The following is a 45,884-nucleotide window of genomic DNA, read 5'->3' on the forward strand; positions in this document are numbered from 1 at the left end:
CCCTGTCATCACTGCGTTCGTCAAGGGGAACTCCTTCCCCGCCCTCTACAACACTATTCGGGACGATCCCGGTGCCTTGTCCAAGGTTGACAGAGAGGGGCGCGCCTATTTGGAGAAGTTCACTTCTTATGCAGACTTCGCGGCATCACCAACCACCCAACTGACGCCCGGAGCTGACACTCGATATCAATGGGCAACGAGTGATGCAACCACACTGGCGGCCTTCAAACTGTGCCATAAACAGTCCGAGTGGCAGTGGACTCAAACCCAATCGAGTGCGACTGGCACTCCAAATCAAGCGATAGTCAATATCTCGGCAGAGCAGATGGGTCCCGGGACCCACGACTTGTTCGTCGTAGGAGTGTCCTATCCCGATGACCAGGCGTGCTCCGTAACGTGGCCGGACAGCGGATCCTGGAGCGGGTATGGCTGCCCACCCGAGTTCACGGTCGACGAAATGACGGTTGCGGTTGGGTACTCCGCGTCAACGGGGTCGGTTCTTCCTGGCCCGTCTCTTGACAAAGGCTCGGCCTACGATGCATCGGTCTTCAGTGACCTGCCATTGACAGCGGGAGACGGTACACGCGAGTCCGCGGCGAACCTGCCTAGCGTGGGTCCGGTCCTGATCACGATCGCTTTGACGCTCATCTTCGCGATTCTGATTGCGCTCCCCAGCGCCCTCCTTGAATCAACCTTTGAAAGCAATGAGTCACGGATTGGTGACTTCCTGAGGAAGTTTCTTCCTGGCCGCCGGCGCCCCGCACCGAGAGTCGCCGCTGCGACACGCGATAAAAATTCCGAGAGTGACGCCTGATGACCGACACCGAGATCTCCACTCAGCGCAGCCAGCCAGAAACCGTCCAGGAAGAGAAGTCCGTCGAAGCTGGGTCGAACGACTTCGCAGCAACAAACGCTGTTGCACTTCCGCCGAACGTGCACCGAAAGTGGCCGAAGTCACTCGGCCAAGTACACGGTATCGGGGCCTTGGCGATCATCGTTCTCAGCGCCGTTATTGCGGGCTTCGCGGATCCAAATTACGGCGTGAATTGGATGTCGCTGCGCCTCCTCCTTACCTTCGTCGCAGTGTTCTTGGTACTGAACTACGGTGGGGCCAGCGTGAAACGAATCGTCGGGTTCCGCGGACGAGAGGGCTACCGTGCGCGGATATCGGCGCGACCTGTATATCTTCTTATTATTCTGATCACCGTGCTCTTCGGGCGGGGCACGGGGGTAAATCCTGCGCTCGTCTTCGGCTCAGTCCTGGCGCTCGACTACGGGCTGAAGCATGCAGGCGACGTTCGTACCGCGTTTGCCACGATCGCGGGCGCCCTATGGGCTGCCGCGCTCGGATTGGCCGCATTCGCTGGCTATAGGTTCCTCTGCGTTCACCCGATCTCGAGCCTCATCACGTGGGAGCGCATCGATCCGCAATCGGCCTTTCTGGTGTACCAGGCCAGCCAATTCGGCAACGTCGCTATCGGCGAATTCTTTTCCACCCTCTGCATCGCAGCCCTGTCATCTCTTCCCATCGCGCTCCTCCCGTTCGCTTTCCTGGACGGAGCCAGCCTCTGGCGCTGGAACCGAATCGTATGGGCGGTTGTCTATGCGCTGGGTGCCGCTGTGTATAGCTTCGTGCTGGTACCGCTGCCGGCCTCGTGGGATGAAATCACCATCTCGGTCAGCGCATGGGCAGGGATCTATCTCGTCTATGCCGCACTCGCGGTCTCGGTCTGGATGTTCTTCAGGTTCACACGCGGGGGTCGTACAGACGCTGTCCCTGACCCGTCTTAGGGGACTAACGGGTGAGCCACCGACCGCCATGCCCTGGGTCTTCTTCGCCCTGACACTTTCGGAGCGTTCCGTGAAGGCGGAGCGTTGATTCGGATCCCTCTCGGGACCGTTCAATTACACACTGAGAATTCGTCGATTAATGATTAATTTCTGTTGGGGGTCGGTTTCTAGCTGCTGGCGTTGTTGAAGTGACAAGAGTGTCCACGCGGGCCTCTTCCTCTGAGCGGTTCAGCTAGAGCTCAACGTCGTCGGGTGGCATCGACGCAGGCACGATCCTGGCGGTGGTGTCGTTGCGACGGTAGAGATGACCCTGGTCAGGATCACAGTCGCGAAACGGCCCATTTCCTTTGTCGAAGATCACTGCCGCGTGGCGGTCCCAGTGGTTGATCCACCACGACGACACAGCGCCGGCATCACCGTCCATGACACTGGCATCAGATTGCATGCTGGCTTGCCAGAGTGCCTTGAACCGGGCGACGACCTCCGGATGCAGCCACCATTGGGTGCACCACGGTGTTGGTTTGGTGCCGACGACCTCGACGGTGGCCAGGTGACCGGTGAGCCAGTCGAGGAACATCTGTCGGACGTCGGCCGTGTCCTCTTCAATGTTGGTTGAGTCGCGGTCGTCGTAGTCAGCCATGGGTTGCCACCTCCGCTGCAATGGTGTCGTCCGGGACCGGGACCGGGACCGGGACCGGGACCGGTGTCGGCGTGGTGTGCAGTGTCCTGGTCGGGGGGTGATTGATGGCGTGGATAAGGGTTTTGTCGCGGAACCAGGGAACGGTGTTGACCATGACGGGTCGGCATTTGGAGCTGAAGACGATGGCGCGCCATTCGGGGAGGGAACCGAGGGCGGCAATGTCGAGGGTGTTGACCTTGCGGGTGTTGGTGGAGGTAGATTGGTGGCCGTCTTTGCCTGTGGAGCTGCCGTAGGTGATTTCGTCGTGTTCGCCGATGAGGGCCGCCAAGGAGCGGAGGAAGTCGTCGTCACCGGACCCACCGCCAAAGACCCGGGTCGCGGCGGCGTCCCAGAGGGTCTGCCAGCCATCTTTCCCGAACGCGTCGATCGCTTGGGCGCGGGACTGGAAATAGGAGTTGAGGATGATGCCCATCGACCCGTAGAACGAATACACGGAGGGCAGTTCGGGCCAGCGGACGATGTTCGCGCACTCGTCGAGCTCCATCACCAGCGGCACCGGGAGGCGGCCGCCGTTTCGCTGCGCAGCGGTTTCGGCGATTTTGCAGATGGCACGGATGAGGGCGGTGAGGATGGCGCCACCGGATCCTTCACCATCTTTGGAAAGGAGCACGAGGGTGTCGGTGCTGGTGATGAACGCGGCCGGGTCGAAGCGGCGAACCCCGGCACGGTCGGTCCAGGCGAGGAGGTCGTCGTCGGCGAGGGCGGACGCCATGCGCTGCGCGGTGGCGTAGACGCTGCCCTTGGTTTTGTCCGGCCAGCTCAGGATGCCCTCGATCGTGGACGAGGGCCCGGTTTTTCCGTGGCGGGCGAGGATCTGCTGCACGTCGTACCCCTCGGCGCGGGCGATCCACGCGAACACCTGAGAGAGGGGTTCCTGCTCGAGGGCGGCGGCGTAGAAGAAGTACGCGAGCATGTCCCGCCCGGCCGTATCGAACTGGGAATCTCCGCCCCGGTCGGAGGCCTTCCGGGTCGAGGCCTCGAAGATGGCAGCGAGTTCCCGGGCGTCCGCGGCGCTGCGGATGTAGTCGAGCGGGTTGAACACGAAGTCAGGCTGCGGGTCCAGGCGGTAGATGCGGTTGGGGTCGAAGATGAACGCCTGGCCGTGGTGGGCGCGGCCGGCGAGGGTTTCGCGGACGCCGTCGACTTTGTTGGAGGTCATGATGGCGGCGCCGGGGGCTTCGAGCATGTGCCGGATCACGAGCGCGGAGGTCTTGCCGCGGCCGGTGCCGAACACATACACGCCCAGGTCCCGCCACCCCTGATACACCCACCGGTTCCCCCTCCCGACGAGGCGGCCGACCCGCTCCCCCGCCGGCAGATTCATCGCGGCCGGGTGCAGCTGCGCAGCTTCCTTCGCCCGCAGCTTTTCCCGCAGCACGGCGGACTGGCGGGGCGTGGCCATATGCCGGAGTGCCACGTTGTTGCGCTTGGTCGACGCCCACTGGGCCTGCTTGGCCAGGATGAACGCGAACAAGGCCACGGCCAGGACCAGGGCCATCACGCTCGTCCAGGTTGCTGCGGGTGGCCACGGTGCGTCCCGGAAGAGGAAGTCCCCCGCGAGAGCTGCGGGGTTCCACGGATACGTCGTGCCGGTGGGGGTGATCATCGCGCCGACATGCACGGCCACGAGCAATGCCAGGGCGGCGAGGAGGGCGAGGAGGCCGGTCATGATGCGGGCTTTCCAGTCAATCATCTGGTACTCCTTGCCCCCGAGAAAACGGGTGCCTGTCTGGTTGTCGGGGTGGCGCAGTGCGCCCGGGATTCGGGCATCAATTGCTGAGTTTCATGGGGTCGGTGCTGTTCGGGTCGACGGCGATGTGGACGTGGTTGCAGTCGTCCCGGAATTGCTTCATCGACAGATCCAAGGTCACCCCGGAGTTGGCGCGGCACTGGTTCTGGCCGGCGCCGGACCCGGCCGGCATCACCGGGCTGAGCGCCTTCAGGAGCTTCAGGGCGTTCGCGTCGGCGCCGGTGGTGGGCATCCGGTCGAAGGAGTAGAAATCGACGGCGTGGCCGCCGCCATTCGCGGAGTGCGGAGACGAGAGGCCCGAGCCAAGTACCTGGCCGGTGCAGGCCCGGTTGATGTCGGAGATCCCGACCGCGTCGAACATGTTCGTCGCCATGGTGATGACTTGCAGAATGCGGGTGTCGATGCCGCAATTCGGGCCGGTCTCGCCGTCGGCGATCCACCGGATCTCGCGCAGGTGATCCGGCGACAAACCCGTGATCGCTCCCGCGTCGATCTTGACCACCAGCGCCGCCGCCAACACCCGAGCGTCACTGCCAACCCCGGCCGCACACGCTGCATCCCCGGTGGTGAGCGCAGTCACGACCTCTTGCGCCTGGGCGTAGTAGGTCGTGTAGTGGTTCGGGTCGGCGTTGATCTGCACTGCGTGCGCCGCCGCCGTGGGCGCCAGCGTCTCCCAGTTCGGCACGCGGACGAGGCGTTGGAAGAAGAACCCGGCGGCTTGGGTGGGGTTCATGCGTTCGGCGAGGGTGCCCCAGGTGTCGCGTTGCTGGAACAGGCCGCGAGAGTCGGGCCCAACGGTGTCGCCGTAGGTGAGGTTGCGGAGCGCGGATTCGCCCATGGCGGTCATGACGGCGATGGTTTGCCCGTGCACGTTGACGCCGGCGGTGGCGCCGGCGTTCATGATCAGGGCGGCGTTGACGAGCTGGTCGCCCTGGTACCCGGCGACCGGTGTGCGTTCGGCGGCGCCCTGCGGGTTCGCCGCGACCGCGGCGCAGGCCCCGGTGCCGGGGCCGCCGCCGGTGACGAGGAGCAGCCCGGTGAAGAGGACCACGAGCAGGAGCACCAGCCCGGTGCCGAGTATGCCTTTCTGCACGGCTTTAGGTGGTGGCGTTGCCGGCGGCCATGGCGGAGTCGGTGTTGGTGACTTCCACTTCCCAGTCCGAGCGGATGTGGCGGATGTGGGTTTCCGGGTTGGACCCGTACTTGAACACGCAGTGCCCCGGATTCAAGCCCATGAGGGTGGCGGCGGTGTCGGGGGCGAAGTTGAAGGTTTCTTGCGCCCAGCGGGCGTCTTCGGGGCGGTCTTGGCGGAAGGCGTACACGGTTTGGGCTTCTTGGACGACGGTGTAGCCGGGGCTGTCTGGGGGGATGTCGGTGCCTTTGTGCATGACGAAGACGTTGGAGATGCCGAGGGAGCGGGAGAGTTTCTGGTTGGATTTCACCAGTTGGGCGGAGGGGCCGCCGATCATGTGCCAGCCCTCTTCGTAGATCACGTTCGTCACGAACCCGCGCTCTTCACGCAGGCGCCCCATCAGCCACATGTTCCCGATCGCCATCACGGTCGGGATCGCGGGGCCGGAGTCGGGGAGCTGGGAAATGTCGAAGGTGGTGAGTTTGTGGGAGAGGTCGACTCGGCGGCTGGTTTCGCCGTCGAAGACGCCGGCGTAGGTTTCGAGGAGGTTCTGCAGGCCGAACCTGATCGACAGGCCCGCCTGGTGGAACCGCTCCGACGCTTCCCCCGACAACCCCTGATCCGTCGGCACCAACCCGAGGAACGGCATCAGGTCTGTGGTGGTCGCGGCCCGGCGGGTGTCCTGGAACTTCTCAAACAGCAGCTGCAGGGCGTACCGGGTGGCTTTCTCTTCCCACTCCGTGGCGGGGGTGTCGCCCCGGGCGATGCGGGCGACAGCGTTGATCAGCAGCATCTGGCCTTGAAGGCCGGTGCCGCGGGCGATGAGGGGGTCCATCAGATTGAAGCGGGTGCCGGACCCGTCGGGGTCGAAGCGGAGGGGTTCGGTGCCCATGCGTCGGGTGACGCCGGCGTATTCGCCTTCGCCGCCCTCGTCCTTCTTGTCGAACACCACCGCCCGGTGGTTCTTCAGCAGCAGGGGCCGCATGACCATGACCGTTTTGGTGAATGAGGACTTCCCGGACCCGACGGTGCCGATGATGAGGACGTTGGGTGAGGTCAGTTTCCTGGGGGTCGCGTTGTACGCGGTGGGGGCGTCGTGACTGATCATCGTCGACGAGAGCGTGTCGGTGCCGTTGACGACCCCGTCAATCCCGGTCGGCGCACCAATGATGCCCGTGTTCAGGATCTCGGCCTGCCTGGTCGTGGACGGGGCCCCGGCCAGGCGGGGCGCATACCAGCCGCGCGCCGCCGCACCCGAAGACGCCCGCAAAACGGACCCGGGCCGCTCGAACGGCGGCACATCCACCGGCCGCCGCGACGACACAGGCGCGTCAGAAACGGCAGCGGCAGGCCCAGTGGCATCCTCTTCACCCGTGAGCACGGGCGACGTGGACACTGGGGTGAGGAAGATTTTCAGGCCGGGAACTGTCCCGTACCAGGGCTTCTTTGTAGCGGTGCGTTTGCCGGGCCCGGTGCCGGCCGCAGCGTCGGGGGTGGTGGGGTGGGTCATGAGATGGCTTCCTTGTCGGTGCGGCCGGCGAGGCGGTTGAGGGCCCGGGTTGCCAGGGTTGCGCCTGCGGGGCGGAGTCCCCGGCCGAGGGGCCAGGTGGTGCCGGAGGCGGCGGATTGGAAGGAGTCTTGCCAGTCGAGGTGTTCGATGCCGAGGCCGGTCGCGCACGCTTCCTCGAGCTGCCGGGAGGCGTGGCCGAGGTCTGCCCGGGTGGGGGCGGAGATGGTGACGAACCCGATCCAGTCGACGCCGTGGTGGTGGGATCCGGCGGCGAGGTCCGCGGAGCGGCGCTGCGCGGCGGACATGCGTGTGGTGCTGTCGTCGGAGATGAGGCGGCCCTTCTGCTGGTCGGCGAGGACCCCGGCGAGGTCGCGGACGACGTCGGCGCGCGCTTTCGCTTTCGCCTGCCCCGCCGGAACCAGGTGCAGGTGGAAGGACACCGACCGGACAAAGGTCAGTTCCCGCCCGATGAGGAGGTCGAGACACCAGAGGGGGCTGCGGCCGGCGACGGCGAGGTTCTCCCCGTGGATGGCCGCGGTGCGGTGCCACCACGTCACCGGCGGCGACACCGGCCCGGCCTCGGTCATGACGAGGGAGGTGGGGTCGACGCCGTCAACGATGTGCGCGGAGAACTCGTCCCGGGACGCGATCCCGGACAGGAGCGGGTCAACGTTCCGGGTGAGGTCGATGGGCAGGTGCGGGTTCTGCTGGTGCAACATCAACGCCGTGGTCTGCTTCGCAGTCAGGGCCTGGACGTCGCCCATCCGGGCCTCGTTCAAACCCTGTTCGGTGGCCTGAATCTGCCCCGCCATCAGGGCACGCCACGCGTCCCGGCCCGGCCCGTATTTCGCGGCGGCGTCAGTGAACTGCTGGGTGAGGGGCCAGGACACGACCACGTAGTGGCGTTGCACCATCGCGTTGGCACTGGATTTCCGGATCACTTCGTCGTAGGAGAGCTTCTGCGCCTCAAACGATGCCCGCTGCTCCGCCGTCCAGGTTTCCTGCACCGGTTCCAGGCGGGTCTTCACCCACTGCTGCTGCCGGGCCGAGTCGGGAGGCAGAACCCGGGTCAGGGTTTGCACGTTCCGGATCAGCGAGGAGGGTGCGGCGCGGCGGGCCAGAAACTTGCCCCACGCGTTCGCCGCCCGGGTGAGGGCGGCGGCGGTTTCCATCCCGCGCAGCTGCCCGGACACGGAGAACGCGACGGACAGGTACGGTTGCTCACCGATCGGGGCGTGCCAGGCGATGCCGGGCATGTTCGACGCGTACTGGAGCCAGCCCATGCCGTCGGCGCCGTCCGGGTTCGCCCGCATCTTCACCGCCGCGCGTTCCGCGGCCTGCTTCTCGGTTTTGGTGCCGCGGAGGATGGCTTCTTGGAGCTGGTCCCACGCACCGACTTCGTAGGGCACGAATTCGTCCGTGCCGAGGCGCTTCCGGGCCCGGGCGCGGGCGCGCTTCCGGCGCCGCTCGAGGACGGTGCCGCGGTGGGTGCGCGCGGTGGTCAGCATCGTGATGCCCACCCCGGCCACGGCCACGATCAGGGCGGGCAGGCCGAGACCTGAGACCATGCCGGCCATGCCTCCGGCGATGAACACGGTGAGGAGGATCATCCGGGTTTTGGAGGCGGTGCCACCGAAGAAGCCGCGGTGGCCGGACTCACCGCCGAGGTAACGGATATGAGACTCCCGGGTATCACTCACTAGACGGAGTCCTTTCCATAATGTTCGTCTTGGTCCTCGACCGGTGACACGGCCGCGTCGGTCACCGAATCGGTGACCTTCTTCGTCGCCTCAAACCCGGCCATCGCCCCGGCGGCAATCATCGTGGGAACCCCGATCGCAGCCCCCGCACCGGTCGCGGACTCCGCTACACCGGCCGCGGCCATGCCGCTCTCCGCAGCGACCGCGCCGCCGCCTGCAGCCGCGGCGCCGGCACCGGCGGTGGCCCCGCCAGCGGTGCCCACGGACGCGGCCTCAGAGATCGACGACGTCGCCGCCTCACCCTCACCGGCCGCCGAAGCGCCGCCGGAACTGCTGCTGCTTCTGCTTGAGCTGCCCGTGGACGGTGAGCTTCCGCCGCCGGAGCTTTCGGGGCCGTTGTTGCTGTATTTGGCGTCGGCTTGCTGCATCGACTGGGATCCGATGTTCGGTCCGACAGGTGCTGTTCCGCCGCCGCCGGTGGGGATGACGGGTGCGAACTTCGTCAGGGCGACGGGGGCGAGGCCGGCCATGAACAACGCCAGGATCGACACGACCAGGGTCACCGTTTTGGCGAGGCTGGGGGTGTCGGAGAACGCATCGACCTGGGCGCTCATCATGCTGTACGCGATCGCCAGTAAGAAGAACAGCAGCGGGTGGGACGCCAGAACCCCAAACCAGAGGTAGGCGATCTTCGACCCGAACTTCCGCTTCTGGGGGTCAACGATCCACACGAACCCGAGGGGGAAGAGGACGCCGGAGAAATACAGAGTGATGAGTTGAACGATCAGCATCAGGAGCACGACGAGCAGCCCCAGGATCATGAAGAACATCAGAATCACGCCGAGGACGGCGCCGCCGGCAAGGCCGGACCCGTCTTCTTCGGAGAGCATCGTGGAGAACTTCGCCACGATCGTTTCGGAGTTGCTGGTAACGCCCCACGCGATCAAGGAGTCAGACAGGGCGTCGAAGAACTTCACCAGAAATGCGCCGAGCGCGGGACCGAACATGGCCCCGAGGATGAATGCGGGCCCGTAGAGGGTGAGGGACTCCCCCAGCTCACGGCCGGACTGGTGGCCGCGCGCGGTACGGACGATCTGCGGGATTAACAGGGCTACGAACACGAAGATCGCCAGGGCAAACGACACCTGGTACGCCTGAATGAACCAATCCGCCGTCAAGTCCGGAAGCGTCGCCTGCGTCAACGCCGGCAACACGGTATCGGAGAGACCCTTGGCCGCTCCCTGCAACAGCTTGAAGGAGTTCCCGGCCGGGTCAGACCAGAAGTCCGCCACTCCCGCAGCCGTGTTCACGGCGTTGTTGACACCGCCGACCGCGTCCTTGATGCCACCCGTCGCGCCGTCCCAGGCGCAGACAGCGATGTTGGCGCATCCTTCGCCTGCGGCCACTAGCAGCCTCCGGTGTAGCGGTTGCCGCCGGCGCTGAGCTTCTCAGCGTCAGGCTGTTCACCCTTTTCGACGTGCCACGCATCGTCGTCCCAGACCATGACGAAGGCTTGCGCCGTCACCTTGGTCGGGCTGAGCTCTCCGTTCACGACGTAGCCGGCGGCGATGTTCACCGTTACCCGGTCTGCCGTGGAGTCCTGCGCCACCAGCCACAGACCATTCGTGGTCGACAGATGGAATGGTGTTCCGGGCTCGACGTCGCCAGTCGTGAGGTCGTCCGTCGAGGCGTATGTGCCAGAGAGGTCTGCATACGAAGCCGGCGTGTTCGCCGTCATGACCTCGTTGGTGATTGTGTTCGCATCGGCGACGGAGGGATAGGGGTACTGCCAGATGAATCGGTAGAACGCCGTTGCCGTTTCCACGGCCCCGTAGGTCGTGTGTTTGGCGTCTGCCTGTGCTGCTAGGACCATGTTGACGTTGCGGTTTTGTCCGCCGAGGCAGCCGGTGGGTGCGACGTCGTCCCCGATACCCGCGGTGCCTGTGCTGCCTGTTGGGGTCGGTGTGGGGGTGGCCGTCGCGGTGCTGGGTGCGGCGTTCGGTGTGGGGGTGGGGCGGGTGGCGGTGTAGGCGATGCCGCCGCTGATGACGACGACGAGGACGGCGGCCCCGATGACGATGGGCCAGCGGCTACGGCCGGATGCTGTGACCATTCGCATGGTGGGACTCCTTGGGGTGCGCGTTGGTGGTGTGGGTTAGCCGGCGAAGGAAAGGACGGCGCCGACGATGATGGCGAGGCCGGCGAGGGCGGCGAGGGAGATGCCGGCCCAGACTGCTTTGCGGCGTCCTTGGGCGTGGGCTTGGGGGTTGGGATTGGTGTCGCCGGAGGCTCCGGCCATAGCGACGATTCCGAAGATTAGGAATCCGATGGCAACGAGGATGCCGATCGCCCAGAGGGCGGCGATGAGTTTTTGCCAGAGGGCGGTGAATTCGGCGCCGCCGAAGGAGAAGTCGGGCAGGATCCCGTCGAGGGGGTTCTCGATTGCCGCGTGGAGCAGGAGGTCGTGCATGGGCGTTAGGCCTTCCGGTTCTGTGTGGGTGCGGCGGAGACCGCGGTTTGCAGGGACCGGACCACGCTGGCGGCGGCTGCCACGAACGCGTCCCGGGTTGCAGGGTTGAGGCGGCTCAGGGTGAGTTGTCCGCGTTCGGCAATGTGGGAGTCGTACGGGATCTCGTGCAGGGCCGACACGCCGGCCTGGCTCAGGAGCCGCTCGACCTCTTGGCGGACGGCGTTGTTCTCGGGGCGGCCGTCGGTGAGGCGGATGGCGATGGCCCGGTTGGCAAGCTCCGCGGAGGGCCCGCCCTCTGCCCGGAGCTCTTCGAGGAGTTGGATGGCTTCGAGGACGGAGTCGCCGGCGTTCATCACGGGGATCACGAGGACGTCGGAGACGGACACGGCGCCGCGGAATGCGGAGGAGGTGGGGACGTTGCCGGAGTCCATGACGCGGATGGAGTAGAAGTCGTCGATGACGTTGGAGACGGCGACGACGGATTCTCCGCTGAGGCGGTCGCGGCGGCCGGTTGATCCGATCACGGATGCGAAGGATGTTTGCGGGGCGGTGTATCCGGCGAGGCGGCCGGCGGTTTGGACGTGGTCGACGTCGCGGACCAGTTCGCCGAGGCCGAGGAGGGGGTTGCCCTCGGCGCGGAAGTTCAGGGCGCCGGGGTCGTCGGAGACTTCGAGGATCGCGACCGATCCGCCGCGGATCGCGGCCAGCACTCCCCCAAGGAGCAGGGCGGTGGGAGTCTTGCCTGTTCCGCCCTTGGGGTTGTTCACCAGGACCGAGACCGCACGCGTCCAGGTCGCCTGCCGCACAGTGGTCTCATGAGCGGTCCGCAGCTCCGTGCGGCGTCGCTCCCCTAGCTCGGCGGCGCCCGGGCCGACCGGGAGTCCCAGGCTGGCCAGAGCGCCACGGAACCCCGTGGTGGCCTTGGTTGGAGTGCTCGACGCGGAAGCCAGGCCAGCGGCTGAGCCACCAAAGAGGACAGAGGTGCTGGCCAGGTCGGTGGGCGTCACGGGAGGCACCGACGGGGCCTCCTTCACGGCAGGAGCCTTCCCCGGGACTGGCGCCTGGGTTGGTTCATCGAGGACGGTGCCGAGAGCAGATGCGGTGCTCGTGGCCGCGCGTTGTGGGGTCGTGGGGATCGTGTGGATGGTGTCTTCCTCGATGTAGTCCCCGGCGCGGTCAGCCTCTCCAAAGACCTCGCTGGGGGCGGTGTGACCGGTGTCACTCATGGGCGGTATGTCCTCTCGAATTTCCACTAACTGGCATCGGGAATTAGGGAACCCCCGAGGCCTTAACTAGTCTCTCGTCTTTTTTCTCATGGCCTCACCTGAACGGGGGGGCGTGTTCCCTCTGAGCTTGTGGTCATAAACGCCTAAAACGCCGGGAATATGGATCGAATGGGCGGATCGCATGGAGCTTCGAACCTAACGCCGACCACTGACATCAGCGGACCATTACAGTTCGCAAAGGTAAATAGATGCATTTGCATTAACTTGATTCCGATCGTGGCGCGCCTGCGTGAGGGGTGATTCACGCCAGAATTGAGCGCATGGCCCGCGACGACAATTTGATGAGACATGCCCCTGAACGGGTGGCGTTGTTCCAGGAGCTGTTTTCCGCGCCCTCCCGCGTCCTGGTACTCCGCGCCCTGCTCCGGAAGCCACTCAGCTACGCCGAGTTGTTCGACGTCATCGGCGACACCATGAGTCGGCCCGCAGTGCATGCGGCCCTGATCGATCTCCGAGGTATGGGCTATATCGAGGACGATGCCCCCGATGGGGTCGTGCGCCGGCCCCAGGGAACGAAGTTCACCGCGCGGCGAGACCTCGTGACCCGCGACTTCGGGCAGGTCCTCGAGTTCGTCCTGGGCTGAGCGCTCTCGCCTGTTCGGTGGCTGAGTATGGCTGGTCGGATTGATGGCTACACCTCCAATCCGACACTAACATTAAGTGTTAGGGTAGAGTCGCGAATTGTTCAGCTGCGGCAGAATGAGGGAATGCCCCGCTATGCATCCCCTGAAGAACCTCTGCCGCTTTCGGCCGAGAGGGCGACAGTGATGTTTGGAGCGAATCCCCTGCGAGGGGCGATCATCCGATTGCTCGCCCTCAACTCAGAAGGGATGACATCGGGTGCGATCCAGAGAGAACTCAACACGACTTACCAAACGGTCCTCCGGCACCTCCAAGAGCTCGAGTCAACCGGCACCGTCACCGCCGACGCGGGCGAGCAGCGCCAAGGTCGACGAGTCATCTATGTTCTCGACACTGACGCGTTGCAGTCAGCACTGTCTGGATACGGCGAATACCTGTTCGGAAAATAATCCGACACACCGCGCGGCGTATGCATTCATAGAGCTGCCTTCTGCCACTGTTGGCCCATGGCAATGGAACCAGGACGCAGACGACGGCAGGACAACGCGCCGACCGTTCTCTTGCAGGTGCGTGTTGACCCGGAAATTTTCGCTCTCGTGACCGAGGCAGCGGCAGCAAGTGGGGCAGCTAAGGCGCTCTACATGCAGACCCTGCTTCGTGCGCTCTCGGAGCCGGCGGGCCACTTGCCAGTTCTCGACCTCGGTCGGCCTCAACTCGAGGAGTTGCCGATCCCAGCCGCTTAAACGAAAGAGCCCGTCGCTTTCGCGACGGGCCACTGCAAGTTTCGTAGCTCAAACCACTTCTGCTTCCCGGCACGAGGTTCGAGCTAATCCAGATCAACAGCCCTCACGGGAGGTTTCTCTATGTCCCAGAGCATAGCGCACGTACCCCAGAATGCACCCGGAATTGTGTCCGGCGTGTCTGGCGTTCCCACTGAAGCGTGGACAGCCTGGGCTTTGACGCGCCGGATGAGTCCGCGCGATCAGGTGCGCGTGATGAAACGGGACGCGTACGGGCGAGTGGACGAGAACAGTTACCCCCTAATTCACCGGGTTGGGCCGGCCGAACCCACAACGCCGTGGGCGATAAACCTGGCCGATGACACCGGCTTGTTCCGGGTCCTCTGCTTCGACTTCGACGGTAAGGACAAGCACGGCGTTGACGCTGAGCTGATGGAGGAAGCCGGCGATGAGTGCGACGTTCTCTCCCGCACCCTCGATGCCCTCTCAATCGAGCATGTCGTGTGCCAGTCGTCGGGGACGGGTGGCCGGCACATCTGGCTCGCCCTCCAGGGCGGCGCCCCGAAACTCGCCGTCGCCCCCGTCGCGAGTGCAGCGCGAGCGAACTTCCGCCGCTTGGACCACGGCATGCTCCTCAACGCTGTCACCGGCGCCGCACGGCCGCCCCTGTCCCCGCACCGCGATGGCAGCCATTCCACGGTCCTCCGCGGCAACCTGAACACCCTGATCGTCCCGTCGACCACGACCGCGGACCTGGCCGCCCTGGCCGCGGTGCTCGAGGCGCGGAAGCCGTCCCTCCGCGCGGAAGACAGCGCCCCGTCGGGCCCCATCGCCACACGCCACCAGGCGCACCGGCGACTCAGCGCGGCCGGTACCGCCCATATGGCCACTATCGATGGCGGCAGTAACCCGAGCTGGACCGGGTTCATGTGCCTGCTCTCGGCCGCGAACGCCGGCTGGCAGCTCGTCGACGTCGAGCACGCCATCAAGACGGCCCCGGGGCTGGAGCACTTCCGGACGAAGAACACCGGCCGCGGCGACCGCCGCCCCCGGGCCGCAGCCGAGGCCCGGGCCCGGTTGGGCCGCCAGTGGGACAAAGCCCAGCAGTACGCAGCCCTCCAGCGCCCACTGCCAGCGGTCCGGGAGCCGCAGGACCTGTCGGAGCTGGACGCCATCGTGACCGACGTCGAGGCCCTCCTCACCCGGTTCCGGGTCAGCCCGGGCCGGTGGGGCCGGACCGAAGCGTCCTCGAATCAGCAGACCATTCTCCGCGCCCTGGCCTACCTCACCCTGCAGACCGGCAAACGTACCGTCGCCGCCGCAATCCGGGACCTGGGCCCGATGGGAGGCCTCGGCCGCACCACCGCAGCCGTCGCCCTCACCGCCCTCGCTGCGGCCGGATACGTCGAACGGGTCAGTGCGAGCGACGACGGCAACGCCGCCGAATGGCGCCTAGCCCCCACGTTATCCACAGGTCCCCGAACAGTCCGGTCACAACCATTAGATAACCCCCGCCCCCCGAACGAAATCCCGTCGTCGCCGGGTCGTTCTGCAGCTGAGCTCTTTAACACCCGCACCCATCTCGTCGTCCTGCTCGAGGAACAACTCACCGACCAACGCCACGACCTCTTCACCCGACGGGGTCTCGGACACCTCGCCGGCAAGCTCTACGCCCTGCTGCGCCAGCACCCGTACCTCACTATTGACTCTGCATCTCGCCTCTTGGGCGTCACTGCCCGGCACACAGCCACGATCCTCAGCCGCCTCCGGCGTCACAAGCTCCTGGTCGTTCACCGGGATGGGTGGGCCAGGTCGAAGCAAGATCTCCGGAACCAGGCAGCCCTGCAGCTGAACGTTCTGGGAACCCTGCTGGCTCGGGCGGAGCGGTATCGGATCGAGCGGGAGGTGTGGGCGTGGTGGCAAGCCGAACTGACCACAATGATGTCAACGCCCCGGTCCCGGCCGCGGCGCCCACATGTTTCGAGCCGGCCATTGTTTGAGGCGAGCGCACCAGGGGAACGGGTCTGGCCGCGGTATCCGCGAGCCAGCACCAACCTCGCCGATCACCGCTCCGCGCTCGAGCTGGTGGGTGCGGGGTTGCTCAATCCGGAGAATCGGTGGCAGTACCTAGGTGAGGCGGCGTAGCCGGCACCAACCGCTGGGCTGCTCTCGGTCAGGGTAGCGGCGATGTGCCGCGCCTCGTTGTGAGGGAGGGCCTCCGGATTGATTGGAGGTATCTAACATCTTCACCAGTCACGGAGGCCCTCACCGGGGCACGTTAACGCGAGTAGGCCTTTTGTGGGGAAATACTTCACATTCGCTGTCTGAGTAGGGGTGACCGCGGCCCCGTCGTCTGGCAGCTGCGACCCGTTCGTCCACTCCGACTGAGTGAGTCAGCCGACATCGTTTGGAATGACGTTGACAGCCGTCCCTGGGTCTCCTCCAGCCTTACTGACGGCATCTTTGACCGTATCTCCCAGCGCCTTCACAGTGTCGGCCTTTCCTGATACCAGAGCTATCAGTACTGCTTTGAAGATTTCCATCAGGACGCTGAAGGGTGATCCTTCGGCCTTGTATTCGACCGTGCCGTCCTTTGCGATGATAGCGACGGCGCCATCGGTCAGGTTTGGGTCGTGTGTAATGACAGGTTTGCCACCCTGACTCGAGTCGATGACTGTGCCTCCCGGGGAAGTGATCGAGGAATAGAGGTGTTGGATCATCGTGACCAGCCAGGTGACTCCGACGATGACTAGGAAGAACTCTGGGAGGAGACTAGGTCCTTCTTTCTTGCCGGCCTTTTCTATCTCTAGGATGGGGCCTCCCTCGGGGGCAGAAACATTCTTGGTGGCTTCTTTGAGGTCTGCGACGAGCTTCTGGAATTGATCCCGCTTTTCCACATCGGAGAATATGAACTTGGTTTTTTCGCTCAACATCTGTTCAACGTCTTTCTCAATGGTCATCTCTTTTTCCCTCCTCAATTGGGTCTTGGACGTAGCAGTCTTGATGCTGTACCCGCGGGACCCGGTGCGCAATGGACCCTATTCGGCGGGGCTGTTCCGGTCTTTGGGTCACGCACGAGCAGTTGGCCGGATGGGGCTACAACTTCAGCGAGGTCGAGCAGATCGTGATCGACACAGTCGCCGAGAAGGCAGCCATCAAGGCAGCCGAGGCCAACGCCGCCACGGTCACACAGGGCTAACCTCGCCTCAAGACCCGGCGTGACGGTCCCCCACTGTCACGCCGGGCCTTGCTGTTCCCAGATTCCGGCACGGAAGCCGGAGCCGGAAACAATCAGGCACTCGTCCCTTCGGGCCGTGACGGAACAGCGGTGCAGCCGCCGTACCTATCCCCCAGGGGAGCCGCTGCGCGGCACGGAGATATCAGAGTGGTATCACTCTGAAAGCACGACGGCCAAGCCGTCAGAAGCGATATGGAACCGCTTTGCGGCACTGATTGCCGGGCTTTTTGTCCTTTCTGGCGGTTCATCGTAGCTCCCTTCCGTGCCTGCGTCACCTGCAGTGCCGGACGCGCCCTGCGGGCTTATTTCGCCCGGCACTGCGGGCACTTCGGCACTCCCGGTCGCTATCGATTTCTCTTGCCAGACAGGCCAAAAAAAACAGTTGTCCACGAGGGAGAGAGAACCCATGAACACGCTCGCCAGCATCAGCACCCACGTTCCCACCATCCAGCGATTCACGACCGACGCAGCTGCGCGCGGAATCTGGACCATCATCAGCGAGCCCGGAGACAGGGACACCGGCACCCTCATCGCCGCACTCGGCGCGGAAGAAGCCCTGAACGTTCTCCTGCACGGCACCGGCGACGCGGCAGGACTCGACCTGGCCACACTCCGCGCCCGCACCCGGCCCCGCGCCACCGAGGGCAACATTGCCGCAGCTTTCGCGGCCGCAGACACCGGGTCGGCAGAACTCATCACCCCCGACCACCCGCACTGGCCCGCAGGTTTCAACGACCTCGGCACCGCCGCCCCCTACGCGCTCTGGGTCCGAGGTACCACCGAGATCCTGGCCGACCCCCTGAACACAGCCGTCGTCGGGGCTCGAGCCTCCTCCGGTTACGGCGAACACGTCACCATGGAGATCACCGCGGGCCTGGTCAGCCGAGGCCACGTGATCATTTCCGGTGCAGCCTACGGGGTAGACGGAATGGCTCACCGGGCAGCGCTGGCTAGCGGCGGGCGCACCGTCGCGTACCTGGCAGGCGGACTCGACCGGTACTACCCCACCGGTCACGACGCTCTGCTCACCCGGATTGCTGAGACGGGCGCGGTAGCTTCCGAAATCAGCTTCGGGCAGAGCCCCACCCGGTACCGGTTCCTGATGCGAAACCGGTTGATCGCGGCCGCCGCCCGCGCAACCGTCGTCACAGAAGCTGGCTACCGATCGGGATCGTTGAACATCGCAACCCACGCCTGCACAATCGCCCGCCCCGTGGGCGCCGTTCCCGGCCCGGTCACGTCCCCGACCAGTGCCGGATGCCACCGCCTGATCCGCGAATTCGGTGCACAGCTCGTCACGAACGCTGAGGAAGTCGCCGCACTCTAGACCGGGCAGCCGGCCAGCTCCCGAGCTGGCCGGCGAGGGGGAGGAATCCCCCTCGCACTCCCCCGCAGCGGAATATCACAGTGATATCACTCTGATACTGCGACGGCGAAGCCGTCACAAGCGATATGGAGCCGCTGTGCGGCGCTGATTGCCGGGCATTTTTGTCCTATCTGGCCAATCATCGTAGCTCCCTTGCGTGCCTGCGTTACCCGCAGTGCCGGACGCGCCCTGCGGGCTTATTTCGCCCGGCACTGCGGGCACTTCGGCACTCCCGGTCGCTATCGATTTCTCTTGCCAGACAGGCCAAAAAAACAGTTGTTCACGAAGAGAAGAGATCCCATGGCTGAGTCCGACTACCGGTACGAGAACACCTACCCGAGGGAGCGCTACGCGGACGGGTGCGCCTGCAGCGGGTGCCGTTCGGAAGGTGCCGTAGATACCCAGCCCGGAGAAACCTGCACCGCGACCCGCTACGCCGACAGCTTCGCCTAATTGAGGAAACAGAAATCATGCTCATCATCACCCACAGCCACGCCGCCGGAACCATGATCGACGGCACCAGTAAAGGCGACGGAACCGCCGACGTCCTCAAGACCGTTGGTTGGCGTTGGGGGCGCAGCATTAGCGCCTGGTTCGTCCCCCAGTCCCGCGACCGCCTCCCCAAGCTCCACACCATCACCCGCACCCAGGAGGCCTTGGAAGCGGCCGGATTCGAGGTCGAAACCGACATCGACCACGAGCGACGCACGACCGCCGAGGTCGAGGCCGGAAAGATCGGACGTCAGGCCGACCGGGTCGACGCCCTGGCCGCCAAAGCCGACCGCAAGGCCACCGCAAGCGATGACGCGTGGACCCGCGCCCGGAGCGCGCTTGACCGCCTGCCCGAAGGAGGAGAACCGATCAAGATTGGCCACCACTCCGAAGGCCGCCACCGCAATGCGATCGCCAAGGCGGATAGCGCCATGCGTAAATCAGTTGAAGCCAGCGCCGACGCCGCCCACGCCCAGGCGCGTGCCGACTCGGCCACCCACACCGCCGACGCCCGCTACCGGCCCGTCACGGTGGCCAACCGCATCGACACTCTGGGGGCTGAGCTGCGCAAGTTAGAACGACGCGTCATCGCCCCGCGCTACGACGACGAACGCGGCTACATCGATGCAACCGACGCCCAGAAGCAGGCCCGAGCAGACCAGCTCGCACCCAACCTCGCCGAGAAGCACGACCAGATCGCCTATTGGGAAGCCGTGCGCGCCGCCCAGATCGAGAGCGGCACGGCCACCGGCTACGACCGCAGCACCGTCCAGAAGGGTGACCGGGTGAAGATCCGCGGCCAGTGGCGCGAAGTCGTCCGCGCCAACCCCAAAACCTTCAGCGTCAGCACCGGGTACACGTGGACCGATACCGCCCCGTATGCGGAGATCCAGCAGCACCAGCGGCCCGAATAACTGCCGCGTAGGCCGGCCCGCCCAGGGGCCGGCCGCCGTGAGGGGGACGGTGCCCCCTCACACTCCCCCACCAGGTGAATCCGGCCTGAAGGCCGGACCCACACGGAGCCGGCTGCGCCGGCCTGACTCTTTCAAAACATTTCTTCCCTTGGTGGCCAATCATCGTAGTTCGCTCCGTGCCTGCGTCACCCGCACTCGCGCACGCGGTCGCAGGCTCCCTTATTTCGCACGAGACTGCGGGCACTCCGGCACTCCCGCTCTCAATCGATTTCTCTTGCCACCAAGGGCAGAAAAACGGTGGACGACAACACAACCACTGCCCACGAGAGAGCTCGGGACCCCGCGCACCTCACCAACCTTGGAGAGAGAACCCCATGACCACCAGCATCCGCAGCGTCAAGATCAACCCGACCGAAACCATCACCACCCTGGACGTGAACGAGGCCAGCATCGGGGCGGACATCATCGCCGCCATCGGCTGCCGGATGTTCGACGTCGTCGGCCTGGAGGACGACATCGACCTCTTCGTCGATGATGAAGGACTCATCAACGGGTCAACCCTGAACCTGCCCGCGACCGTGCTCGCCCACCGCCTCGGCCGCCCCACCGTCATCTTCGGCACAGCCATCGCCGTCAGCGTCACCGGAGACGGTGAGACCGTCGGCCTCACCGACGCACAGCTCGCGCGGATCCAGGAGTCTTTCGCGCAGAAGCCCGACGCCGGGACCGTCGACGCCCTCGTGGAGAGCCTGTCCCCGTTCCCCACCGTGGTGAGCATGCTCCGCAACATCTAGCCGCAAGCACCGGCTGGCCCCGGGCGGGCCGGCCGGTGAGGGGTGTCCCCCTCACACTCCCCCACCGGGCGCGGTTACGAGCGTGAGCCTCCGCAGCGTAGAGCGACGCCGAAGCGCCTGTACTCACCGCCCGAAGCACGCCGCAAGGCTCGGGATAGCTGGACTGTCCGCTGTCATTGCTTGTAATGCTGCTATTGTCAGTAATGCTGGCATTGTAGGTAATAGAGCTAATACAATTAATACTTGTAAGGACAGTGAAAGCAGCAAAGACAGCATAAGCAGCAATGCTGCTTATGCCATTAATGACAGCATTAGCTGTAATGTCACTAATGACGACAAGAGAAACGAGAACGTATGCCTCCGGCACTCAATCGCACCGCGTTGGAACGGGTCATCGCCGTCATCAACGGCAAGGGTGGCGTCCTCAAGACCACACTCACCGCCAACATCGGCGGCATGCTCGCTAACAACGGCTACCGCGTACTCCTGGTAGATCTCGACCCCCAGGGCAACCTGGCCGAGGATCTCGGATACACGGACGACGACCGGGACGACACCGGCCGCGCACTGGCTCAGGCACTCATGTTCGGTGGGGGAGCGGCCCCCATTCGCGAAGTTCGACCAAACCTTGACGTATTCGCTGGAGGTCCGGCCCTCGACCAGGCCACGGCCGGTCTCGCTGCCAAAGCGAACAAGGACCCCGATGGGGCCAAGCTAGCCGTCGCTCATCTGCTGGAGCCCATTGCAGGCGACTACGACATGATCCTCATCGACTGCCCGCCAGGCGATGAAACGCTCCAGACAGCGGCCGTTGCGGCCGCGCGATGGGCACTCGTCCCCGTCAAAAGTGATAAATCAAGCCGCAAAGGACTTGGTGCCGTTGCAGCGCGACTCGACGCGGTCCTCGGAGTGAACCCCACCCTCGACCTCCTCGGCGTGGTCCTGGTAGACGTCGGGACCTCTGCCCACGTCGTCCAGCGCGAAGCACGCGAACACATCGCAGAGCTCTTCAACGCCGACAACAACGTCGTCTTCACTGCCACGGTTCGCCACAGCGAAGCTACCGCCCAGGCCACCCGAGAACGGGGTCTTCTGGTGCACGAACTCGACGCACAAGTCCGCAAGGGGCCGAAGTGGTACGAGATCCGGCGGGGTGACGCGCAGGCACAAACATTTGCACCACGCACAGCATCGTCGGTCGCTGACGACCTGCAGGCAATCACCCAAGAAGTCGTGGCCAGGATTACGGCAGCAGAGAACCAGGAGGCCCTCGCATGAGCGACGAAACCCCCAACCGACAGATCGGCGGCCTCACGCCCCGCGCCGGGGCTCATGACCTGAGCCGGCTCCAGGCCCGAAATCGCCCTGAACCAAAACCGGAAACCAGTGAGCTGCCCAAAACCGCTGCCTCTCCCGCTGCAAAGCCCTCGCGCACACCAGCCAAGAAGTCGGCAACCGTTGTGGTCGACACGACTGCGCGGATGACCACCTATCTGTCAGCAGCCACACGTGATCGGGCCCGGGCAACGTACCGGGCGACGAGCCACATCGAAGGCGATAAAAGCTGGTCAGACTTCGTGGAGCGAGCCATTTTGGCAGAGGTAGAACGTCGTGAACTCTCACACAACGCAGGGGAGAGATACCAGGGTGATAGCTCGCCGCTCCCCGCTGGACGACCACTGAGCTAGGGCGGTCTCCCCGCCCGTAGCTCGGCGTGAGGGACGGCGCCGCAGGCGGACAGGAACACGCCCCGTACGCCTCTGGTCGAGACGGGGGAGTGGGCCGGCGTTCTACTTCTGCTTGGGGCGTGGCGCCTGTGCTTCGGCGCGGTCGGCGCGGGTGCGCTGTTCGCGTTCACTGGTGCGTGCTTGGTCGAGGTCGGCGCGTAGCTGGGTGAGTTGCTGCTCGAGGGCGGCCCGCACGTCGGTGACGCGCTGCTCGGCGTAGGAACGCTCCCTGCCCGCCTCGGCCGTGGCACTATCGCGTTCACTGCTGACTGTGGCCAGGTGCCCGGTGAGCACGAGCGCTTCCGCCCGCGCGCTCTCGCGCTCCGTCCGGGCCTGGTCGAGCAGGTCCCGGGTGCTCGCAGCATCCGTCTCGGCACGCTCCAAGCGGCTGGCCGCGGCGGCGGCCTGCGCGGCCGCGTCGCGCGCGGCCGCCAGGGCCTCGTCCTTGGCCGCGGTGGCCGCCGCGACGAGCTCCCTGGCCTCGGTGAGCTGTGCGGTCGTGGCCGCGTTCTCGATGCCCAGAGCGGCCACTTGGTCTGTGAGGGCGGTGATCTCGGCGGTCGCCCGTGCATTGTCCTCGCCCGCAATGACCAGGTCGCCCTCGAGGGTGGCGGCACGCTGCTCGAGCGCGCCCAGGGTCGTGCGGAGCTCGTCGACCAGGGCAGCTGATTCCTCGGCTGCCGCGTCGGCTTCGGCGCGCTCGGCCTCGGCCTTGCGGGTAGCGGTCTCGGCGCGGTTGGCGCGGGCGGCCGCCGTGGCAACCTGCTCGGCCGCGTCAGAAGTGACGGCCTCGATCTGCGCTTCGGCCGCGTCCGGGTCCGCGACGGTGCGGAGCTCGTCGACAAGGACCACCAGCTGCTGCTGCAGGTGCTCGACCATCCCGGCAACCTGAGACCGCAACACGCTCGCCCGCTGCCGTGCCGCATCAACGGGGAGCTTGTCGTCCTCGACGGTGCGCTCGACCCGGCCGGACTCGGCGCGGCGGGCCCGCCACGCAGCGGCACGGTTATGAGCGGGGTTGACGCAGTAGCCGGCGGGCCGGCCCACACCAAGCGTGGCATCCACGGGCTCCTCGCAGCCGGGGAAACCGCAGGTGCGCACGTCGGTGATCTCAGGAATGCTCATGCCCATATCGTATCATTGGTAACGCAATACGCAAACGAAATAACGATAACGAAAACGAAAATACGAAACGGCCCCTCGTCTCGGAGAGCGTGGAAGCCGCCGCGTGGTGGGGTGCTCTGTGCCGGCCAGGGCTCGGACGACCTGGGCGTGCCACCCGACTGCGAGCACTGCCTCTTCTCGAGGCCGCCCACCGGAACGGATCGTGCCGAGTGTCGCTGTCTTTCGGGCGACCTGGTCAACAGGATTGAGTACGACGGGTGCGGGGGAGCGGTGTCGGAGATTCTGGCCGAATCGTGCCGAGAGATGGCTCTGCCCGGTGACGGACCGGATCCATCGAGGGTGTCCGGGGCGGTGCCCGGCGTAGTGTGGCCGACATGGACGACCTTGGTGTGCCGAACTGCGAACGATGCTTGGTACGCATGGCGATCGAGGGCACCGATGAAGGCCCCTTCTGGTGCTGCCCGGAGTGCGGTGTCGTTCGACTCGTCTGACGTACCTCTTCCCGACTGTGCCCAGAGGCGCACCGCGTTGATCCCATTGCCGGTGAGGTCGGGGGAGCGGTAGTTTCAACAGCATGTGCGGCAGATTCGTGGTTCCCAGCACCACCGACGAGCTGCTGAGCGTCTTCGACGCCACCGGCGACAACGCCGCCGCCTGGCAGCCCTCTTACAGCGTTGCCCCCACGGATCCGGCACCGATCGTGCGCGAGTGGATCCACGACGAAACAGTGCAGCGTGACCTGGATTTGGCATCGTGGGGGTTGAAGCCGGGTTGGGCAAAGCCGGGCGGTCCGGCCCCGATCAATGCGCGCCTGGAATCAGTGGCCAGTAACGGCATGTTCCGCAGCGCGTTTGCCAGCCAACGGTGTTTGGTGCCCATGGCCGGCTACTACGAGTGGCAGCAGATGGACGACGGCAAACAGCCCTACTTCATCCACAGCGACGGCGATGTGCTGGCGGCGGCCGGCCTGTACGCGGCCCGCCAGGAGGGAAACGCGTGGAAGATCACGTTCACGATCATCACCCGCGCGGCGCGCGACGCGTCCGGTGAGATCCACGACCGCATGCCCGTGTTCTTGACCCCGGACGTGTGGGACCAATGGCTGCACCCGGAGAAGATCACCGACAAGGAAGAAGTCCTCTCGATGCTTGACCGAAGCTCCATCGCTATCGCCAAGACAGTGACGGCGTACCCGGTAGCCCGGACAGTCAACAACGTCCGCACCCTCGATAGCGAGGACCGACGACTGATCGAACCGATCAGCACGTAGTGCAGCGTGGGGAGCCACTACCGATTGGGAATTCTTCGGTGTGGACCACCACGCGGAGTCTCAGTCGAAGAAGTCGTCGTCCACTTCGACCACGGCATAGGTCTGGCGTGATTGGACGCCGACAAGGTACTTGATCATCAATTCCACGAGTCGCTGGCCGTCGATGAGGATGATGCGGGACGGTACGCCGGCGGTGTAGCTGATGGCGGCAGGAGTGAAAGCGCTCGTCGTGATGAAGACACCGCGGGTGGCACCGAATCCGTGGAGAGCACCCACGAACGCTTGGATCGTTTCGCGTCCAATGTTGCTCCCCAGCTTGTACCGCTTCGCTTGGATATAGACCTGGTCGAGGCCGAGGGCGTCTTGGTCGATGATCCCGTCGATGCCTTCGTCTCCGGTGCCGCCGATTCGCTTTCCGCGCTGTTCGACTCCGCCGTAGCCCATTCTGAGGAGAAGATTCACGACGGCCTGTTCGAAGAAGTCAGGATGGCTCTCGCGCAGCCGGCGCAGGAGTTCTTCACCGACTTCCTGGTGGATCCGGTTGATACCGTCTTCGATCTGCTCGACAGGGTCGAGTACTTCCAGGATCGGAATGGGCAGGTCGGCTTCGCTGGTCTGATCCTTTTGGGCCTGCGACGGCCAGAAAGGGGCAAACACTTCGCGTGCTTGGCCATAGGTCAAGCCGTCAGGGTTCTCCGCCATCCAGGCCCGGCCAACCGCGTTGATCGCGTACTGGCCTCGAGCCGGACGGTCAATCCATCCTGCGCGGGCCGTGTTGGCGAGGACCCAGCCCATTCGATGCTCATATCGCAGGCCACCCGAGTTCAGAGTCTCTGTACGTGCGGCGTCATCGAGCCCGGCCGTTGCGGCGGCACGGTCGAAGAGGTCTTTGCGATGCAAGGTGCCGTTTTCGCTGAGGACCTGCAGGATCGGGATGATCAGCGCGGGCCAAACGGGAACAGTGAATTCAGTCTTCTGGTCATCAGCGATGGTCACGAATGCCTCCTGTTGAGTTGATTCAGATTACCGTCAGCTCCGAAGTCGAACTCCCGTTTCGGCAGGCACAACAGGTCTGGCCTTGGGTGCCGGTGTCTGTCAGAAGCGGGAAGCGCACCGTCGAGATTCGTCATCAGTAATGTGTCTGGACATACCGGTAGGCGCTCTCGAACGGTTCCCCGTTCAATGGCAGCCGGAACTTCTTGAAGACCTTCAGCAGGCTCTTACGCACCTCGCGCTTGCCGTCCTCCTTAATCTCCCACCCGGGGTAGGACACCTCGATCACAATCCGGTCAATCTCCGTAACCACGTCCCCGATGAGCACTGGCACGTTCTCCGGTTTGAACTCCTCGAAGATCTGGGTGAGCGCGCCAATGTTCGGGTTCGGCAAAAGGTCCAGGCCTGCTGCGCCGCCCTCGTCCTCGGCATGTTCGGCGTCCTTGACGTCCTTCGCGAGCGTGAACAGTTCGCGAAGGTACTCGATGGAGTCCTGGGCCCGCGCAAGCTCTGACACGCGGAGCCGTTCGAGGCGTTCCGCGAGACCCCTATAGACGGTGTGAGCTCCGTTCGCGCCCGCAAGGCGCCGCTTCAGCCGTGCGGCGATGCCGTCGATCACCTCGGATGCCGGCTTGACGACAACGTCCTTGTCGCCCGGGGTAATTACGCCAGCATCGATGAGTGATTGCACTGTCTTGGAGTCGGCAATCTGAACGGTGACCCTCGGGTTTCGGACGGTGATGCCGGTGATGTTTGAGTAGACGAGCTCGCGAGTTTTTGCGCCCACCCGGTCCCAGAGCAACGCGGAGTTGTCCGTTGGCGTCACCGCCTCATAGATCTTCGCCACCCACCGGTAGTCACGGCGCCGCGGCTCCAACTCGGGGATCGGCGCGATCGTCTCCCAGAGGCTCTGCGCGAGCATGAACTGGGCCCCGAACCGGTCCCTCGCCTTGCCTGGCGGCACCCTCTCGATCGCGGCCTGGAATGCGTCCATACTGGCGTCGGCCCGGTCGATTCCCTCAAACCGGTCCAGCAGCGCGTCGAGCTCCTCGCCAAATGCCTGGATTAGCCCTTCGAGATCGAGCTCGCGCTGCTTCGCTTCGGGGTCATTGGGTGTCATCGCGCGGGCGAACCCGTTGCCCAGGCCGATGTAGTCGACGATCAGCCCGTAGGCCTTCTTCTGGCCGGTCACCGGGTTTGACCACGGCCGGTTGGTGCGGGTAATCGTTTGGAACAAGGTGTGCAGCTTCATGGGCTTGTCGAGGTACAGGGCGCCCTCAATCGGGGCATTGAATCCGGTCCCGAGCTTCGAAGTGACGATCAGGAACTTCAACGGATCACCGTACGCCCGGAACCGGTTCAAGACCGCTTCCTCCTGCTGCTCGGTCAGCTGGTGCGAGGTCCACGCGGCCGGGTCGTCCTTGCCCGCGGCGCTCATGACGACGGCAGCTTCATCGACGATGCCGCGCTCCGCGAGGAGGGACGTCAACTGCTCGTGGTAGGCCACGCATAGCTCACGGTTGTAAACGACGATCTGTGCTTTCATCCCGAGCGGGTCGATGGTCGGGTAGAAGTGTCCGAGGATGTCCTCGCACACGCCGCGGATCCGCTCTGGGTTAGCCAGCAGCGTGGCAACGTTGGAGAGTTTCGCCGCGATCCTCTCCCTCTCCTCTTCGCTCAGATTCTCGGTCTCGGCAAGAGCGTCAGCGTCAGCCTCGAGAGCCTCCTGGTCGATGCGGAACTCGACGGTGCGGGAGGACACGCGCATTGGGACGGTGGTCCCGTCAGCAATTGACCGGTCGGAGTTGTAGGTGTTGATCGCGTAGTCCGGGTCGTTCTCGTCGCCGAACATCTTGAACGTGTTCCGTTCGAGGTCGGCGATAGGGGTGCCGGTGAATCCAAAGAGGAATGCGTTCGGGAGAGCGGTGCGCATCTGCTGGCCGAGTGAACCCTCTTGGGTGCGGTGAGCTTCGTCGACCAAAACGATGATGTTGTCTCGGTCGCTGAGGTGGCCGGCGTCCTTGAACTTGTGGATGGTGGTGAAGATTACTCCGCGCTGGTTGGCCTTCAGCAGGGACCGCAGTTCGGCCGAGCTGGACGCCTCGTTCAACCTAGGGGTGCCGGCGGCCAAGAATTGATTGTAGGTCTGCCGGACGAGCTGCGACCGGTCCGCGATCGCGATGATCGTCGGGTTCTTCAGTCGGGGCTCGTGGATGAGCCTCGCGGCCGCCCACGACATCGCCAGCGTCTTGCCTGAACCCTGCGTGTGGTAGACGAGGCCCTTGCGCGGGGTCCCTGCGACGGCACGGGCGACGATTGCTTCAACGGTTTCATGCTGGAAGTAACGAGGCACGATCTTGGTCGTGGATGGAAGGCCGTTCCGCTCACCTCGCTCGAAAATCGCGTAGTCAGCGAGGATCGAGAGCAGATTCTTATGGTCAAGCAGCTGGTCGATGGCCAGCTTCACCCGCGGCCATCCGCTGAGGTTCGCATCGGTCTTCGTGTCACCCCACTGCTCCCAGTAGTCGAGTGGTGTGCGAATTGCCGCGTACCGGAGCTCACGGCCCTCCGTGGCGAAGGAGAGCAAGTTGGGGACGAAGAAGTGCGGCCGTTCGACCTCGTACCGGTTCCGGATGTCTTGGGCGCCGTGCAGCCAGCTCTTCTTGTGATCGACGGGCGTCTTCGTCTCACCGACAACGAGCGGAACACCGTTCACCCACAGCACGACGTCGAACCGGGCGCTGTTCCCGGGCGCCCCGTAGGTGACCTCGTCGGAGACGATGAAGCTGTTGTTCGCTGGGTTCTCAAAGTCGATGAGGCGCACGGGCTCGTCATGGTTCGTGTCGTTCAGCGTGATGGTGCGCCGACCACGCAGCCAAGCCGTGAACTCCTCGTTCGCGCTCATGAGCCCGGTGTCACCCGAGTTGACTAGAACAAGCCGCAGGCTCGACACAACCATGTCGACCCGGTCCGGGTCATCCGCGAGGAACGGGTTCAGTCGTCGGATCGCGGTGACAAGGTCGCCTTCGATCAGAACAGAGTCATTCGGGCGGTCCAGCTGTGACCCGGGCACATGCTTCCACCCGTTAGCCGCCAACTGAACGATGATCGCGGCCTGAACCGTCGACGACTCTGAAAAACCCACTATGCGACTACCCCCAAGTACTCACCATACGATGACGGAATTTCGTGCTCACCACTGAGTAATACGGCGAGGACGCTGGTCCGCAGAGCGGAGAGTGAGTCTGCGTACTCGGAGGAGGCGACATAAGCGTCATTGGCCGCCCCGATCAACTCTGGCCCGCCGGGTTGGAATATGGAAACCGGCACGCGGAATTCGGCGATTTGCTTCCCGTTAATGTGTGGGACGTGGCTGCCAACCTGTCCCGATTCCAAGTACGTGCGGAATTCGCGGCTACCGAAGCAGAGCTCGATCGATCGGCCGTGTTCCTTCAATGACGGTCGGAGCCGCGCTACGCGCTGGACCAAGAGCGCGGGTAGATCCTCCTGTTTGATTAGTCCAGCTTTCACTCCCGATGAGATCACCGGTCGGTCCATCGCTAAGACGATATCGTCGGCACGCAGGGAATACCTCTCCGAGTGAGCGGAAGCGTCTTCCTCAGCGATGAGTTTGGCGTCGTCCCAGCGCATTCCTCCAGGGACAATATTGTCGCCCCGCAGAAGCCTGATACCGCCCGCTGCGTAATCAGAACTCTTGAACGCATACCCGACAAGAAGCTCAGCGAACTCAGCGATGGGGGATGCCGCTGCCGTCGCAAATTCACTGGATAGGAGTTCCAGTCGCAGGGCGGACGAGGCGTTGCTGCTTTGTTCCGCTGCCTCAATCGTTTCGTCCAGGGCTCCGATTAAGTCGACGATGCGGCGCTGCTCGGCGAGGGGCGGGAGGACCACGGGCACTTTTGCCAGCTCGCGCTGGGACAGTGAAACGTTCGCCGTGCCCTGCATCCGGGGGACAAGGACCTCATCTTTCCGAGCCTGGAGGTACAGCCAGAGGTAGCGCGTGTCGCAGAGTTCTTTGTCCTTGACGATACAGGCGACGATGATGTTGGCGACAGCGAACTTCCCACTGGCGTAATGAACTCGTTTGAGAGACGCATGGCCGTGCCCGGTGGAGGAGACCATCGGCACACACACCGCCTCGCCGTCGATCTGGTGCGAATCGGATGACAGAGGCTGCGCTGCTGTCACGATCAAGGGGTACTCACCCGGAGGAGTCTTCTGGGTGGGTGACGTCCCTTTCACGAGATCGCATAGTTCACCCAGCAGGATCTCGGTCCACGAATCGGGCATCAGAACCCAGCCGCCAGTAGCTTCACGTCGAGCTCTGTTTGGGCAGTCATCAGACGCTCCTGTGCCTCGCGCATGAGCACCATCGCCTCACCTACGTTGGCCTCGGCCACAGCTTCGCCCTTGATGTAACGGCCAATGTTGAGGTCGAACCCGTTTTCAGCAATCTCGTCGAGTGGAACCAGGCGCAGGCCAAGCCCACCGTCCCCGTCAGAGTCAACACCATCGCGATAGGCCTCGTGGATGACTTCGATGTCATCGTTGGACATCGTGTTCTGGTTCTTCCCGGCCACGAATCGCTTCGTCGCGTCGACGAACAACACATGGTCGAAACGCTCGACGGACTTCTTCTTCCGGAAGATGAGCAAGCAGACCGGGATCGACGTGGAGTAGAACAGGTTGTTGGGCAGGCTGATGATCGCCTCGAGGAGGTTCGAGCGAACCAGCTGCTCACGAATCACGGCTTCCTTGCCGCCGCGGAACAGCACGCCGTGCGGCATGACGATCCCGGCACGGCCAACGTCATCGGCCATCGTTGAGACGATGTGCTGGATCCACGCGTAGTCGCCGTTCTTCGCAGGCGGCACCTCGCCACCGATCGCACGCGCGTACGGGTCGCGGGCCCAAAAGTCCGCGCCCCAGTTCTGGAGACTGAACGGAGGATTAGCCGCGATCGCCGAGTAGGTGCGCAGGCTGCCATCCTTTTCGAGGAGCTTGGGCTCGCGGAAGGTGTCGCCGCGCACGATCTGGAAGTCTTCAAGCCCGTGCAGGTACAGGTTCATCTTCGCCATCGCGGCGGTCGTCAGGTTGTATTCCTGCCCGTAGAGGCTGAGGGTACGCGCGTCGCCGCCGCCCGCGTTTACCGCGTTCACCGTCTCGACCAGCATGCCGGCGGAGCCACAGGCAGGGTCGCACACAGAGTCGCCAGGCTGCGGATCAAGGATCTTGACCAGAAGGTGCACGACATGGCGCGGAGTGAAGAACTCGCCGGCCTTCTTCCCGCTGGCCTCCGCGAACTCCCGGAGCAGGTACTCATACGCCGCGCCCAGCATGTCACCACTGATGTGAGTTGGGTCCAGAGTGAGCTTGTCGAACGCGTCGAGCAGGTCGGCGAGAGCCGACTCAGGGAGACGCTCCTTGTTCGCCCAGTTCACGTCACCGAACACCCCGTCGAGCTTGCCAGGGTTCGCCTCTTGGATACGGAGCAGCGTCTTACCGAGCTTCGATCCGATGTTCAGAGTGGTTTCGAACACGTCGTCCCAGTGGCCGTCTTCGGGTACGACGAAGGGCTGGTACGTGGCTTCGATCTCATCTGTCAGGTCGTCACCGAAGTCGGCGAAGGCTTCGGCATGGTTGTGGTCCCAGGTGTCCGAGATCCATTTAAAGAACATGACGGGGAACACGTACGACTTGAAGTCGCCGGGATCCACCGGTCCGCGCAGGGCGTTCGCTGCGGCCCATAGTGTGTTCTCGAGCTGGCGTTGGGTGAGGTAGTGCGACTCCGTGGAGGCAAGCGTCATTGCGGAAATCCTTTGTTCCTAGGTACTGATCGTTTCAGACCTGTGGGCGCTCCAAATACGCGCCACTCCGGATCGGCTGTGTAGATGCGCGATCCGGAGACCGTGGGGAAACGCGTTCCGGTCGCAGGAGACGCAGGCCCTTGGAATCGCACCGAGCAAGGCCGGGGTCGGCTCGCAGAATCAAATCACCGCGCTCGAAGCGATGCGTGCCGCTAATCAGTTCCGCTGCCGCCCGGCAGAAGCAAGCTCAACATTTCACAGGACTGGCAGTGAAGGCTCGGCGGGATCTCGCTCACCTAGACAGCCCCGGCCTCAGCTTGAAGCTTGACGTGGGGACGGGGTGAGATACGGCCGCAGTGGACAATCCTCTCTAAGGGTTCAACTCCTTGAGCCGGGGATCGTCGAGCTCGTAGGTGAGGATTCCCTCCCCGGCTGCGTCGATGCAAACGGCCGTGGCAATTGCGCGAACGCAGGAGAGGTCCAGAAGCGACTCCGCATCGGCGGTTGTGTACGAGAGGAGCGCACCCGCACCAGGATTCGCTTTGAGCGTGAGAATCCAATCGTCTGCCGAAGCGCAAGCGGCGAGCGTTGTCAGGAGTTCGACACTGTTATCGGAACTCGAGACGTCCGCGGCCGCCCTCATTGCGGTGGTGCATTCGGGGGTCCCTCCCGTCGAGCACGCTGTGAGGGAAAGGCCCCCGAGAGTCACTATGAAGAGCGCAGTCACGAGACGAGATGTGGTCACCAGATGAATGTATCGCACCTTATCCTCAGCCATGATCAGCCCCATTCGGGGCGAGAGATCACTCGTATTCTGCTTTCCGAATCGCACCCGCACTCCTTTCGTGAGGTTGCTCGATAGCTATGTCAAAGTGGAGCACACCCCACCTGGACATGAGGTAGCTCTATGTCCTTGCGTCTGTTTGGGGTCCGGCTCTGCACTTCCTGACGGTCACAACCTGACCTCTTAGAGCCGGCACGGCAGGTGCAGATCGGCCAACCCTTAGCGAGTCACCACCTGTCGTTCTTGTAGGAGGGAAACGCGGTTTCCTCGGGCGGTGGATTGAAGCGGAAACCGCGGTAGGACTTCGACGGCACGAGCCTCCGCCCAGCTTGGGCCTTCTCGAGCCAGCCGACCAGTAACCCGACATCCTCAGCTCGCATACCCTCCGCAAGGCACTTGGATCTGAACGCGATCGAATCTACCGACCGCCAACGGTGCCGCAGGTTCATCAGGTCAGCTTTGAACATCGCCTGCTCGTTCCATTTCAGGTGATTGTCGTACGCCTTGGCTTTAGTGGCCAGGAAGGTGGCAATACTGGCCACGCTTGGCGGTAATCCGTCTACAAGTTCCATGTCGCGAACCATACTCGGGACGTCGGACATGGGTCAGGGTTCTTCTCGTGAGCGGCGATGTGTAGCCAGCGAGGAGGTGACCGCGGTAAGGGATGTTCTGAGGCGCGTCATTGCAGTCCTGGTCAACAATGAGCGTGGCGGTGCCCTTCAAGGAGCCAGCCAAGGACGCTAAGGGCGAAGGCGGCGCGTTTTCCGAGCACGCTCTGTGTGCGGGTCAATCCCGCGTTGAGTCTGCGTCTAACGCAGCGTCGAACATGGAACCTTCGACCTTACGAGTCTGCTCAGCGATGTAACGCTGCATGTCGTCGGCAGCGTCGAGGAATTGAGCGGCCTGAGCGGCATCGGGTAGCACCCGGCCGTGAACGACAGCGTTGCGTAGATGCCGCAGCTCGCTGATCACGTTAAAGGCCCCTAAGGAGATCATGCCTTCTCTGGTGAGTTGGTTGAGATGATGAGCCGTGCTCTGAACCGACCCGTCCGGGTTCTTTCTTGCCTGTGGCCACGTCTTGTGTGGACGCACCGCTTCGTATAAGTCGGCAAGTTGCGTTCCCAGCTTCTCGTACGCGAGGATCATCGCCGCGACAGGCTCGATCGTGGAAGAACGGGGCGCAGGGGGCGCCTCGGGAATCTTCTCTTCCACGACGACCTGCTCTGCAGACTCTTCGACCTCGGCAACGCGCTCCTCAAAATGGAGATCGAGTCCCGCGCCGGCCCACTTCGCCTTCCGTAGCCGGCCAATAAGTGCTGCGAATTCGGCGCGGAACTTTCCCAAGAGCACGAGCACGATCACCACAACTGCTACCGGCCACCCAAGCGTAACCAGCGAAGCGAACAACGATGCCGCCAACTCTTTCCACCCCATTGGCCCAGTGTGGCAGCTCCATATACAGCGAGAAGCCAGTGACGGGGCTGTCTAGCGTGGCACGCCCAAAAAAAGACCTCGCGACGAGTGCCCGATTGGCGATGGCTACTCGTCGGCGATATCCGCCCACAGATCAGGATTTTCAGAAAGCACGCGCGCCAGATCGTTGCTGTAGATGATCTCGGGGTGCTCCTGAGGCAGAGTTGCAGGGATCAAGCTCGCGTCGGCGGTCTTGGGCCGGCTGATGATCTGCCAATCTCCCCAGCCGCCATTTTTCGGCTCCTTGCGCAGGACTGCAACTTCGTTGGTTCGAGCCCCCTCGTGCTTTTTTGTGTAGACGGTCATCCGCATACCCTCAGGCGCGAATTTAAGAGCCACATACATTGCTGTGTCGATCTTGAGAACGGTCATGCTACATCTCATCAGATAACCCGTCTCAGCGGTTCTGCCTGCCCTGACGTGTCCAGTTGCCGATGCTGACGAGGACACCATTCTCGGTCAGTGTAGGAAGTCGCCCACTGCTTCCTACCCGCGGCGCTCCCACGCGGAGACGGTCGTGCCCGTAAGCCGATCTTCGGGCACGGACACCGGTGTGGTTTGTTGTCTAGGACAATCAAGGGTGAAACTAAGGGGTTCCTATGGCTGACCTGGCCGAGCATGAAGAGCGTGCGATTCGCGATTACGTCAATGGTCAGTCGCCACCCGACGATCAGGCCGGACTCGTTCAGCGCGTTCGGGGCCAGCGCATCCTCGGTCGAACGCACGAAGTCTTCGACGTGCACTGTTCGAAAACTCGCTGGTGGGTCATCACCGATCCGATGAACCTTTACTTGCAAACCGACTTCCCTGAGGCGGAACAGGCTCTGATCTTTCATATCGGTCTCGGAGCGTTTCTCGCGGAGCGCAGTCGCGCCGAGCTGCCCATAGAAGATGAGGAGCATGTGACCGCCCCATGGCGGCGGTATCGCGATGCCTTGGAAGTCATGAATGAGGCTGGCGAAGCAGAGGACTTCCAATCAGTCGGCATCAAGTGTCGAGACGCCTTGATTGCTCTAGGGAAGCTCTACCAGTCCGCGGATTGGATTGGCGAGCTTTCAGAACCACCGAAGGTCGCTGACTTCAAAGGCTGGGGTGCGATATACGCGGAACGGCTCTCGAAAGATCGGGTTCGCAACTACGTCAAGGCGCTCGTAGAAAAGACGTGGGATCTGACCGTCGCTTTACAGCACAACTCCAACGCGACGCCCTTTGACGCCGATCTCGTCCTCGAAGCCACGGCTCACCTCATCAGCACACTCGGTCGTCTTGTCCGACGCCACCTGGATGGGGAGCCGGAGCGGTGCCCGAGATGCGAGTCGTACCGTCTCGACGAGGATATCGAGCACGACGACGAGCGCCGGGGCTTCGACGTGTCCATGGTCTGCGCGGCATGCGGATGGCGCTCAGAGCGCCAGTTCATTAGCTGGAATGAGCACTTCGAGGGGACCCGGCTATTGGAATACCTTGCGGGGCCAGGAACCGGCATCTCAGACCGGCTGCACCGTGGAGAAAGCCAGCCGTGCACGACTTGATGGGGCAGCGCCCTCCGGAAGTGGCGATGGCCGGGTACTGTGCCATCACATTGAACAGTTGCTGCTGCGTTTGAGAGACTCAGAATAAGTGACCGGTTATGTGACAAGTTCCGGATAGCGTGACGGTACGATCTCATTGTCACGTAATCGGACGTTTAAATGACAGGAGTCGATCATGCTCGTCGGATACATGCGCGTGTCAAAATCTGACGGTTCGCAGAGCACTGATCTACAACGAGACGCACTCCTGGCCGCCGGCGTCGCGGCAGGGGATCTCTACGAAGACAAGGCATCCGGCAAGAAGGACGACCGGCCAAACCTGGCGGCCTGCCTGAAGGCGCTGCGTCATGGTGACACGCTCCTGGTTTGGAAGCTGGACCGGCTCGGCCGAGACCTGCGTCATCTGGTCAATACGGTGCATGACCTCACCGACCGTGGCATCGGCCTCAAGGTGCTCACCGGAGAGGGGGCAGCGATCGACACCACGACGGCACCTGGGAAGCTCGTCTTCGGAATCTTTGCTGCTCTCTCCGAGTTCGAGCGGGCGCTCATTTCTGAGCGCACTGTCGCCGGGCTTGCCGCAGCTCGAGCACGGGGGAGGACGGGTGGGCGGCCGTTCAAGATGACGCCGGCCAAGGTCCGCCTGGCCATGGCCGCGATGGGTCAGAAGGAAACGAAGGTTGGCGACCTCTGCAAGGAGCTCGGGATCACCCGGCAGACGTTGTACCGCCATGTTTCACCGGCGGGGGAACTGCGGTCCGACGGGGCTAAGCTGCTCTCCAGATAGCAGTCGCCCCACGCGCTCACTGCCGAGGGGACCCCGGTGGCACAGCGATTGCGCCTCAGCATGATGCCTCCCAGCGATCACAGCAAGCGCCACAGAGCGCCGAAGGCCACACTCAAGATGTCCAAGTTCGGACACCTACCGGACGGCCTGAATGCGCAATCTATGGATGGGTAGCTGTTTCCGCCGGAGTTTCTCTTTGCTCCGGGGTTTGGAAGATCTCGCTGTTGAGAGGCGGAGTACGTTGCTGCCCCAATCACGGGGGCTACTGGAGCGATTGCCCTATTCATAGACTGAGAGTGGGGGGCAAATGATTGTGCCCGAAATCGAAAGGGCACCATGACTGTTCCTGAACCTGGCTGGTATGTCGATCCCACGGATTCGGCTCACTTGCAGTGGTGGGACGGCACGGTTTGGACTGAGCATAGGCAGGCTAACCCTCAAGGCGTCCCAGTAGCAGCTGCCAACAACGCGAGTTCAGCGAGCACTGAGACGTATGTGCCGATGGCGAATCCGGCCTTACGATTTCGGTGAGATGAATGCTGAATCCACAATTGGTTGAAATGCATACGGTCTGACCGCTGGCTCGCTTTCAGGCGAGATGAACTGGAGACGACTGGGCTGCCCGCCGCGAATTCCCGACCACATGCGCTCAATCACCGGTCCATTGGCCTGTGTAAGTTCAAGCGTCGCCGCGAAAGTTTTTGACCACGCCATCTCACCTAAATCGTAAGGCCGACTCACATACGTCAGCCGGACTTTCGGTGCCGAGGTCTCGAAGGTTGTCGCGCTGGTTTCAAACCCGATTCAGGACCGCGAGATGACCAAGGATGACAAGCATGTTGCCTACCGCACGCACGTCGTGTCGGCGATCGAAGACGTCCGTGCGGCGCTCGTCAAGTTTTCTGACTTCGTGGACAACGCGTTCAGTCTCGGCTGCACCGTGAGCGAATCGACGATGAAGATGGTCCGTGGCCTGGTCGCGAAGTACAGCCCTCTTGTTGACTCGTTCGAGGAGCGCCTCGGGCGCCCGGACATCGCCGAACTCATCCCCGCACGCGGCCTCGCTGAGATGGCAGCCCACATCGCGTCCGGACGCATCACGTTGCGAAACCTGCAAGCGGTCTGACTGCCGACGACGGGGTAGTCAGCCTTGCTGGTCCGCCAAATGCTGTGACAACGCCGGAAATATGGTCAGGTCGGATAGGAGCGAGTCCGCCACCGGCCGAAGGTCGGACTCATTGACATCGGAGAGGAAATCTCCGTCGATGTCAGCAACTTGAAGCCTCAGGAAGTAGTACGCGCCGTCTGCCTCACTGCAGCCTTCGTACACTTTAGAACTGAGGTTCGGATTGTCTGTATAGCCACCCGGACCGGGGCCAGCGGCACATGTTCCGTCCATGCTGCTGAAGGACATCGAGACGAGCGCCTGTCTCTCAAGCGATATGAAGTCGCAGACACCCCCGTACCGACTACCGCCCGCGCCTTGGGAGCTCCCGCCATCCAATTGGGCATCAGGTATCAGCCTGTATGCGAGCTCGACGAGCGGGGTGAGACCCTCGCAGGTGTCCGGCTCGCCGACGGGTGCCGCCGCGACAGCGTCTTCCGAGGCCGTCGTCTCGTCCTCCGGTGCGGACGACTCCTCGACGCCCGGAGGAGTTGAGGCCTGGCCCGCCGCGGGGGCGGGAACAGCGTCCGACGAGCATGCACTCACCGACAGCAGGAGAGCACAGATTACCGCGCTCGTAGCCAGCAGAGGCCTGATGTTTCGTGGCATTGAACCCGCCCGTCCTTATTGTTTGGTAACACAAATGCTGTTGCTCGAGTCAGTAAAACGCAAGTTATCGTCCAACATTGAATCGATCCGTTTGCAACTAGTGACATGGAACAGGCCGACAGCGCATCCCCGAAATAGGGGTGGTGCCGAATCCGGCCTTACGATTTCGGTGAGATGAATGCTGAATCCACAATTGGTTGAAATGCATACGGTCTGACGGCTGGCTCGCTTTCAGGCGAGATGAACTGGAGACGACTGGGCTGCCCGCCGAGAATTCCCGACCACATGCGCTCAATCACCGGTCCATTGGCCTGTGTAAGTTCAAGCGTCGCCGCGAAAGTTTTTGACCACGCCATCTCACCTAAATCGTACGGCCGGGCGAATCACTACGGTGGTGCGAGTACTTCGGCCCCTGAGGAGTACNCGGCCGGGCGAATCACTACGGTGGTGCGAGTACTTCGGCCCCTGAGGAGTACGTGCCGATGGCGAACCACTACCAACGTGCGACTACAACGCTGGCCCCGAAGCTCACTCGTGGCGAAAAAGACCGAGAGGTCCGTAGAAATAACTCGTTCGCGTACACAGGCTGCGTGTTCGCCCTCCTGGGCTTTCTCATCAATCCCTTCGCGATTTTGAGCATTCTAGGAATCATTTTTTCCGCTATCGGACTGGCGAAGTCTCATGACTTGGACGGGCGACAGAAAGTGACCGGTCGCGGCACTGCTATAGCCGGTATCGTCCTTGGGCTGCTTGGCCTTGTGGCCTTCGGATGGTTGCTGGCTCAGGAGCTCGCCTAAACAGCCTCCCGTGGGCCAAGATGCTTGCTCTTCTGTGTGCCTTCGGGCGAGTTGAACCTTGAGGGATCGCACTTGCGACTTGTATCGGTGCCTGGTCTATTCGGAGTCCACAGGTCGCGTCGGCTTCGCCTGCCGCGCAGCCGATGCTGAGCTCAACCACCTGTCGAACATGCAACGAGACGTCCAGCATCCAAGACCGGCCTCTGGACCACCTGCCCCGGCTTTGCGCATAGCTGAACACCCCAACACCAACCCCTCGACAACCAGAACAAAGTAGATGAAGGCCATGACTGACGAGATCAGTACCCCAAGCACGAAGGCACCCCCGCCCCGCAAGAAGCTTTTCGCCATGCTCGCCGCCGTGGTGATCATCGTGAGCGGCATCACGCTCACCTCCGTGAGCGGCATCACGCTCACCTCCGTGAGCGTGGCCAACGCCAACGCCGAGGAGACTGCGCGCCTCTGCACGGTGGCCACGAAGGCCGGCGCCGACGCCACCAAGGGCGCGAAAGCATCCCTCGCTGCGGCCGACGCAGCGCTCGAGGCCGTCACGGTGCTCGACCGTCTACGCCTACCTCCGCGCCGAGGTCTGAACGTCACGTTGTGAAGGCGATCTTGAACAGCTGACCGCTCATGGCTACCTGCACAGGTAGCGGATAAACGCGGTGGGCCGTGAAGGCGACCTCGAGAAATGACCGCATCTTGACTAGAAGGGAAGCGCCCGGTGATCGACCGGCTTGCGTGCACAATCCCGCTGCCGCCGCGGTCCTCTGCAGACGTTTTGCTTTGCTTTTCGATGTGCTATTTCACAAAGGGATCGAGCAGGACCAGGTATCCCTTGTCCTCGTCGGAGCACTCGTCTGTTGTGCTCGTGTAGATGTGTAGCGCAACGACCCCGCTGATGTCGATCTCCTGCCGCGGTGTGATGGTGCCCTTCTGGACTGTCCATTCAGCGATCTTGGTTCGGTCTTCGAGTACGGGTGTGAGGCCCTCCTCGTAGAGCACACCGATTTGCACCAAAACTGTCATGCCTTCCGGTGCGATGTCTTCCACGGCTGACGCGAGGTTCAGTGTTGTGAAGTCACTATCTGGATAGAAGGTGGTGTCGTCAACCTCGCCGCCGCACCCCACCCAAAAATTGGTGCTGTTCGGGAAGGAGAGATGGGTCCCGTCAATCGATATCGATGCGGACTCATCCATCGCCTCCCGCGGGTTGATTTCCTGCGGGAGATCGTCGAGCCAGGTGGCTTCCGAGGGAAGCTCGCCGACGCGATTCGTGTTGCGATAGCCGAGCGTGAACTGCACGGCGTTGGTTTGCGTGATCTCTCGTGCCAGTCCCTGCAACTGAGTCGCGAGGAGGCCTGGGCCGGTCAAGAGGATGCCGAGGATGGCGGCGCCTGTCCCCTCCAGTGCGGAGCCGACGCAGCCCAGGGTGGACCTTAGGCTCTCCCCGCTGATGGATGAGGTGCCGGCTTTCACGATGCCGACGAGGCATTCGCCGCTCGCCGCGAGATCCATCCACTTCTTCGGCAGGATCATGCTTAGGCCCCACATGATGGTGGCGACTTGACTCAGCCCGGGTTCGACCTTGAGCGCAATCGTGTAGGGCGGCGCCTCCGAGAATTCGGCCTTCAGCGTCTCCAGTGACAGCATCACGCTGTCCCCTTTGAGAGCGCCCTTGATCTGGTTGTAGACCGCCGCCGTGGCGATACCCGACACGCTCAGGGAGGTGAGCGGTTCGTACTGGGCGGTGGGTTCGGTGAGGACTTGCCAGACGAGGCCGCTGTCGGATTGAAGGCTCCATGTGGCGCCCGTTGCGGTCTCGGTGGCGCACGGCCAGACGACGTTGTCGGTAACGGGCGAGAACATCAGCTCGTTCTTCTCGCCGAAGCAGTCCGGTGCGTCCGATGACGTCCCCAGGGATTCGTTGATCCAGTCGCGGACCTGGTTGCTGAAGCTTTCCTCCTCCACGACGACCGGTGAGAACCAGCTCAGGTGCTCGACACTCGCTGAGATGGTAGACCGGGAGGTGTCGAACGTGGACTCGACAAAGGCGACACCGCTGCCCGTAGATGGGTCTTCCCCAATGATGAAGACGGTGGCAGGATCAACTTCCTTCGGAATGTCGAAGGTCGCGGTGAGCGACTTCTGCGGCTGTTTGCCCTCCAGTGTCAGTGAAATTGCCGTGCCCGTAGGCGTGGCGAAGGTGCTGACGTCCTCGGGTAGCGAGGCATCGATGGTGTCTAGCTGCACCCTCGTGCCGACGTTGGTCGTGCCGGCGGGCGCCTTTACCTCCACGCCGTGCACGGCTATCGAGAAGCCCCCGTCACCAGCCTCCACGGTTGCTGTTGTCTCGGAGGTCTGACTGGCGGGTAGGCAACCGCTCAGTAGGGCGGCGGAGACGGCGAGCACCGTAGAGATTGCCACAATGCGCCTGACCGACGACCTCGTACCCACGAATTCCCCATCCAGCGGTTTGCACTTTGCGCTCAACATAGCGCAAGAATGCATCGGGAAAATCCGTTGCGCGGCTCAGACTGTGGATCGAGTCCACACCTGCGTATCGAAACGTGCGGTCGCGTCAACGGCGCATTCCACCGGAGTGTTCCTCGACATCAACATACTGCGACCAGCGCGCGAAGTTCTCGTCGCGGTCGATGAACGGCAGGAATACGCGCAGAATGGGCAAGTCGCGGTGGGACGCGGGGACGAAGTCGCGGGCGGCGCCATCCGGATCGGTGGATTGAGGATAAGTGCTCTGGGTCATCTCAGGGGTACGGCGCGTTCGTCGATACGACACTCACGCGGCACCGCGGCCAGCCGCACCGCGTTTTGTTTGGGCTGAACTCTCTGTGCTTATGTCGGCTGTGGCACCCCCGCCAGGCCGTCGCATCACGGCACGGCGGAGCTGCCAAGGTCCGTAAGTCGAAAAGTACCTCAGCTCAGCAACGCACCCGTGGGGGCCTGTCGCGCCAAGTGATCGACGTGAGAACGAGAAGAGGGGCCAGGTAGCACCTGATCCCTCTTCCGTCTGGTCATTAGCGTACGTTGTCAGCGCTATGCCGCGGGAGCGTAGCTGCGGTTGACGCCGAGCAGTGTTTCGCCGGCCTGCGCGCGATGCCGTGACCGCCCCTATCCATGGTCGCGGTCAACCCGTGACACTTCGTCCTACCCTGGCGCTCCGTTACCCCCTACTGTTTGGGAATGAGCTACTTCTCGGCTGTCACAGCAGCAGTATCCTTTCTCCTCGTCGGCGTCCTGCTCACGGGCTGCTCAGCAACGACCACTCCGACCGGTACCTCGATGAACGACTCCGGCGAGGTGATCCTCGACTCTTCCGCTCCTGATGCAACGTCGATCATGAAGGTTGACCTCTGCGCGTGGGCGGACCAGGCAGCCGCCCAGCCGTCCTTTCCGGTTACCGTCAGCATCCCTGAGAACGGGAGCGCGGTCTCGCATTTCGTGAGCGCTTCTGCAGGGGTCAACACCGTCGAAGAAGACGGTGAGACCGTGCAGGTCTCCTGTGACCTGCTTTACGACGACACCTTCGCGGTATCCCTCGAAGTCGAGCTCTCGTTCGATCCAACGAGGGAGTTCACACCTCCACCAGCGACCGAAACGACGTCCGATTCGCTCGGCGCCATCGAACTCTCCGGCTTTCTTGGCTACGCCTTGCTGTCCGAGCCGTTGCAACTGCAATTGGCCGAGTCGACGTACCTCGACATCACCGTGTTCGACACGGACGCGCGCTACTACGAGGGTGAGGAGAACTTCGCAACGGGATTGCTCCCTATCGCTACAGAAATGGCTGCCATTTGGAAGTCGGGTGAAATTCCTGTTGTTACGGAGGGTGTAGCCGAGACCGCTTCGCTCGACTGGGCCGACCCGAGCGGTATCTGCGGAGCGATCAATGACGACCTCGTCGGTCTGATCCTCGGAGTGGCCCCTCAAGTTGCGGTGGTTACTTCCAATTCAGGCACCGACGTGGGGACTGCCGGGATAGCGGCTGACAGTGTCTACTGCACGTACGAAGTGCCGAACTCGAACGCCACGGACCCGCTGTACCCGCACCGGCTCGAGGTGAAGCTTTATCGGTACGACACTGACGCCGACGCCGCATTCTTGTTTTCCAGCTTCCAAGGCTACGGCGGAGACTGCACCGTCAATGAAACGGCGATCATGTGGGATTGCGACGGTGGCACTACATCGACGGCTACTCTCGGCGGCCGGCTTCAACCCATCATCCAGACGTTCGACGGAGCACCGGCAAACGTTGATACGGAGGCCCTGCACGCGAACATCCTGAGCTGGTCAGCTGCAATGCTGTCCGCGCTGGCCGAGTTCAGCCCCAACAACAGAAGCTGATCGGCCGCTGTCGATCGCTGCGAAGAAATCGCCGTTGAACCCCGCCTGGTGGCCACAGCCACCTTCCTCGGAAGTCGCCGTCGCAGGGCGCACCCAGAGAGTGTGAACTGTCACCTGACCCCATCAGTGTCGGTCGATCGCATGGGCTCGACCGGGACTAGTTTCTCGGCCGTTCCAACGTCGATGCCGGGACTGGACTCCCTCTAACGGGGCTGAGCCCATTTCCTGAACAACGTTGCTGCGCTCCTCCGTCGCAGCTTCGTCCTCCGCGCATGACTCGGCGAGCTTCCGCTGCCGGACCTCGGTCTGCCAGGTCGCGGGTCGCCTGCAGTAGTTGGTCGAGGGCGCCGGGGTTCCGGGCGCCGGCGTCGACAACCATTCGGGCCACTTGGCGCATGTGCTGTGCGTCTTTCAGCCACGCTTGCCCGTTCGCCTGCGGTTCCTCAAGCTGGGCGAGCGGGGTGAGGAGCCGCGTCGCGTCGGCGAGGTCCGCGGTCGTCGCGTCAGTCGGCTCGCCGTAGCGGACGGCGTTGGAGAGGATGGCCGGGGTCCCGGTGTCCTCGGCGAGTCCGAGCATCCGGGTGGCCGCAGCCACCGACCCGCGTTGCCCGGTCGGTGCCAGGTGGCAGACAACTTCGAGGGTGACCGAGCCGATCGGCATGACCCGGAGCCACGCACGCAACCCCGCGACGGACTCCGTGCTGTCCCGGCGTTCCACGGCGAGCCCCACATCGGAGAGCGGGCCGAGGAGCACGGTCAGGGTGCGGCCCTCCGCCCAGGTGGCAAGCCGGCGCCGGTCGATGCTCGGCACCCGGCCGGACTCGTGCGCGGAGCTCACGGCCCGGCAGAGCGCCGCGTACCCGCGACCGCCCCCGCCGTGCGCGAGCAAGGTCACCCGGCCAAGCGGCCGGTGCTCATCATCGTGGACAGCCAGGTCCGCGCCGAGGCCCGGCCGGATCCCCTCGGCCGCGCACGCCCGCACGTGTTTCACCGCCCCGTACAGCCCGTCCCGGTCGGTGAGGGCGAGGAAGTCAGCTCCGGTGGCGGCCGTCTGGTCGACGAGGGCCTCGGGCATGGTTACGCCGTAGTGCGGGGAGTACGCGGAGGCCACGTGGAGGTGCGGGAAGCTCTGTCCCATCCGTACCTCCAACCCTTGCTTTCGAACGTTTATTCGATATGGGGAGTGTAGGCCGGGGCTCTGACACTCACAAGGATTGCCGACCGCGTCGAGCGGTAGTCTTACGCTCGCCCGCAGCGGAGGCCTTTTGTAACGCGCTTGGGACCGCACTAGGTCGCCGTCGTCCGTGGCGCCGCGGTCATCACGATGGGCTTGCATGCTGCGCGGAGAGCGCACCGGAATTTGGGCGCGGCCCTCAGTCCGTGTGCGCAGGACCTGTCTGTCGCGATCAGGTCCGCATGCGGGCGTTTCACTTAGTCAGCCGTCGTGCGATGTCAGGCGTCGCCGGAAGAACCGCACGGGTTTGGTGCTTTGGTCCTTCTTCGCAGTCCTGTCCTGGGCGCTAGAAGCCAGGTGATGGTCTGCGGTGACTCCGCCGGGGCCTCGGGACTGAGCTGCCGTCGTGGCGGCGTGACGAGCTTTTGGGGTTCTGAAACCCCGGGAAACGGCCTTGCGGCATCCGTCGTTTTGTTGAACCACTCGAGTCGAGAGGCATGATGGACCATGGCTATCCCCGGTGGTTACTTCCTTATCGTAGGTTCGCGCGTCTCCGAGTCCGTTTCGAGCAAGCTCACGGCCACTGGTGTTGAGTTCGTTCAGAAGTCTTTGGACTCCGGGGAGGGGAACTGGCGCCAGATCGAGAAACTTGCTGGCTCAGATCGGGCGTCCGGAGCAATCATCACACTGAACCGCAGGATATATGAGCGCATGGCAAGGGACAGGGAGGCCCCATACGTTCAAGACATTCTCAAGCAGATCACGTCCGTTCCCAATCTCGTACTCGTACACGAGGCCGTTTACGGCGGCGAGCAGACTCTCGACCTCACTGAGCAGGATGAGGACGAGTGGGATGGAAGCGATTGGACTGATGTTGAGGCAGCGCAGGCATTTGGCGTCATAGGCGAGGAAGTCAGGCTGAGCGTGAACGCGCTCTTTGCATCGCACGGCATTTCGCTCTCCATATACAAGCGCAATGCCGAAGCTTCGCTGCTCGCGGTCGCCTTCATTGACGATCAGTTGGACAATCTGCTTTTTCGGATCTACATTCCGGCAGGACGACTCTTTGAGGACGAGGGCGCCCAACTCATTTCGATGTTCCACGACTGGCTGACTTCAGTGAAAGGCCTAACCGTCAGAAAGGACGGGTATCAAACAGCCAACGGCCGCGTGATCGAATTTCATTCAAATACTGATGTGGAGCCGTCGAGTTGGTCGACCGAAGTCAGCCAGTTTCAGAACTTCGTTGCCCTGATCGATAACACTGAGGCTGCCGAACAGGTCCTTCAAGGGATGGGACTGGAGAGCGCTCGCGCACACGAACTTGTGGCGAAATATGCCAAACAGGCGCGACGACTGCAACTAGACGTTCGTTACGAACGGCAACGCAAAGAACTGGCGATCAGGGAGCAATTCGAGTCGGAGTTGCTCGACGAGGCCGTGATGATGACTGTTGGGGACATTGCGAGCATCGTGGACTCACTTCTCCCGTCCGGCGTAACGGCCCAGGGGCAACTAGCCATTGCGCCCTCTGCCCGGCCACTCGTCCAAATTAACCAACAGTTCATTCACCGAGCCGAGGGCATAGTCGCGCAGAATATCGCCGGGAACGCAATACTCGGCACAGAGGCAAGGGAAATCGAGAGGCTCATCGCGGAGCATGGAGACAAGCAGGCTGCTGCTTTAGCCGAAGCCCTCTCTGTCAACCTTGGACAAGGCACCGGGATCGTCCCGAATAGTGTTGTAGAGGGCGGGGAAGGAGTTCCCCTTGACGAACGCAGTGATGACAG

The 45,884-nt window shown here is 63.3% G+C and carries 44 protein-coding genes; 21 read left to right on the plus strand and 23 right to left on the minus strand.

The features are described 5' to 3' along the window. Together E3T42_RS17040 and E3T42_RS06835 are read left to right on the plus strand one after the other, a co-directional pair. On the plus strand, window positions 1-814 hold an 814-nt coding region (locus E3T42_RS17040; protein WP_206750367.1), incomplete at its 5' end, for a hypothetical protein. Beyond that, complete coding sequence (locus E3T42_RS06835) at window positions 814-1,791, plus strand: hypothetical protein (protein WP_134402704.1); 978 nt, start codon at window positions 814-816, stop codon at window positions 1,789-1,791. The genes E3T42_RS17040 and E3T42_RS06835, both read left to right, overlap by 1 nt. A gap of 232 nt (window positions 1,792-2,023) precedes the next feature. Here E3T42_RS06835 and E3T42_RS06840 read toward each other — a convergent pair whose 3' ends face one another. The 9 genes from E3T42_RS06840 to E3T42_RS06880 all read right to left on the minus strand — a co-directional run bounded on the left by E3T42_RS06840 (window position 2,024) and on the right by E3T42_RS06880 (window position 12,279). Then, window positions 2,024-2,431 carry a DUF4913 domain-containing protein gene (locus E3T42_RS06840; RefSeq protein WP_134402705.1) on the minus strand — a complete coding sequence of 136 codons (408 nt, stop codon included), beginning with the start codon at window positions 2,429-2,431 and terminating at the stop codon, window positions 2,024-2,026. After that, on the minus strand, window positions 2,424-4,184 hold the full coding sequence (locus E3T42_RS06845; RefSeq protein WP_134402706.1) for a type IV secretory system conjugative DNA transfer family protein: 1,761 nt from the start codon (window positions 4,182-4,184) through the stop codon (window positions 2,424-2,426). Before E3T42_RS06845 ends, E3T42_RS06840 begins: the two co-directional genes overlap by 8 nt. A gap of 76 nt (window positions 4,185-4,260) precedes the next feature. Then, window positions 4,261-5,334, minus strand: a complete 1,074-nt coding sequence (locus tag E3T42_RS06850) for a hypothetical protein (protein WP_134402707.1) — start codon at window positions 5,332-5,334, stop codon at window positions 4,261-4,263. 4 nt (window positions 5,335-5,338) lie between these two features. Beyond that, window positions 5,339-6,883 carry an ATP/GTP-binding protein gene (locus E3T42_RS06855; protein WP_134402708.1) on the minus strand — a complete coding sequence of 515 codons (1,545 nt, stop codon included), beginning with the start codon at window positions 6,881-6,883 and terminating at the stop codon, window positions 5,339-5,341. Next, on the minus strand, window positions 6,880-8,583 hold the full coding sequence (locus tag E3T42_RS06860) for a hypothetical protein (protein WP_134402709.1): 1,704 nt from the start codon (window positions 8,581-8,583) through the stop codon (window positions 6,880-6,882). The genes E3T42_RS06855 and E3T42_RS06860 overlap by 4 nt, the downstream gene beginning before the upstream one ends. Then, window positions 8,583-9,989, minus strand: a complete 1,407-nt coding sequence (locus E3T42_RS06865) for a hypothetical protein (RefSeq protein WP_134402710.1) — start codon at window positions 9,987-9,989, stop codon at window positions 8,583-8,585. The genes E3T42_RS06860 and E3T42_RS06865 overlap by 1 nt, the downstream gene beginning before the upstream one ends. Beyond that, entirely contained in the window at window positions 9,989-10,702 is a 714-nt protein-coding gene (locus tag E3T42_RS06870; RefSeq protein WP_134368306.1) for a hypothetical protein, read from the minus strand. Before E3T42_RS06870 ends, E3T42_RS06865 begins: the two co-directional genes overlap by 1 nt. 36 nt (window positions 10,703-10,738) lie before the next feature. After that, on the minus strand, window positions 10,739-11,053 hold the full coding sequence (locus tag E3T42_RS06875; RefSeq protein ID WP_241975897.1) for a hypothetical protein: 315 nt from the start codon (window positions 11,051-11,053) through the stop codon (window positions 10,739-10,741). 5 nt (window positions 11,054-11,058) lie between these two features. After that, a complete protein-coding gene (locus tag E3T42_RS06880; protein WP_134402711.1) occupies window positions 11,059-12,279 on the minus strand; it encodes a ParA family protein in 1,221 nt (406 codons plus the stop codon). A 320-nt stretch (window positions 12,280-12,599) separates the two neighbouring features. Between E3T42_RS06880 and E3T42_RS06885 the strand changes: the two genes are divergently transcribed. The 3 genes from E3T42_RS06885 to E3T42_RS06895 all read left to right on the plus strand — a co-directional run bounded on the left by E3T42_RS06885 (window position 12,600) and on the right by E3T42_RS06895 (window position 15,806). Continuing rightward, window positions 12,600-12,923 carry a hypothetical protein gene (locus E3T42_RS06885; RefSeq protein ID WP_134368308.1) on the plus strand — a complete coding sequence of 108 codons (324 nt, stop codon included), beginning with the start codon at window positions 12,600-12,602 and terminating at the stop codon, window positions 12,921-12,923. Between the two features lie 123 nt (window positions 12,924-13,046). Further along, window positions 13,047-13,370 carry a helix-turn-helix transcriptional regulator gene (locus tag E3T42_RS06890; RefSeq protein ID WP_166805312.1) on the plus strand — a complete coding sequence of 108 codons (324 nt, stop codon included), beginning with the start codon at window positions 13,047-13,049 and terminating at the stop codon, window positions 13,368-13,370. Window positions 13,371-13,889: 519 nt separating this feature from the next. Then, a complete protein-coding gene (locus tag E3T42_RS06895; RefSeq protein ID WP_241975898.1) occupies window positions 13,890-15,806 on the plus strand; it encodes a hypothetical protein in 1,917 nt (638 codons plus the stop codon). Window positions 15,807-16,054: 248 nt separating this feature from the next. On the opposite strand, the gene E3T42_RS06900 is transcribed toward E3T42_RS06895, so the two are convergent. Then, window positions 16,055-16,621, minus strand: coding sequence for a hypothetical protein (locus tag E3T42_RS06900; protein ID WP_134368310.1), 567 nt, complete (start codon window positions 16,619-16,621; stop codon window positions 16,055-16,057). A gap of 71 nt (window positions 16,622-16,692) precedes the next feature. Here E3T42_RS06900 and E3T42_RS16700 point away from each other — a divergent pair, with 71 nt between their 5' ends. The 7 genes from E3T42_RS16700 (at window position 16,693) to E3T42_RS06925 (ending at window position 22,153) form a co-directional block, all read left to right on the plus strand. Then, on the plus strand, window positions 16,693-16,860 hold the full coding sequence (locus E3T42_RS16700; RefSeq protein WP_166805313.1) for a hypothetical protein: 168 nt from the start codon (window positions 16,693-16,695) through the stop codon (window positions 16,858-16,860). 445 nt (window positions 16,861-17,305) lie between these two features. Continuing rightward, window positions 17,306-18,226, plus strand: a complete 921-nt coding sequence (gene dprA, locus E3T42_RS06905; RefSeq protein WP_134402712.1) for a DNA-processing protein DprA — start codon at window positions 17,306-17,308, stop codon at window positions 18,224-18,226. 339 nt (window positions 18,227-18,565) lie between these two features. Next, window positions 18,566-18,718, plus strand: a complete 153-nt coding sequence (locus tag E3T42_RS16705; RefSeq protein ID WP_166805314.1) for a hypothetical protein — start codon at window positions 18,566-18,568, stop codon at window positions 18,716-18,718. 17 nt (window positions 18,719-18,735) lie between these two features. Continuing rightward, on the plus strand, window positions 18,736-19,671 hold the full coding sequence (locus E3T42_RS06910; protein WP_134402713.1) for a DUF3560 domain-containing protein: 936 nt from the start codon (window positions 18,736-18,738) through the stop codon (window positions 19,669-19,671). A gap of 374 nt (window positions 19,672-20,045) precedes the next feature. Continuing rightward, the gene (locus tag E3T42_RS06915; RefSeq protein ID WP_134402714.1) at window positions 20,046-20,465 is read left to right on the plus strand and encodes a DUF3846 domain-containing protein; all 420 of its coding nucleotides are present in this window, start codon (window positions 20,046-20,048) and stop codon (window positions 20,463-20,465) included. 354 nt (window positions 20,466-20,819) lie between these two features. Continuing rightward, a complete protein-coding gene (locus tag E3T42_RS06920; RefSeq protein WP_104170602.1) occupies window positions 20,820-21,743 on the plus strand; it encodes a ParA family protein in 924 nt (307 codons plus the stop codon). Further along, window positions 21,740-22,153: a hypothetical protein gene (locus E3T42_RS06925; protein WP_134402715.1), complete on the plus strand. Its 414-nt coding sequence runs from the start codon at window positions 21,740-21,742 to the stop codon at window positions 22,151-22,153. The genes E3T42_RS06920 and E3T42_RS06925 overlap by 4 nt, the downstream gene beginning before the upstream one ends. Before the next feature lie 102 nt (window positions 22,154-22,255). On the opposite strand, the gene E3T42_RS06930 is transcribed toward E3T42_RS06925, so the two are convergent. Next, window positions 22,256-23,317: a hypothetical protein gene (locus tag E3T42_RS06930; RefSeq protein ID WP_134402716.1), complete on the minus strand. Its 1,062-nt coding sequence runs from the start codon at window positions 23,315-23,317 to the stop codon at window positions 22,256-22,258. A 574-nt stretch (window positions 23,318-23,891) separates the two neighbouring features. Between E3T42_RS06930 and E3T42_RS06935 the strand changes: the two genes are divergently transcribed. Further along, the gene (locus E3T42_RS06935) at window positions 23,892-24,587 is read left to right on the plus strand and encodes an SOS response-associated peptidase (RefSeq protein ID WP_134402717.1); all 696 of its coding nucleotides are present in this window, start codon (window positions 23,892-23,894) and stop codon (window positions 24,585-24,587) included. A gap of 60 nt (window positions 24,588-24,647) precedes the next feature. Here the strand turns inward: E3T42_RS06935 and E3T42_RS06940 are convergent, their stop codons facing one another. From E3T42_RS06940 to E3T42_RS06975, 8 genes are all read right to left on the minus strand, one after another. Then, on the minus strand, window positions 24,648-25,583 hold the full coding sequence (locus tag E3T42_RS06940; protein WP_134402718.1) for a restriction endonuclease: 936 nt from the start codon (window positions 25,581-25,583) through the stop codon (window positions 24,648-24,650). Between the two features lie 133 nt (window positions 25,584-25,716). After that, on the minus strand, window positions 25,717-28,725 hold the full coding sequence (locus E3T42_RS06945; RefSeq protein WP_134402719.1) for a type I restriction endonuclease subunit R: 3,009 nt from the start codon (window positions 28,723-28,725) through the stop codon (window positions 25,717-25,719). Continuing rightward, on the minus strand, window positions 28,725-29,891 hold the full coding sequence (locus tag E3T42_RS06950; RefSeq protein ID WP_134402720.1) for a restriction endonuclease subunit S: 1,167 nt from the start codon (window positions 29,889-29,891) through the stop codon (window positions 28,725-28,727). The genes E3T42_RS06945 and E3T42_RS06950 overlap by 1 nt, the downstream gene beginning before the upstream one ends. Next, window positions 29,891-31,408 (minus strand): class I SAM-dependent DNA methyltransferase, encoded by a 1,518-nt coding sequence (locus tag E3T42_RS06955; protein ID WP_134402721.1) that lies wholly within the window; start codon window positions 31,406-31,408, stop codon window positions 29,891-29,893. The genes E3T42_RS06950 and E3T42_RS06955 overlap by 1 nt, the downstream gene beginning before the upstream one ends. A gap of 370 nt (window positions 31,409-31,778) precedes the next feature. After that, window positions 31,779-32,186, minus strand: coding sequence for a hypothetical protein (locus tag E3T42_RS06960; protein WP_134402722.1), 408 nt, complete (start codon window positions 32,184-32,186; stop codon window positions 31,779-31,781). A gap of 233 nt (window positions 32,187-32,419) precedes the next feature. Next, window positions 32,420-32,764 carry a hypothetical protein gene (locus tag E3T42_RS06965; RefSeq protein WP_134402723.1) on the minus strand — a complete coding sequence of 115 codons (345 nt, stop codon included), beginning with the start codon at window positions 32,762-32,764 and terminating at the stop codon, window positions 32,420-32,422. A 214-nt stretch (window positions 32,765-32,978) separates the two neighbouring features. Beyond that, a complete protein-coding gene (locus tag E3T42_RS06970; RefSeq protein WP_134402724.1) occupies window positions 32,979-33,626 on the minus strand; it encodes a hypothetical protein in 648 nt (215 codons plus the stop codon). A 105-nt stretch (window positions 33,627-33,731) separates the two neighbouring features. Continuing rightward, complete coding sequence (locus E3T42_RS06975) at window positions 33,732-34,037, minus strand: hypothetical protein (protein WP_134402725.1); 306 nt, start codon at window positions 34,035-34,037, stop codon at window positions 33,732-33,734. Between the two features lie 227 nt (window positions 34,038-34,264). Here E3T42_RS06975 and E3T42_RS06980 point away from each other — a divergent pair, with 227 nt between their 5' ends. The 4 genes from E3T42_RS06980 to E3T42_RS06995 all read left to right on the plus strand — a co-directional run bounded on the left by E3T42_RS06980 (window position 34,265) and on the right by E3T42_RS06995 (window position 37,110). Beyond that, entirely contained in the window at window positions 34,265-35,197 is a 933-nt protein-coding gene (locus E3T42_RS06980) for a hypothetical protein (RefSeq protein WP_134402726.1), read from the plus strand. A 175-nt stretch (window positions 35,198-35,372) separates the two neighbouring features. After that, window positions 35,373-35,984 carry a recombinase family protein gene (locus tag E3T42_RS06985; RefSeq protein ID WP_134402727.1) on the plus strand — a complete coding sequence of 204 codons (612 nt, stop codon included), beginning with the start codon at window positions 35,373-35,375 and terminating at the stop codon, window positions 35,982-35,984. A gap of 336 nt (window positions 35,985-36,320) precedes the next feature. Then, window positions 36,321-36,515, plus strand: coding sequence for a DUF2510 domain-containing protein (locus E3T42_RS17595; protein WP_134402728.1), 195 nt, complete (start codon window positions 36,321-36,323; stop codon window positions 36,513-36,515). Window positions 36,516-36,801: 286 nt separating this feature from the next. Beyond that, window positions 36,802-37,110: a hypothetical protein gene (locus tag E3T42_RS06995; RefSeq protein WP_134402729.1), complete on the plus strand. Its 309-nt coding sequence runs from the start codon at window positions 36,802-36,804 to the stop codon at window positions 37,108-37,110. Between the two features lie 18 nt (window positions 37,111-37,128). Here the strand turns inward: E3T42_RS06995 and E3T42_RS07000 are convergent, their stop codons facing one another. After that, window positions 37,129-37,758, minus strand: coding sequence for a hypothetical protein (locus E3T42_RS07000; protein ID WP_134402730.1), 630 nt, complete (start codon window positions 37,756-37,758; stop codon window positions 37,129-37,131). A 590-nt stretch (window positions 37,759-38,348) separates the two neighbouring features. On the opposite strand from E3T42_RS07000, the gene E3T42_RS07005 reads away from it, so the two are divergent. Both E3T42_RS07005 and E3T42_RS07010 read left to right on the plus strand, forming a co-directional pair. Next, complete coding sequence (locus E3T42_RS07005) at window positions 38,349-38,555, plus strand: hypothetical protein (protein WP_134402731.1); 207 nt, start codon at window positions 38,349-38,351, stop codon at window positions 38,553-38,555. A 286-nt stretch (window positions 38,556-38,841) separates the two neighbouring features. Further along, on the plus strand, window positions 38,842-39,162 hold the full coding sequence (locus E3T42_RS07010; protein ID WP_134402732.1) for a hypothetical protein: 321 nt from the start codon (window positions 38,842-38,844) through the stop codon (window positions 39,160-39,162). 194 nt (window positions 39,163-39,356) lie between these two features. On the opposite strand, the gene E3T42_RS07015 is transcribed toward E3T42_RS07010, so the two are convergent. Both E3T42_RS07015 and E3T42_RS07020 read right to left on the minus strand, forming a co-directional pair. Continuing rightward, a complete protein-coding gene (locus tag E3T42_RS07015) occupies window positions 39,357-40,982 on the minus strand; it encodes a hypothetical protein (protein ID WP_134402733.1) in 1,626 nt (541 codons plus the stop codon). 154 nt (window positions 40,983-41,136) lie between these two features. Continuing rightward, window positions 41,137-41,322 (minus strand): hypothetical protein, encoded by a 186-nt coding sequence (locus E3T42_RS07020; protein WP_134402734.1) that lies wholly within the window; start codon window positions 41,320-41,322, stop codon window positions 41,137-41,139. A 437-nt stretch (window positions 41,323-41,759) separates the two neighbouring features. On the opposite strand from E3T42_RS07020, the gene E3T42_RS07025 reads away from it, so the two are divergent. Then, complete coding sequence (locus E3T42_RS07025; RefSeq protein ID WP_134402735.1) at window positions 41,760-42,920, plus strand: hypothetical protein; 1,161 nt, start codon at window positions 41,760-41,762, stop codon at window positions 42,918-42,920. Between the two features lie 157 nt (window positions 42,921-43,077). Here E3T42_RS07025 and E3T42_RS07030 read toward each other — a convergent pair whose 3' ends face one another. Then, entirely contained in the window at window positions 43,078-44,058 is a 981-nt protein-coding gene (locus E3T42_RS07030) for a PHP domain-containing protein (protein ID WP_166805315.1), read from the minus strand. A 543-nt stretch (window positions 44,059-44,601) separates the two neighbouring features. On the opposite strand from E3T42_RS07030, the gene E3T42_RS07035 reads away from it, so the two are divergent. Further along, window positions 44,602-45,884 (plus strand): hypothetical protein (locus tag E3T42_RS07035; RefSeq protein WP_198418095.1); only part of this gene is annotated, 1,283 nt, incomplete at its 3' end.

This window comes from Cryobacterium sp. TMT4-10, assembly GCF_004403275.1.
Lineage (GTDB): Bacteria > Actinomycetota > Actinomycetes > Actinomycetales > Microbacteriaceae > Cryobacterium > Cryobacterium shii.

Excerpts from the sequence above, each read along its gene's own strand:
- E3T42_RS06835 (WP_134402704.1), top strand. The coding sequence starts at position 814 with ATGACCGACACCGAGATCTCCACTCAGCGCAGCCAGCCAGAAACCGTC.
- E3T42_RS06840 (WP_134402705.1), bottom strand. The coding sequence starts at position 2,431 with ATGGCTGACTACGACGACCGCGACTCAACCAACATTGAAGAGGACACG.
- E3T42_RS06845 (WP_134402706.1), bottom strand. The coding sequence starts at position 4,184 with ATGATTGACTGGAAAGCCCGCATCATGACCGGCCTCCTCGCCCTCCTC.
- E3T42_RS06855 (WP_134402708.1), bottom strand. The coding sequence starts at position 6,883 with ATGACCCACCCCACCACCCCCGACGCTGCGGCCGGCACCGGGCCCGGC.
- E3T42_RS06870 (WP_134368306.1), bottom strand. The coding sequence starts at position 10,702 with ATGCGAATGGTCACAGCATCCGGCCGTAGCCGCTGGCCCATCGTCATC.
- E3T42_RS06875 (WP_241975897.1), bottom strand. The coding sequence starts at position 11,053 with ATGCACGACCTCCTGCTCCACGCGGCAATCGAGAACCCCCTCGACGGG.
- E3T42_RS06880 (WP_134402711.1), bottom strand. The coding sequence starts at position 12,279 with ATGAGTGACACCGGTCACACCGCCCCCAGCGAGGTCTTTGGAGAGGCT.
- E3T42_RS06885 (WP_134368308.1), top strand. The coding sequence starts at position 12,600 with ATGGCCCGCGACGACAATTTGATGAGACATGCCCCTGAACGGGTGGCG.
- E3T42_RS06890 (WP_166805312.1), top strand. The coding sequence starts at position 13,047 with ATGCCCCGCTATGCATCCCCTGAAGAACCTCTGCCGCTTTCGGCCGAG.
- E3T42_RS06895 (WP_241975898.1), top strand. The coding sequence starts at position 13,890 with ATGAGTCCGCGCGATCAGGTGCGCGTGATGAAACGGGACGCGTACGGG.
- E3T42_RS06900 (WP_134368310.1), bottom strand. The coding sequence starts at position 16,621 with ATGACCATTGAGAAAGACGTTGAACAGATGTTGAGCGAAAAAACCAAG.
- E3T42_RS16700 (WP_166805313.1), top strand. The coding sequence starts at position 16,693 with ATGGACCCTATTCGGCGGGGCTGTTCCGGTCTTTGGGTCACGCACGAG.
- dprA (WP_134402712.1), top strand. The coding sequence starts at position 17,306 with ATGAACACGCTCGCCAGCATCAGCACCCACGTTCCCACCATCCAGCGA.
- E3T42_RS16705 (WP_166805314.1), top strand. The coding sequence starts at position 18,566 with ATGGCTGAGTCCGACTACCGGTACGAGAACACCTACCCGAGGGAGCGC.
- E3T42_RS06910 (WP_134402713.1), top strand. The coding sequence starts at position 18,736 with ATGCTCATCATCACCCACAGCCACGCCGCCGGAACCATGATCGACGGC.
- E3T42_RS06915 (WP_134402714.1), top strand. The coding sequence starts at position 20,046 with ATGACCACCAGCATCCGCAGCGTCAAGATCAACCCGACCGAAACCATC.
- E3T42_RS06920 (WP_104170602.1), top strand. The coding sequence starts at position 20,820 with ATGCCTCCGGCACTCAATCGCACCGCGTTGGAACGGGTCATCGCCGTC.
- E3T42_RS06925 (WP_134402715.1), top strand. The coding sequence starts at position 21,740 with ATGAGCGACGAAACCCCCAACCGACAGATCGGCGGCCTCACGCCCCGC.
- E3T42_RS06930 (WP_134402716.1), bottom strand. The coding sequence starts at position 23,317 with ATGAGCATTCCTGAGATCACCGACGTGCGCACCTGCGGTTTCCCCGGC.
- E3T42_RS06935 (WP_134402717.1), top strand. The coding sequence starts at position 23,892 with ATGTGCGGCAGATTCGTGGTTCCCAGCACCACCGACGAGCTGCTGAGC.
- E3T42_RS06950 (WP_134402720.1), bottom strand. The coding sequence starts at position 29,891 with ATGCCCGATTCGTGGACCGAGATCCTGCTGGGTGAACTATGCGATCTC.
- E3T42_RS06955 (WP_134402721.1), bottom strand. The coding sequence starts at position 31,408 with ATGACGCTTGCCTCCACGGAGTCGCACTACCTCACCCAACGCCAGCTC.
- E3T42_RS06960 (WP_134402722.1), bottom strand. The coding sequence starts at position 32,186 with ATGGCTGAGGATAAGGTGCGATACATTCATCTGGTGACCACATCTCGT.
- E3T42_RS06965 (WP_134402723.1), bottom strand. The coding sequence starts at position 32,764 with ATGGAACTTGTAGACGGATTACCGCCAAGCGTGGCCAGTATTGCCACC.
- E3T42_RS06970 (WP_134402724.1), bottom strand. The coding sequence starts at position 33,626 with ATGGGGTGGAAAGAGTTGGCGGCATCGTTGTTCGCTTCGCTGGTTACG.
- E3T42_RS06975 (WP_134402725.1), bottom strand. The coding sequence starts at position 34,037 with ATGACCGTTCTCAAGATCGACACAGCAATGTATGTGGCTCTTAAATTC.
- E3T42_RS06980 (WP_134402726.1), top strand. The coding sequence starts at position 34,265 with ATGGCTGACCTGGCCGAGCATGAAGAGCGTGCGATTCGCGATTACGTC.
- E3T42_RS06985 (WP_134402727.1), top strand. The coding sequence starts at position 35,373 with ATGCTCGTCGGATACATGCGCGTGTCAAAATCTGACGGTTCGCAGAGC.
- E3T42_RS17595 (WP_134402728.1), top strand. The coding sequence starts at position 36,321 with ATGACTGTTCCTGAACCTGGCTGGTATGTCGATCCCACGGATTCGGCT.
- E3T42_RS06995 (WP_134402729.1), top strand. The coding sequence starts at position 36,802 with ATGACCAAGGATGACAAGCATGTTGCCTACCGCACGCACGTCGTGTCG.
- E3T42_RS07000 (WP_134402730.1), bottom strand. The coding sequence starts at position 37,758 with ATGCCACGAAACATCAGGCCTCTGCTGGCTACGAGCGCGGTAATCTGT.
- E3T42_RS07010 (WP_134402732.1), top strand. The coding sequence starts at position 38,842 with ATGACTGACGAGATCAGTACCCCAAGCACGAAGGCACCCCCGCCCCGC.
- E3T42_RS07020 (WP_134402734.1), bottom strand. The coding sequence starts at position 41,322 with ATGACCCAGAGCACTTATCCTCAATCCACCGATCCGGATGGCGCCGCC.
- E3T42_RS07025 (WP_134402735.1), top strand. The coding sequence starts at position 41,760 with ATGAGCTACTTCTCGGCTGTCACAGCAGCAGTATCCTTTCTCCTCGTC.
- E3T42_RS07030 (WP_166805315.1), bottom strand. The coding sequence starts at position 44,058 with ATGGGACAGAGCTTCCCGCACCTCCACGTGGCCTCCGCGTACTCCCCG.